Annotated in this window: 58 protein-coding genes and 1 pseudogene (1 of these 59 only partly in view); 15 read left to right on the top strand and 44 right to left on the bottom strand. The window is 65.8% G+C overall.

The window, feature by feature from the left end; genetic code table 11:
• Positions 1-16: 16 nt before the first annotated feature.
• From FHW64_RS25950 to FHW64_RS25975, 6 genes are all read right to left on the bottom strand, one after another.
• Positions 17-421 (bottom strand): hypothetical protein, encoded by a 405-nt coding sequence (locus FHW64_RS25950; protein WP_184531128.1) that lies wholly within the window; start codon positions 419-421, stop codon positions 17-19.
• Positions 422-959: 538 nt separating this feature from the next.
• Complete coding sequence (locus FHW64_RS25955) at positions 960-1,535, bottom strand: hypothetical protein (protein ID WP_184531129.1); 576 nt, start codon at positions 1,533-1,535, stop codon at positions 960-962.
• A gap of 104 nt (positions 1,536-1,639) precedes the next feature.
• A complete protein-coding gene (locus tag FHW64_RS25960) occupies positions 1,640-1,945 on the bottom strand; it encodes an AAA family ATPase (RefSeq protein WP_409350647.1) in 306 nt (101 codons plus the stop codon).
• A gap of 99 nt (positions 1,946-2,044) precedes the next feature.
• Complete coding sequence (locus FHW64_RS25965; protein ID WP_184531131.1) at positions 2,045-2,548, bottom strand: H-NS family nucleoid-associated regulatory protein; 504 nt, start codon at positions 2,546-2,548, stop codon at positions 2,045-2,047.
• 186 nt (positions 2,549-2,734) lie between these two features.
• Positions 2,735-3,142: a hypothetical protein gene (locus FHW64_RS25970; protein WP_184531132.1), complete on the bottom strand. Its 408-nt coding sequence runs from the start codon at positions 3,140-3,142 to the stop codon at positions 2,735-2,737.
• Positions 3,143-3,517: 375 nt separating this feature from the next.
• A complete protein-coding gene (locus FHW64_RS25975; RefSeq protein WP_184531133.1) occupies positions 3,518-3,898 on the bottom strand; it encodes a DUF4272 domain-containing protein in 381 nt (126 codons plus the stop codon).
• 180 nt (positions 3,899-4,078) lie between these two features.
• Here FHW64_RS25975 and FHW64_RS25980 point away from each other — a divergent pair, with 180 nt between their 5' ends.
• Positions 4,079-4,561: an Rrf2 family transcriptional regulator gene (locus tag FHW64_RS25980; RefSeq protein ID WP_184531134.1), complete on the top strand. Its 483-nt coding sequence runs from the start codon at positions 4,079-4,081 to the stop codon at positions 4,559-4,561.
• Positions 4,548-5,444: an NAD(P)/FAD-dependent oxidoreductase gene (locus tag FHW64_RS25985; protein ID WP_184531135.1), complete on the top strand. Its 897-nt coding sequence runs from the start codon at positions 4,548-4,550 to the stop codon at positions 5,442-5,444. Before FHW64_RS25980 ends, FHW64_RS25985 begins: the two co-directional genes overlap by 14 nt.
• 151 nt (positions 5,445-5,595) lie before the next feature.
• On the opposite strand, the gene FHW64_RS25990 is transcribed toward FHW64_RS25985, so the two are convergent.
• The 7 genes from FHW64_RS25990 to FHW64_RS26020 all read right to left on the bottom strand — a co-directional run bounded on the left by FHW64_RS25990 (position 5,596) and on the right by FHW64_RS26020 (position 12,365).
• The gene (locus tag FHW64_RS25990; protein WP_184531136.1) at positions 5,596-6,546 is read right to left on the bottom strand and encodes a hypothetical protein; all 951 of its coding nucleotides are present in this window, start codon (positions 6,544-6,546) and stop codon (positions 5,596-5,598) included.
• A 4-nt stretch (positions 6,547-6,550) separates the two neighbouring features.
• Complete coding sequence (locus tag FHW64_RS25995) at positions 6,551-7,288, bottom strand: hypothetical protein (RefSeq protein WP_221210528.1); 738 nt, start codon at positions 7,286-7,288, stop codon at positions 6,551-6,553.
• A gap of 194 nt (positions 7,289-7,482) precedes the next feature.
• Complete coding sequence (locus tag FHW64_RS26000; protein ID WP_184531137.1) at positions 7,483-8,229, bottom strand: tRNA-uridine aminocarboxypropyltransferase; 747 nt, start codon at positions 8,227-8,229, stop codon at positions 7,483-7,485.
• Between the two features lie 41 nt (positions 8,230-8,270).
• Entirely contained in the window at positions 8,271-9,335 is a 1,065-nt protein-coding gene (locus FHW64_RS26005; protein WP_184531138.1) for a dienelactone hydrolase, read from the bottom strand.
• Positions 9,336-9,459: 124 nt separating this feature from the next.
• Positions 9,460-10,578, bottom strand: coding sequence for an AraC family transcriptional regulator (locus FHW64_RS26010; protein ID WP_184531139.1), 1,119 nt, complete (start codon positions 10,576-10,578; stop codon positions 9,460-9,462).
• A 236-nt stretch (positions 10,579-10,814) separates the two neighbouring features.
• Positions 10,815-12,095, bottom strand: coding sequence for a DUF3422 family protein (locus tag FHW64_RS26015; protein ID WP_184531140.1), 1,281 nt, complete (start codon positions 12,093-12,095; stop codon positions 10,815-10,817).
• A gap of 63 nt (positions 12,096-12,158) precedes the next feature.
• Positions 12,159-12,365 (bottom strand): hypothetical protein, encoded by a 207-nt coding sequence (locus FHW64_RS26020; protein ID WP_184531141.1) that lies wholly within the window; start codon positions 12,363-12,365, stop codon positions 12,159-12,161.
• 1,259 nt (positions 12,366-13,624) lie between these two features.
• Between FHW64_RS26020 and FHW64_RS26025 the strand changes: the two genes are divergently transcribed.
• A complete protein-coding gene (locus FHW64_RS26025) occupies positions 13,625-13,933 on the top strand; it encodes a hypothetical protein (protein ID WP_184531142.1) in 309 nt (102 codons plus the stop codon).
• Positions 13,934-13,936: 3 nt separating this feature from the next.
• Here the strand turns inward: FHW64_RS26025 and FHW64_RS26030 are convergent, their stop codons facing one another.
• Positions 13,937-15,121: a M20 aminoacylase family protein gene (locus tag FHW64_RS26030; RefSeq protein WP_184531143.1), complete on the bottom strand. Its 1,185-nt coding sequence runs from the start codon at positions 15,119-15,121 to the stop codon at positions 13,937-13,939.
• A 90-nt stretch (positions 15,122-15,211) separates the two neighbouring features.
• Here FHW64_RS26030 and FHW64_RS26035 point away from each other — a divergent pair, with 90 nt between their 5' ends.
• The 6 genes from FHW64_RS26035 to FHW64_RS26060 are packed head-to-tail and all read left to right on the top strand — an operon-like array spanning position 15,212 to position 21,218.
• A complete protein-coding gene (locus FHW64_RS26035) occupies positions 15,212-16,816 on the top strand; it encodes an ABC transporter substrate-binding protein (protein ID WP_184531144.1) in 1,605 nt (534 codons plus the stop codon).
• 12 nt (positions 16,817-16,828) lie between these two features.
• Positions 16,829-17,806: an ABC transporter permease gene (locus FHW64_RS26040; protein ID WP_184531145.1), complete on the top strand. Its 978-nt coding sequence runs from the start codon at positions 16,829-16,831 to the stop codon at positions 17,804-17,806.
• Entirely contained in the window at positions 17,803-18,684 is an 882-nt protein-coding gene (locus FHW64_RS26045; RefSeq protein WP_184531146.1) for an ABC transporter permease, read from the top strand. Before FHW64_RS26040 ends, FHW64_RS26045 begins: the two co-directional genes overlap by 4 nt.
• A complete protein-coding gene (locus FHW64_RS26050; protein ID WP_184531147.1) occupies positions 18,681-19,697 on the top strand; it encodes an ABC transporter ATP-binding protein in 1,017 nt (338 codons plus the stop codon). The genes FHW64_RS26045 and FHW64_RS26050 overlap by 4 nt, the downstream gene beginning before the upstream one ends.
• Entirely contained in the window at positions 19,694-20,515 is an 822-nt protein-coding gene (locus tag FHW64_RS26055) for an ATP-binding cassette domain-containing protein (RefSeq protein WP_184531148.1), read from the top strand. The genes FHW64_RS26050 and FHW64_RS26055 overlap by 4 nt, the downstream gene beginning before the upstream one ends.
• 7 nt (positions 20,516-20,522) lie before the next feature.
• Positions 20,523-21,218, top strand: a complete 696-nt coding sequence (locus tag FHW64_RS26060) for a phosphoribosyltransferase (protein ID WP_221210527.1) — start codon at positions 20,523-20,525, stop codon at positions 21,216-21,218.
• Here the strand turns inward: FHW64_RS26060 and FHW64_RS26065 are convergent, their stop codons facing one another.
• Positions 21,219-22,151: a nucleoside hydrolase gene (locus FHW64_RS26065; protein ID WP_221210526.1), complete on the bottom strand. Its 933-nt coding sequence runs from the start codon at positions 22,149-22,151 to the stop codon at positions 21,219-21,221. It abuts the gene before it with no gap.
• Positions 22,152-22,424: 273 nt separating this feature from the next.
• Between FHW64_RS26065 and FHW64_RS26070 the strand changes: the two genes are divergently transcribed.
• From FHW64_RS26070 to FHW64_RS26080, 3 genes are read left to right on the top strand one after another with little or no spacing between them, the layout of a single operon-like run.
• Complete coding sequence (locus tag FHW64_RS26070; protein WP_184531150.1) at positions 22,425-23,282, top strand: ATP-binding cassette domain-containing protein; 858 nt, start codon at positions 22,425-22,427, stop codon at positions 23,280-23,282.
• A gap of 6 nt (positions 23,283-23,288) precedes the next feature.
• Complete coding sequence (locus tag FHW64_RS26075; protein WP_184531494.1) at positions 23,289-24,125, top strand: ABC transporter permease; 837 nt, start codon at positions 23,289-23,291, stop codon at positions 24,123-24,125.
• Positions 24,126-24,130: 5 nt separating this feature from the next.
• Positions 24,131-24,934 (top strand): ABC transporter permease, encoded by an 804-nt coding sequence (locus tag FHW64_RS26080; protein WP_184531151.1) that lies wholly within the window; start codon positions 24,131-24,133, stop codon positions 24,932-24,934.
• 4 nt (positions 24,935-24,938) lie between these two features.
• Here FHW64_RS26080 and FHW64_RS26085 read toward each other — a convergent pair whose 3' ends face one another.
• From FHW64_RS26085 to FHW64_RS26135, 11 genes are all read right to left on the bottom strand, one after another.
• Positions 24,939-25,889 (bottom strand): LysR family transcriptional regulator, encoded by a 951-nt coding sequence (locus tag FHW64_RS26085; RefSeq protein WP_184531152.1) that lies wholly within the window; start codon positions 25,887-25,889, stop codon positions 24,939-24,941.
• Positions 25,890-27,173: a chloride channel protein gene (locus tag FHW64_RS26090; protein WP_311733364.1), complete on the bottom strand. Its 1,284-nt coding sequence runs from the start codon at positions 27,171-27,173 to the stop codon at positions 25,890-25,892.
• Between the two features lie 9 nt (positions 27,174-27,182).
• The gene (locus FHW64_RS26095; protein WP_184531153.1) at positions 27,183-27,803 is read right to left on the bottom strand and encodes a carbonic anhydrase; all 621 of its coding nucleotides are present in this window, start codon (positions 27,801-27,803) and stop codon (positions 27,183-27,185) included.
• Positions 27,804-27,893: 90 nt separating this feature from the next.
• A complete protein-coding gene (locus FHW64_RS26100) occupies positions 27,894-29,501 on the bottom strand; it encodes a tannase/feruloyl esterase family alpha/beta hydrolase (RefSeq protein WP_184531154.1) in 1,608 nt (535 codons plus the stop codon).
• A gap of 41 nt (positions 29,502-29,542) precedes the next feature.
• Complete coding sequence (locus FHW64_RS26105) at positions 29,543-29,971, bottom strand: nuclear transport factor 2 family protein (RefSeq protein ID WP_184531155.1); 429 nt, start codon at positions 29,969-29,971, stop codon at positions 29,543-29,545.
• Entirely contained in the window at positions 29,961-30,968 is a 1,008-nt protein-coding gene (locus FHW64_RS26110; protein WP_221210534.1) for an NAD(P)H-quinone oxidoreductase, read from the bottom strand. The genes FHW64_RS26105 and FHW64_RS26110 overlap by 11 nt, the downstream gene beginning before the upstream one ends.
• 8 nt (positions 30,969-30,976) lie before the next feature.
• Complete coding sequence (locus FHW64_RS26115; RefSeq protein ID WP_184531157.1) at positions 30,977-31,987, bottom strand: alpha-ketoacid dehydrogenase subunit beta; 1,011 nt, start codon at positions 31,985-31,987, stop codon at positions 30,977-30,979.
• Positions 31,980-32,939, bottom strand: a complete 960-nt coding sequence (locus tag FHW64_RS26120; protein WP_184531158.1) for a thiamine pyrophosphate-dependent dehydrogenase E1 component subunit alpha — start codon at positions 32,937-32,939, stop codon at positions 31,980-31,982. Before FHW64_RS26120 ends, FHW64_RS26115 begins: the two co-directional genes overlap by 8 nt.
• Before the next feature lie 23 nt (positions 32,940-32,962).
• Positions 32,963-33,724: an HpcH/HpaI aldolase/citrate lyase family protein gene (locus FHW64_RS26125; protein ID WP_184531159.1), complete on the bottom strand. Its 762-nt coding sequence runs from the start codon at positions 33,722-33,724 to the stop codon at positions 32,963-32,965.
• A 14-nt stretch (positions 33,725-33,738) separates the two neighbouring features.
• Positions 33,739-34,719 carry a tripartite tricarboxylate transporter substrate binding protein gene (locus tag FHW64_RS26130; RefSeq protein ID WP_184531160.1) on the bottom strand — a complete coding sequence of 327 codons (981 nt, stop codon included), beginning with the start codon at positions 34,717-34,719 and terminating at the stop codon, positions 33,739-33,741.
• Between the two features lie 47 nt (positions 34,720-34,766).
• A complete protein-coding gene (locus FHW64_RS26135; protein ID WP_184531161.1) occupies positions 34,767-36,104 on the bottom strand; it encodes a Rieske 2Fe-2S domain-containing protein in 1,338 nt (445 codons plus the stop codon).
• A gap of 99 nt (positions 36,105-36,203) precedes the next feature.
• Between FHW64_RS26135 and FHW64_RS26140 the strand changes: the two genes are divergently transcribed.
• Positions 36,204-37,085, top strand: coding sequence for an IclR family transcriptional regulator (locus FHW64_RS26140; RefSeq protein WP_184531162.1), 882 nt, complete (start codon positions 36,204-36,206; stop codon positions 37,083-37,085).
• 4 nt (positions 37,086-37,089) lie between these two features.
• On the opposite strand, the pseudogene FHW64_RS26145 reads toward FHW64_RS26140, so the two are convergent.
• The 9 genes and pseudogenes from FHW64_RS26145 to FHW64_RS26185 form a co-directional block, all read right to left on the bottom strand.
• Positions 37,090-37,617, bottom strand: a pseudogene (locus FHW64_RS26145) (ornithine cyclodeaminase); the annotation flags it as partial.
• A 75-nt stretch (positions 37,618-37,692) separates the two neighbouring features.
• A complete protein-coding gene (locus FHW64_RS26150) occupies positions 37,693-38,025 on the bottom strand; it encodes a cupin domain-containing protein (RefSeq protein ID WP_184531164.1) in 333 nt (110 codons plus the stop codon).
• Positions 38,026-38,066: 41 nt separating this feature from the next.
• The gene (locus FHW64_RS26155; protein WP_184531165.1) at positions 38,067-38,873 is read right to left on the bottom strand and encodes a cytochrome c; all 807 of its coding nucleotides are present in this window, start codon (positions 38,871-38,873) and stop codon (positions 38,067-38,069) included.
• Positions 38,873-40,495, bottom strand: coding sequence for a b(o/a)3-type cytochrome-c oxidase subunit 1 (locus FHW64_RS26160; RefSeq protein WP_184531166.1), 1,623 nt, complete (start codon positions 40,493-40,495; stop codon positions 38,873-38,875). Before FHW64_RS26160 ends, FHW64_RS26155 begins: the two co-directional genes overlap by 1 nt.
• Positions 40,482-41,036, bottom strand: a complete 555-nt coding sequence (locus FHW64_RS26165; RefSeq protein WP_260306371.1) for a cytochrome C oxidase subunit II — start codon at positions 41,034-41,036, stop codon at positions 40,482-40,484. Before FHW64_RS26165 ends, FHW64_RS26160 begins: the two co-directional genes overlap by 14 nt.
• An 8-nt stretch (positions 41,037-41,044) precedes the next feature.
• A complete protein-coding gene (locus FHW64_RS26170) occupies positions 41,045-41,209 on the bottom strand; it encodes a hypothetical protein (protein WP_093165602.1) in 165 nt (54 codons plus the stop codon).
• 12 nt (positions 41,210-41,221) lie between these two features.
• Positions 41,222-42,514, bottom strand: coding sequence for a cytochrome c (locus FHW64_RS26175; protein ID WP_184531168.1), 1,293 nt, complete (start codon positions 42,512-42,514; stop codon positions 41,222-41,224).
• Positions 42,511-43,263, bottom strand: coding sequence for a c-type cytochrome (locus FHW64_RS26180; protein ID WP_184531169.1), 753 nt, complete (start codon positions 43,261-43,263; stop codon positions 42,511-42,513). The genes FHW64_RS26175 and FHW64_RS26180 overlap by 4 nt, the downstream gene beginning before the upstream one ends.
• A gap of 100 nt (positions 43,264-43,363) precedes the next feature.
• The gene (locus FHW64_RS26185) at positions 43,364-44,263 is read right to left on the bottom strand and encodes a LysR family transcriptional regulator (RefSeq protein ID WP_184531170.1); all 900 of its coding nucleotides are present in this window, start codon (positions 44,261-44,263) and stop codon (positions 43,364-43,366) included.
• A 112-nt stretch (positions 44,264-44,375) separates the two neighbouring features.
• Between FHW64_RS26185 and FHW64_RS26190 the strand changes: the two genes are divergently transcribed.
• Both FHW64_RS26190 and FHW64_RS26195 read left to right on the top strand, forming a co-directional pair.
• A complete protein-coding gene (locus FHW64_RS26190; RefSeq protein WP_184531171.1) occupies positions 44,376-45,350 on the top strand; it encodes a tripartite tricarboxylate transporter substrate binding protein in 975 nt (324 codons plus the stop codon).
• 4 nt (positions 45,351-45,354) lie between these two features.
• Positions 45,355-46,674 (top strand): FAD-dependent oxidoreductase, encoded by a 1,320-nt coding sequence (locus FHW64_RS26195; RefSeq protein ID WP_311733365.1) that lies wholly within the window; start codon positions 45,355-45,357, stop codon positions 46,672-46,674.
• A gap of 12 nt (positions 46,675-46,686) precedes the next feature.
• Here the strand turns inward: FHW64_RS26195 and FHW64_RS26200 are convergent, their stop codons facing one another.
• The 9 genes in view from FHW64_RS26200 to FHW64_RS26240 are tightly spaced (at most 27 nt apart) and all read right to left on the bottom strand, a layout consistent with a single transcriptional unit that may run on beyond the window.
• Positions 46,687-47,289: an alkylhydroperoxidase domain protein gene (locus FHW64_RS26200; RefSeq protein ID WP_184531172.1), complete on the bottom strand. Its 603-nt coding sequence runs from the start codon at positions 47,287-47,289 to the stop codon at positions 46,687-46,689.
• Positions 47,286-47,897, bottom strand: a complete 612-nt coding sequence (locus tag FHW64_RS26205; protein ID WP_184531173.1) for a CMD domain protein — start codon at positions 47,895-47,897, stop codon at positions 47,286-47,288. The genes FHW64_RS26200 and FHW64_RS26205 overlap by 4 nt, the downstream gene beginning before the upstream one ends.
• A complete protein-coding gene (locus FHW64_RS26210) occupies positions 47,894-48,967 on the bottom strand; it encodes a putative FMN-dependent luciferase-like monooxygenase (RefSeq protein WP_184531174.1) in 1,074 nt (357 codons plus the stop codon). The genes FHW64_RS26205 and FHW64_RS26210 overlap by 4 nt, the downstream gene beginning before the upstream one ends.
• A gap of 4 nt (positions 48,968-48,971) precedes the next feature.
• Positions 48,972-49,847: a VOC family protein gene (locus FHW64_RS26215; RefSeq protein WP_184531175.1), complete on the bottom strand. Its 876-nt coding sequence runs from the start codon at positions 49,845-49,847 to the stop codon at positions 48,972-48,974.
• 11 nt (positions 49,848-49,858) lie between these two features.
• Positions 49,859-50,710 (bottom strand): ABC transporter ATP-binding protein, encoded by an 852-nt coding sequence (locus FHW64_RS26220; RefSeq protein WP_184531176.1) that lies wholly within the window; start codon positions 50,708-50,710, stop codon positions 49,859-49,861.
• Positions 50,707-51,549, bottom strand: coding sequence for an ABC transporter ATP-binding protein (locus tag FHW64_RS26225; RefSeq protein ID WP_184531177.1), 843 nt, complete (start codon positions 51,547-51,549; stop codon positions 50,707-50,709). The genes FHW64_RS26220 and FHW64_RS26225 overlap by 4 nt, the downstream gene beginning before the upstream one ends.
• The gene (locus FHW64_RS26230) at positions 51,533-52,096 is read right to left on the bottom strand and encodes an OsmC family protein (RefSeq protein WP_184531178.1); all 564 of its coding nucleotides are present in this window, start codon (positions 52,094-52,096) and stop codon (positions 51,533-51,535) included. The genes FHW64_RS26225 and FHW64_RS26230 overlap by 17 nt, the downstream gene beginning before the upstream one ends.
• A 27-nt stretch (positions 52,097-52,123) precedes the next feature.
• The gene (locus tag FHW64_RS26235; RefSeq protein ID WP_184531179.1) at positions 52,124-53,953 is read right to left on the bottom strand and encodes an ABC transporter permease; all 1,830 of its coding nucleotides are present in this window, start codon (positions 53,951-53,953) and stop codon (positions 52,124-52,126) included.
• A gap of 18 nt (positions 53,954-53,971) precedes the next feature.
• Positions 53,972-54,327, bottom strand: the end of a protein-coding gene (locus tag FHW64_RS26240) for an ABC transporter substrate-binding protein (protein ID WP_184531180.1). 814 nt of this gene lie beyond the right edge of the window; only the last 356 of its 1,170 coding nucleotides appear in the window; its start codon lies beyond the right edge, outside the window; the stop codon is at positions 53,972-53,974.

Raw genomic sequence — 54,327 nt, forward strand, 5'->3', positions numbered from 1 at the left:
TTCAGCTCAAACCACTTCAATCACCACAGAGATCAATTAGTCTTGCAACCCCGGACTTCCTCGTTATGAACGGCACGGCGGCAGGGGGCAGGTCAGCGCCGTGTTCACCAGCGACAGATTCTGCCTCGACGCCCACCATCCGCTGTTGGCTCCGCGAACCGTGCCACACGCCCGCGGAGCTCCGGCGTGCCGTGGCAACTATGAACACATAGAAGAACCTCGGCGGCTGTGTATGGTCCTTGGGAAGAAAGATGCCTCCTTCAAGCCATCGTGACTGCGGATACAGCCATTCGTTCATGTCACGAATGGCTCGGCCTTCTCCGAAGAAGTAGGTACCGGACCCATCTTCCAACTCAGCGATGTACCGCCCCGGTACGACTTCGTGCTCAATCTTGACATTCATTCCGGCAGTGAATTCCATACAAGCGACTGCTCAATGACAATCTCCTGACGGACCGCGGCCTTGTTCAGGTCTTCCCGTCTTGTCGCGCACCCGGCTAGGACTGCACTGCTGACGAGCGCCATCACACACCCGCGCCTCGTAACTCCCACCTTCACGGACATACCTGTAGCTCTCATCTTTCGATTTCCTCCAATGCCTCATACAAACCGAGAAGTGACGGCACGAGCGCGGCCGCAGGCACATTCCGCACGCAGTCTCTCAGCTGATTGTTCCTGTGGGCTGGTTTGTGTGCACCCGCTTCAGGCGAGGCTCTCCCGACTCGCAATCAAACCGTTGTGCGCGCGCCGCGGGCGTCGGTTTCTGGCGATTTCTGAGGTGCGCAGGACTGACCGGTTGTGGCGCGCGCGCCAAACCGTGCCACACGCACGCCCCTCGCCTATGGGTGCCCGATTGCAAACGCGCCGTCAGTACGACCAGCAACAGCCACAGGAGAATCTTTGCCCCCAGCGAAGCGCCGCGGTGGCGAGGTATTGCAGCACCACACGGGCCCTGGTTGTCACTTGGCAGGGTCCGGCAGGCTGTCGAGGTACTTCGTCGTTGCGATGCTCAACGAAGAGTACTTTGGGTCTCGCGCAAATTCGACGAAGACCATGAGCGTGTTCGTCCCAGCCCAGGTGTAAGTGCGCCCACCGCCTTCGTTCTTGGACCTGGCAAACGAATGCTGCGAAGTGGGCGCGCCGAACGTCCTCAAGGCATAGCGAAAGGCGTCGGAGCGCGAAGCCTTAGGGAACGTGAGTTGCACTCCTTCGACGACCTCACCGCGCATCAAAAAGTCAATGTGGTAGGGAAAGCCGAGGTCGGGGCGATTCCGAAAACGGCTGAACTTGGGGGCATCCTCGTAGCAGACCCCTGCGCTGGCGCCAGAGGCGTCTGCGCATGCCCTGACTTCCGTTTGCTCTCGCACGGGAACCCCCAACCGCACCCCAATGAAGCGCGTTGGCTCCAGGCTCCAGCGCTCAACTGTTGCAATGGTGGGCCAGCCACCCGGTTTGGGGTGCCCCGCCGGAGTACCTTGCGCCCATGCACCGGTCGCACTGAACAGTAGGACGCCTAGAACTGTGCACTTGGACATGTTGGCCTTCAGGGCTTTCGCACCTAGGCCATTTTCCTATGTCCGGCGCGAATATCGGCTTGTGGCCCCAGTCTGCCTTCCATACCGGGCGATAGGCATTTGGCTCAGTCGTGGAAGACCACGTTGAAGCCTTCGTCCGCGGTTGGCGGGACAAAATGACCCGTGATTTGGTCGAACTCGGCATCCGTCGTTTCAAAGGGATGCTCTCCCGAGAGGTTCCGAGCACGCAGGCGCGCTTTGCAAACTTCGTCGGGAACATCGAGGAAATGCAGGCGGTGGGTAGCCGCGACTCCCTCGAAGATGCCACGGGCCCAAGCTCTCGTGGCGATGGTGTTCGAGGGGAAATCGAGCACGACCGACGTGCCGGCCGTGAGCAGCGCCTCGATGTGGCCAGCCATCGCTCCGCGCAACCTGCCGGCGCAGCAAACATAGTCCTCGAGAACGTGAATCTCGTTCGGGTATCTGGTACCAGGGACGGCTCATTTGCTCGGACTGAACGAACGGCAGCCTTATGAACCTTGGCTCCGCATTTCCTCCAGCGTCTTCCCGCCTGCGATAGCTTCTTTGAGCCAGCGCGGTTGCGGGCCCCGGCCGGTCCACGAGCGACCAGTGCCGTCGCTGTAGAGGACGCTCGACGGCCGACGCTTCTGCACAGTCTTCGTGGGAGCTGCCTTCTTCGTCTGAGCGCCCACCTGAAAGTCCTGCAAGTCCTTCCCGGCCGCCAGTGCCTCACGTAGCCAAGTCGGACGCTTTCCCCAGCCACCCCAGGTGTTGCCTTGCCCATCGCTGTACGTGATTCGACCTTGCTTCTTCGGCGCGAGGACCTTGGCGACCCGCTTCGTCTTGCGAGCCGGCGTGGTCTTTCCGAAGAGTTGCTCTGGCGTCAAACCGTAATGAGCAATCGCCACTCGAATGCGTTCAACTACGCCGACCACCTCTTTTGCCAAGGCGGCATCAGCTTCTTTCTGCAGTGCGGCAATCTTCTTTTGAATCTCTGCGTAACTACTTGCCATTTGGCTGGCCCTTTCAATTCAACAAGAACGCAAGCTTAGTTGCTTTAGACATTCAAAACTGCCCATGGCCTGACTGCTATTGGCAGGCAGCAGCGATGGGCTGATTCTCGCCAGCAAAGGGCCGCTTTGGAGCGAATTGAGGGTCATGGCCGAAGGACCGCTCCTGGCTATGAGTTGAGACGGTCGTCAGGCCTGCGAATTTCTGGCAGACCTGTACTGCTCATTCCACCATCGCACGAGCTCTCCGTGCTGCTGATGCGTGACCCACGACACGTTGTCCTCGGCCTCTGGGCTTCCACCGAACACCAGAGGCTTCACCAGCCATTTGACCTTGCCGACAAGCTCCGCGTCAGGCTGCAACTCGGACGGGTCCGGGAGATTGAAGGATGCGATGTACCGCGTATCGAGTGGAACGCTGGGAATGGTGAAAGTCGCCCCGGCTTGGTCTTGGACGATGAAGTCTTGCCAGCTTCGGAGGCCGAGAACTGAGAAGCCCGGGAGCGTTGCGTTTAACTCGCAGGCGCCTGCGATGGCCGAGGCCTCCTCGCCTTCAAACAAGATGATGTACTCGTCCTCGTGCCAGCCCTCAAGCATGTGGTCCTGCGCCTCGTGTTGTTGCAACCGGGATGCTAGATGAATGCCCGGAGCTGGCTGGCTACTGCCGCTCTCGAGAGGAGAGCGCCAAGGCCAGCTCATAGATGTCTTCCGCTATCGCAGATGCGGTCTTGCCATGCATTCGATACAGAGCTGACTCTACCGTGCTCTGGCCCTTGAAGCGCGGCTCCCTGAACAGACGCTTCCGTATGGAAACGACAAGCGGCTTGAGTTCGACAGGAACGTCGTCCGGGAAGACGAACTGAAGCCTCTCAGTATATGCACGGAGCAATCTATCTTTGACTCCATGTTCGCCCACGGCTAACAGCCGTACTGATTGGCTCGCAAGGTACTCTGTATTCCTCCAGTCGCGCATCACTGGGTCCTCACCACGAGCCGCTCAACTTTTCCCGCTGCCCACGCGAGCGCCCAAAGGGCCTCGATGTACCAGTAGAGGTTCGTACGTTCCTGCTCAGTGAGGTCCGCGTCGTCCTTGCCGAGAATGGCGCGCTCTGACCTCGACAGTTCCTCATCGAGGCCATTGCTGCCAATCCACTTCCTGACGAAAGAGATGGGCGCCTTGAACGCAATCTGCAGCATTGCGTTCAATACCAGGGCGCGGCGCGCGGCAGCTTGAGCATCTCGCGTCGCAGTATCTTGGTCGGGAGACAGCAGCCAGTCGCAAATTTCACCGCCGTGCTCGCGAATCAGTGCTTCGTTCTCCCGCTTTATGAGCTCGCAATCAATCTCTTGCATCTCGACGTCCTAGTGTCTGCTTCGGGGCGAATTCTGGCCTAGACCCGAGCGTCCGCTGTTGGCCGCATCCTGCCACATATACCTAGGCTCCGGCTCAGGCGGCAGCGACCCTCAAACGCGCTGATTCCACCCATGGGTCCTTTCTGCGCAGGGTTATTGTCATGCAACTAAGATAGTTTCATGAAGCAGAGCAGCCAACTTTCCGACGTCTTGCACGTCCTCCTGCACCTGGCAGAGGCCGATGCTCCCCTCACCTCCGAAGCACTCGCCTCAGCGATGAGCACCAACCCCGTGGTGCTCCGCCGGCTTATGGTCGGCCTGCGCGAGGCGGGCTTCGTCGTCTCCGAGAAGGGTCACGGCGGCGGCTGGGTGATGGCCGCGCCGCCGGAAAGCGTCACGCTCCGCGATGTGCATGTGGCGCTAGGCGCTCCCCCGTTGGTGTCCCTGGGGTTCCGGGAAGACCGGCCGGAATGCTTGGTCGCGCAGGTGGTGAACGAATCCCTGCAGTCCGCTGTGCAGGAGGCCGAGGCCTCCTTGCTGGGTCGCCTGGAAGCCATCACGCTGTCCGAGCTATCGCAAGGCGTCAACCATCGCCTGCGCGCGCACAGACGCACCGGGGCGGCCTCTGCCCATCGCCTGGAGGACCACCATGGTCAAAGCTGAATTCGCCATCGTTGGCGGCAGCTATGCAGGCCTGTCTGCTGGCCTGCAACTGGCCAGGGCCCGGCGGGACGTTCTCGTGGTGGATGCCGGCTTGCGCCGCAACCGATTCGTCGACCAGGCCAGCGGCACCTCGCACGGATTCCTGTCCCGCGACGGCATTGCACCTGGCGTCATCGCGGCCGAAGCCCGGCAGCAGCTGCTGCGCTATCCCACGGTGCGATGGCTGGATGGCGTGGCGGAGGACGCCCGGCAAACCGATGACGGACGCTTCACTTTTCGCGTCGGTGAGCACTCGGTGCATGCGGCCAAGCTGGTGCTCGCCACCGGCGTGCGTGACGAGCTGCCGGCCGTCGAGGGCCTCGCCGAGCGCTGGGGTCGCAGCGTCTTCCATTGCCCCTATTGCCATGGCTACGAGCTGGCAGGTGGTCCCATCGGCATCATCGCGGCTGCCGAAGTCGCGCAACACCACGCCATCATGTTGCCCGACTGGGGAACGCCCACCCTGTTCCTCAATGAGGCCTATCGTCCGTCCGGCGAGGACTTGGCCGCGTTTGCACATCGTGGCACGAAGGTGGAGGCGACCCCCATCCTTCGAATAGAAGGTGTAGCCGATGTGGTGCTGGCCGATGGACGGACCTTGCGCATGAACGGCTTGTTCACGCAGCCGCGTTCTCACATCGCCAGTCCCATCGCCGCTCAACTGGGTTGTGCGCTAGCGCAGGGCCCTGCGGGGGCATTCGTCCAAGTGGATGCCATGCAGCAGACGTCCGTGCCAAATGTCTTTGCCTGCGGCGATGCCGCGCGAGCGGCCGGCAATGTGGCCCTGGCGGTCGCGGATGGGGCCATGGCCGGGTTTTCCGCGCATCGGTCGACGATGTTCTAGCGACCCACCGTCCTAGGCTGCCAAAGCGGCCATGCGCTGGCGCGTGCCATCAGTGGGGCCTACGGTGAACGTCGGCTTTGCGGGGTTTCTGATGCGGCCAGCGAAGGGCTGCTTCTGGCCGGCTTCAGTCATTTGAAGTGCAGGACCCGACTTACGAGGCGGGAGTGTCCACACTTGTCTTTTCGGGCGCTTGTGGCCGAGTTTCGGAGGCCGTGCAGGCTCCAGCCGCAGCAGATACGGGAACTGACATTAGTGTCTCGCGCAGAGTCAGTAGCACGCGACGCGCACAGCCGTCGACGAGCAAGGTGGCGCGTTCGACTTTAGACGTCTTCCCTTCGTAATACCGAAAGGTTTGCTGCTTACCTGTGCCGAGTGGGAGTGCCTTAGCCGCTGACGCTGCAAGCTCTATCGATTCCTGCAACAGGTCGCCGGCAAGAAGACGCAAAGCTGCACCGTCTTCCCGGCTCCAGTGGGCGACGGGATCCGCTTCAGCAAGAGGAGCGGAGACAACGCGTATCACTCCTTCATAGATTGGCACCCCAGTAGCTTTGACGCTCACCTCATTGTCAAGAACCAACGCGGTCTGGTCTTGCGTGAGCGCGAAGACGGGCACGCTATCGATTTGCAAAGTTTGCCCAACCGGACCGCTTGGGGGTTTCGTGCTGCGTGCCAGTTCCGCGTGGGTGTACTTCGACAATACCGACCTGTAGGGCGTCAGGATTCGATCCGCATCTTCCTTCAGCTTGACCTTCTGCGCATTCTTGGCCGCCTCATTGATCATGCTGTGAGCGATGACCGCTACCAGAAGACCTGCTGCGTTGGGTGCTGGGTATGCCATGGCACCGCTGCCGACGCCTGCACTGTCGAAGTTCTCGACCCCTTTGAATGCAACCGGGTCAGTAGATGGCAGCCGAACAACCCACTGAGGCGAAGACAAGGGTGCCTGCGCTTCAGCACTCTGGGTCGGTTGCTCGGCTGAGCCTGTTGCGGTGGCTGCGGGCCCGACCTGTGCTGCGACGCAAAAGCTCGCACCCGAGATCAGCCAGCCCGCGACCCCCTTCCATCCGACGCGCCGTGCGCCAGAGGCCGATGCCGTGGTCATGCGACTATTTGACCGCTGAGGCGACGGGCTCGGTACGTGGCGATGGGTTGGTTTCGGTCAGTGGCTTCAACACTGCATCGCGGCCCGCCTCCAGTGCCTGGAAGTATGCGTTGGTCAACCCCGGAAACTTGGGGGGCTCGTCCCACTTGGCGCCGGCACTCAGGCTCACGTTGACAGGGACGTACCAGTTGTACGTGTTGGTCTTGAGATCGACGAGGTACGCCGCGCCAACAACAGTGGCTTTGGGATCGCTGGTAGGCACGTACGAAGCGTAGGTTCGAACGTAGCCGAGTTGCTGCACGTCAATGACCAGCAGTTTGTCGACGGCCAGTTTGGCGCGGACTGAGGCGAAGTCCTTTCGGGCGGCCGTCGGTACGTCGGTGCGAATGTCGCCAAGCGACTTCAGGTCGATCGGGTCTTTGATCACCACAGTGTCGATACTCTTCTTTCGCAACGCTGCAGCGACATCTTCCTGCAATGCGGCCAACTCGTCGCGCGTGAGCGTCTCGGTGTGCTTTGTCAAAGAAGAATTGGAAGCGCTCGCGAACGCATAGCAGAGCAGGCAATCGGCGCCGGGAAAGTACGTATCCACCTTGGGCAGGGCAGACATCGCTACACCTACCTTGCCGCCCTTCGCGGCGATAGCATCCTGGTTGAAAGGAACGGGTTGCTGCGGCTTGAGCGCGCACCCGGAAAGAACGACGCTCAGCAACAGCGTTGCAGTAGGAAGACTCCACCTCATCGAATCCCTCTCGTTTTGTGATGAACGAGGGATTAAACACGTCGGATTCCTTCACCATAAAACGTGTTGTGGCCGAGAGAGACAAAAGATCCGGAATCCGAGCAATAGTGCCTTGAACCTTGGCAAGGCCGGACGGCCACAGTGGCAGCTTGTCCATCTATCTGGCGAAAGCGCAGACCGCCTCCATCGACGCATCAACTGCCTGGCTGGAGCAGAGACACCTCGCGCAAGCGCTGGTGGGCAACGCCTTCCCATGTGACAGGTTGCTGATTCTTGGCATGCAAATAGTGATGGGTGAATACCGCAAGGTAAGCCTCAAGCGTATGCGCGGCAACGCGTTCACCTGCCAAGTTCATGCATAGGGCGGCCACCTCACTTGTACAGAAATGGTCGTCGCGGCCGGAGCGGCGCAGCTTGTATTGCGACGCCTTTTCGGGCTCCAGGCTTAGTACCGGAAATTGGTCAAGATAAGGACTTCTTCGAAACATCTTGCGAGCCTCGGTCCATGTCGCGTCCAGGAGGATGAACAGCGGACGCTTTCCATCACCACCAGGGCCGTCGGGCGGCTGCACGGCGCGCACGACCCGCTCGGGCGCGACATATTGGCCCGGAAACACGACATACGGTTGCCACTGCGGGTCGCTCAGAAGGGCCAGAAGAGCGGGGTCCGGTTCGGTGCGCGTCCAAGTGAACGCAAACGTATCGGGCACCACATCCGCGACCAGCCAGCCGGTATTGGTCGGTTTGAGCGGCTCGATGTCAGCCATGAGGAGGCACACCCCTGCGCGAGTGGTGAGCGAAGGGCGCAGGGAGCACATGCAGTGGCTCGGAACCAGCCTGCAGTTCCCGCAGCGCTCGCGCTTGAAGCCACCGCGGGAGAGAAAGGGTTTGACGCTGCGCGCCAGACGGGCGGCGCGCAGGCGGGATACAGCGTGTGGCATCCCGGGATTTTCGGGCAATAGGAAGGGCCGGCCGGCACGCTTCAAGGCTGGGCCGATTCGCGAACGGCTCCCGGTTCTCCGTTCAACAGATGCCTGGCGAAGAAGGCGGTGATCTTGCCGTCGACTGCTGCCATCTGGCTGCGATCAAAGCCCGGCGGGTCGTTGAGCATGTCGCCCAGCAGCCCGGTCAGGCCCGACGGCAGCGGCGACAGCAGCGTGCCGTGGCCGGCAGTCGGCAAGGCGGCGATCAGCTCGCAGGACTGGCAGGCCTGCAGCACCCGGTCGCTGTGAAAGCGTGGAACGAGCCAGCGGTCCTGCCCTGCCGTGACCAGCCCCAGGGGCACCGGCGGCGAAGCCAGCGACGCCATGTCGAAGTCGGCCGCCGAAGGCACCCCGGCCACGACTGCGGCCACGCGAGGGTCGGTGTGCACGCGCGGCGTGTCGTCGTCGAAGCGGTAGCGGATCACCGCGAGTGCGGCCCACTTCTTGATGCCATCCGCCCAGCCGCCGGTGAGCCTAGTGATCAGGCCGACGCAGGACTGGAAGTCCTCTTCGAGGTGTGCCTCGCAGTGCCGCTTGAAGCCGGCCGGTGACCAGCGCCCGCCCGCCATGCTGAGGGCCGTGTGCCCGCCGGCGGACATACCGTAGACGCCCACCTTGTCCAGCTGCAGAAGCGGCGCAAAGCGCGGGTCGCGTCCCACGGAATCGATGGCGCGCGACACTTCGCCAGGGCGCAGCGTCCAGCTGTCGGGGCCCGGATCGCTGCCGTCCTTGTAGTTGTCGGCGCGGTGCTCCGGCATGGCAACCACGAAGCCGGCCTGGACAAGGCTGCGCGCCAGGTTGGCATGCACCCAGGGCGCGCCGCCGGAGCCGTGCGAAATCACGACCAGCCTGCCGTTGCCAGGCACCGCGCGACCCTGGAGCGCCAGCGGGAGCATCAAGAGCCCTTGCCGGACTGGCTGATCGGCGTCGGACGACGGGTAGTACATGGTGACCGGGCCGTCTTCGGCGGTGGCGGGCAACTCGGCCCGTCCCATGCCGGCGTGCGCCAGCCCCCAGGTGAGCAAGGCCGGCGCCACGGCCAGCAAACGCAGGAAACGCTTCATCTTCAGTGCTCCTCAACGAGTGGTGGTCCGCAGACCCCTTGCCCACGGATGAGGTGCACGATGCCCGGGCACTTTGGCCGCGTCTTGCCGAAAGCGGTGAAGCGCGACTTCCGGCTGGCCGATTTCAGGAATCGGCCAGCTTTTCCCGTCGGTACTCGGTAGGAGTGAGGCCGGTGGCGGCCTTGAAGGCGCGGTTGAAGGGTCCGATCGACTGGAACCCGGCCTCCAGCGCAATTGTGAGCACCGGGAGCGCCAGCTGCGCGGGGTCGGCCAGCGCGTTGCGCGCCTCAGCCAGCCGGAAGCTGTTGACGAAGGCGTTGAAGTTGCGATAGCCCAGTCGCCGATTGATGAGGTGCCGAAGGCGGTATTCGGGGATGCCCAGACGCCCGGCGAGGCTGGCGATCGTGAGGTCCTCGGTGCGGTAGGCGCGCTCGTCGCCCATCAGGCGCAGCAGCGCGTCAATGGTCGAGTCCTCGGCGGGGTCGGTCAACGGCACCGCCGGCGCGACGTCCACCACCGGCACGGCAGGTCCATGGGGCGCAGCCGGCTCCGGCGCTGCCCGTAGCGCCGACGGAAAGAGCTCGGACCCTGCCAGCCGCAGCATCCAGCCCGCGCCGCCCGCCACGATGAAGAGCAGCATCACGACATCGGCCGTCGCGGTCATGCCCGTGAGGCGCCCGTTGGGCACGCCCAGGCGCGCCACCAGCGCCGCGAGCGTGTAGCCCACGCCGGTCACCACGATGAAGGCACGCAGCCGTCGCCGCCCCTCGACCAGGTCGGTGCGCCAGTGCGCCACCGCCGCCATGGCGGCCAGCACCGCAAACAGCAACGGCACCGCGCGCTGCAGCCCCAGGGTGACAGGCGCCAGCACCGAGGCGCTGCCATTCATCCATGCGCAATTGAAGGCGGCCAGTACGAAGACCGCCAGCCAGGCCGCCGCATGCATCGGCCGCAACGCGAAGTCGTCATCGAACAGCGCCTGGATGAAGATCCAGAACAGGACAGAGTTGCCCACGGAGACAGCCACCAGCGGCACCTGCCAGAGGCGGGGAAGCGTCTCTTCGACGAAGGGCGTCGAGCTCGCGGTTTGCACGGCCAGGCCCAGCATCAAGGCCACCGCGGCGCGCGCCGCCGGCAAGGCGGCCCGGTCCCGCGAGAACATGAAGGCCAGCAAGGCGAGCAGTGCCACCAGCATGCCTCGCAAGGCGGCATCGACCAGGGTCGCGGCAAGGGAGTCGTACATGGAGTGGCGGACGACGGATGGGCGCACCACGATAGCACTGCCGGGCGAGTTTCTGCGGCGCGGCCGACTGTCCGGTTGCGGGCTCTCTACAGCCGCCCGAATAGGGCGGGACTGTGCCCGTTGCGGTCCTTCGTTCGAATCGGAAGTACCGCTTTGGAGCCGTGCGACCTTTCGGTTCGTCAGGCGGTCCGTCTCTACTCCCTGCGCGGGAGACTCTAGGAGGGCGCGGCGGACCTTCAGTGGGAAAGAAGCCGATGGTGCATCCGCCGGATCGACCACCACACGCTGACCGCGACCAGTGGAATCGCCAGCGCCGCGGTCGATTCCGGCGATAACGGCCAGCCCAGCGCCTGCCCTCCTTTTGCGAGGTAGCTCACGAGGCCCACGATGTAGTAGGTGATGGCTGCCACGGACAGGCCTTCGACAGTCGCCTGCAACTTCAATTGCAGGTCCTGCCTGCGGTTGAGGGCCTCCAGGAGCGCCTGACTGCTTTGCTGCTGCTCGATCTCCACCCGGGTGCGCAGCAGATTGCTCATGCGTGAGACGCGCTGGGACAACGAGTCCTGCCGCCGCGTCGCCCATTCGCATGTCTTCCTCGCCGGGGTCAGCCGTCTGTCGATGAACTCGGCGATTGTCTGGAGGCCGTTGAGCCGGGTCTCCGAGATCTGCTGGATGCGTTGCTCGACGAGTTCGAAGTACGCATTGCTCGCAGACAGTCGCGCGTGTGATGCGGCATGCTGGCTTTCGACTTGCCCTGCCAGCCGCGTCAGCCGGTCGAGAAGCGCGGGTTCGGAATCCCGGTTGGCGCTTCGTATCGATTGGGCCAGCTCGGCCAGTTCGCTTTCTGCGCTGCTCAGTGCCTCACCAGCCAGTCGCGCCGCTGGCAGCCCCAGCAGGGCCGCCATCCGGTACGTTTCGATCTCCAGAATGCGTTGCACCAGTCGGCCGAGTCGCCGGGGTTGCAATTCGTCCGCGAACAGCAGGATTCGCGAAAACCCATCGCCGTGGATGGCGAAGTCCGTATAGACCTGTGCCTGATCGCCTGCGACGTTCGAGCCGACGAGCGTCTGCTCATTCAGGCAGTCCTTCACCCATCTGGCCGCCGTGCTTCCGCGCTCGGGAAACACCCAGAGGTTGAGGCCGCACAGGCATTGGCCCGGCAACGCGGCAAGCCAATCCTGCGATACCGCGCTGACCGCGCTCGGAGGTGCTGACGGCTGGTGAATGTCAGCGGGCCCCTGAATGGTGAAGGTCCATGTGACGAACTCGGTGTGCAGCTCCCAGCGAATGCGCAGAGGACCGATGTCCACTCGGAGGTGCGTGGTTGTCTCGTCTGGCGCCGGCAGATGGTTGTCGCGCATCAACGTGGCGAGGTGGGCACGGCTTGCAGCCCGCTGCGCTCCGTCCGCAACCATGACGATGTGCGCGATGCTCAAGTGCCCCTTGAGGGCTTCTGGAGGCCGCGCATGAACCTCGTTATGAAGTACGGAGCGCTCGGGGTGTTGCGTCAACTGCATCGATGGGGCATCCAGGTCGGTGGGACATGAGGCGCGAACGAGCGGCCTGCCGAACGCCGTAGCTTACGTGGTGCGTGTTGCGATGACCTCGAAGCCGATGTCCACCGTGTACGCGCCCACTGGTTCGCCAGAGAGGCGTGCCAGCAGCACTTGCGCTGTGCTCTCGCCCATTTCGGCACGGCGGATCTGTACGGTGGACAGGCGCGGCGACGATGCGCGCGACATGGCCATGTCGCCGAATCGGTTGAATCCGCAGCCAAAGGAAGACACGACCGCATCCCGATTCGTAGCAAGATCGGACCATGCCGAAATACCGATGGTCCTGCCTTGCTTGCGGCGCAGTGAATGAGCGGGGGACAGAGCTTTGCGCAACATGTCAGTGCCCGGCCCGGGCGACGTGCAAGCAAATCGAAGCAAGCCGAACCGCTTTTGTCACTGGCGGTGGTCAGCTAATCGGAGATGCCGCCGAAAGCACCAAAGGCGCGTCGTCGGCTTTGGAGGCATTTGGATTCGCGGGGAAGCTCCTGATTCTCTTGATCGCGGGATGGTGGCCTGAAATCGCGCGCAGCCGCGCTGCTTCGCGTCGAGATCGATCTGCCGGACACAACGCCGACCCAAAGCTACCATGTCAACTCCCGGCCAGGCCGGAAGCGGAAGCTAGCGGTGACAGCACAAGCCCATCGAGGGCGAGTCGCCGCAGCTTGGACGGTTTTGAAGTGCGCTGGCGCTCGACGTCAGTTCAATCTAGCCGCCGGTGCACGCAACCGGCATGGCGCGCCCAACGGCCCACGATGTGCGACCTTGCTCGATGAGCAGCGTCTGGCGTCCGTTCGAAAACGTAGTCCCTGAGTTTCCCATCGCGGGAAGACTGACGGCGGCTGCTCCATCAACGGAGACCGAGGCGCTCTCGCCCATCAAGCGCACAGCCAAGCGTGTCCCATCGCAGACGTAGTTGCTCACTGGATAGGGATTACCGACGCCGATCGACGCACTCGGCGTCGGTTGTTGGCAAGCCGCCAGCGCCCAGATGGCAAACGCGCCAACGATTGAGCAAAGAACGCGTTGCGGCCGGGTAGCGCTTGTTTGCTGCGTGGTTCGCACGAAGGGCTCCTTATTTCGAAAGGACTGAACCCTACTCTCTCGAGGAACCATCGTCCAGCCAGATCAAGATGCGCAGTGGCATCCCCGTGCTGCCGAGCAGCGAGAGCATTCTGGTACTCGCCGGGACTCTTGCCTCAGTGCCGAGATGTTGTCGCCCGACTACCGGCTTCTATACTTCGCGAGTCGCGCCGACAAGGCGTGACCGGGTTTAGCAGCCCGAACCACATAACTGAGAACGAGAGCCGCAGCCTTCCACAGGCAATGCGGCTTCTTCGTTCGTGCCACCATTTTTTGGCGGCTCGAACGGGAGGGCTAACGCCCTGCCGGTTTTTCTCAGGAGTGGCCGGTCTGCTAACCCGTTCGAGCTGCCGCCTTCGTTTAGCAGCGGGGGCGGCGGCTATAGCAACTCACTCCTGAAAGGCCAGCAATTGGCACACCCTACTTGCGCATCCGCGCACCCCACGAACGATTCCACCGCCCGCGTCACCGCGCTCGCCGCACGGCTTGCCAGCGAAGCCGACGATGTGCGCGAGGCCTATCACGCGATCACGTGCATCACCAAGATGGTCGTGCATGCGCGGGCGGCGCCCGCTTCCGAACAGCTCCCGAAGACGAGCATCACCGAACGCGAGGCGATGCTGTCGTTTCTTTCCGGCGAACTCGATCGTCGCGTGAAGAACGCCAAGTTCACCGCTGGAGAGTTGACTGAAATGGGCGCCTACATTCCCCAGCGGTAGACCTCAGCGCAGGTACGCCTGCGCGAGCGAGACCCAATAGCTCGCCGTGCTCGGCAGGATCTCATCGTTGAAGTCGTAACCCGTGTTGTGGACCATGCAGCCCGGACCGCTTCCGGGCTTGCCATTGCCGTTGCCGACGATGAAGTAGCTGCCCGGCACCGCGTTCAGCATGAATGCGAAATCGTCGCTGGCCTGCAGCGGCGCCATGTCGGGGATCAGCGCCTTGTCGCCCATCGACCTGCGTGCCACCTGCAGTGCAAATTCGGTCGCCGCCTCATCGTTCACGCAGGGCGGCATCTTCCATTGGTAGTCGACCGTGGCGGTCGCGCCATGCACTGCCGCCTGGCCTTGCGCCATCGCGATGATCCGGTCACGCAAGAACGCGCGCACCTCTGGCTTTCTTGCGCGGATCGAGAGCTTGAGCTCCGCACTCGTGGGAATCACGTTCGGCGCCTTGCCGGCGCTCATCGCGCCGACCGTGACGACCGCCATGTCGTTGGGGTCGACCTCGCGCGATACGAGCGTCTGCAGCGCGAGGATCAGGTGCGCCGCGACCATGATCGGATCGACCGTCGTGTGCGGCATCGCGCCGTGGCCGCCCTTGCCTTCGATGGTGATGACTGCCGTATCGGACGAGCTGTAGATCACGCCCGGCAGAAAGCCGAACTGGCCCGCCGGGAAGCCCGGCTCGTTGTGATACGCGTACACCGCATCGCACGGAAAGCGATCGAAGAGGCCTTCTTCGACCATCTTCTTCGCGCCCATCAAGCCTTCTTCGGCGGGCTGGAAGATGAGGTTGAGCGTGCCATTGAAGCTCTTGGTGACCGCCAGCAGTTGCGCCGCGGCGAGCAAGGTGGCGGTGTGCCCATCGTGACCGCACGCATGCATCGCACCCGGCTTGCGGCTGGCCCACGCCAGGCCGGTGGTCTCAGTCATCGGCAGTGCGTCCATGTCGGCGCGCAAGCCCAACCGCTTGGTGCCGTCGCCGACCTTGAGCGTGCCGACCACGCCTGTGCCGCCGATGCCGCGATGAACCGTGTAGCCCCATCGCGCGAGGCGCTCGGCCACCAGTTCGCTGGTGTGGAACTCCTCATAGCCGAGTTCGGGGTTCGCATGGATCTGCCGTCGCAGGCCGACCATCTCCTCGGTAGTCGCCTGGATGCCTGGATGGATGGGAACTGAAATCATCGGGGAGCCGCTTTCAAAGCACTGAGAACGCATTTTCCACGCCAATAATGCGGGCTGCCGCGATGGCCTCGATATTGCTTGCCCACGACGATGACTGATCACCTGAAGAACTCCACGCTCCCTCGTCTGACGCGCCGCCAGCTGACCCTCGGCGCACTTGCCGCAGCCGGCGGCCTCGCCACCACGCGCTACGGGCGCGCGGCCACCGGCAAGGGCACTGCGGTGCTGGCCATCGACGCCGATCCGCCGACGCTCAACCTCGGCACGACCACCGACTTCGCGGCCGGCGATGTCTCGGCCAAGATCCTCGAAGGCCTCGTCTGGCTCGATCCGCAATACAACCCAAAGCCCTCGCTTGCCACCGCGTGGACGGTATCCCCCGATGGCAAGACGTACCGCTTCACATTGCGCCCCGGCGTGAAGTGGCATGACGGCAAGGACTTCACCAGTGCCGATGTGAAGTTCACGCTGATGGAAGTCATCGGCAAGCTGCATCCACGTGCGGCGCCCGTGTTCAAGAACCTCGGCATCGAGGTCGACACGCCCGATGCCCTGACCGTGGTGGTCAGGATGCAGAAGCCGTATGCGCCGCTGCTGTCGCAGTTGACGGTCTTCGATGCGCCGATCCTCCCGCGCCATCTCTACGAAGGCAGCAACATCGGCACGAACCCGGCCAACCAGAAGCCGGTCGGCACCGGCCCCTTCAAGTTCGGCGAATGGAAGCGCGGCGCCAGCATCAAGCTCGTGCGCAACGACCAGTACTGGGACGGCGACAAGCCCTTTCTCGAATCGATCATCTTCCAGGTCATCCCGCAGGCGGCCAATCGCGTGCCCGCACTCCAGACTGGGGAGATCGACGAACTGCTCGACTTCTACACGCCCAAGCCCGAGGTCCCGCGCATCCTCGCGGACAAGAACCTCGCACCGCGCCGCGGCGTGAACATCCCGGCGGTCTACTTCCTGATGTTCAACACGCAGTCGCCGCTGTTCTCGAAGCTGGAGGCGCGCCACGCGGCTGCCTTCGCGATCGACCGGCAGCGGCTCGTCAAGCAGGCCATGAACGGCATCGCCCGGCCGGGCGCGGGTGCCTTCGGCGACGGCTTCAAGTGGCTCTTCAACGATGAGGTGAGCTACGCGAAGAAGTACCCGCTCGACGCCGCACGCGCGAAGGCGCTTTTCGAGAAGGCCGGCGCCAAGCCCGGCAGCACGACGGTGCGCATGCCCTTCGACGCCAGCCGCGCGCAGATGCGTGCGCAGGCACAGATCATTCAGGACAACCTGCGCCAGATCGGCCTCGAAGTGAAGCTGGAGCCGCTGGAACGCTCGGTGTACTACGACCGTGTGTTCGCCAAGCGCGACTACGACATGATGCTGGGCTCGTACTTCTCGGCCGGCGACCCGGCCATCGGCTACACGCGGCTCTACAACACCTACACCGGCACCGCGCCCAACACCAACGCAAGCGGCTATTCGAACCCGAAGGTCGACGATCTGCTGAGTCGCGCCGCAACGGCCACCGATCGGGACGTGCGCGCCAAGGCCTACAAGGAGCTGCAGGTGATCCTCAACGAGGACCTGCCGACGCTGGTGCTGTTCGACGAAGAAACGGTCGACACCGCGAGCAAGAAGCTCACCGGCGTGTTCCCCGCGCTCGATGCACGCGACCAGTGGGCCGGCGTCAAGCGCGCGGACTAGCCTCCCCGCCCGATGTCTTCCTTCATCCTGCGGCGCCTGCTGCACGCGATTCCGCTGCTGCTTGCGGTGGTGGTGCTCAACTTTTTGCTGATCGCTTTCACGCCGGGCGATCCGATCACGCTGCTGGTCGGCGACTTCCCCGCGCCGCCCGAGTACCTCGACCAGATGCGTCGCGAGTTCGGCCTCGACCAGCCGGTCTGGATCCAGCTCGTGCGTTATCTGGGCAAGGTGGTTCAAGGTGACTTCGGCTATTCGTTCGCGAACCAGCAGCCGGTGGCGACGCTGATCCTCGAGCGGCTGGGCGCGACGCTGGAACTCACCATGACCGCACTCGCCTTTGCGAGCGTGCTGGGGATCATCTTCGGCGTCGTCGCGGCGCGTTCGGCTGCGCGCACTGAGCGCGGGCTGGTTGACTCCGCCATCCAGGGCGTGTCATCGGCGGGCTATTCGATTCCGGATTTCTGGCTCGGGCAGTTGCTGATCCTCGTGTTCGCGATCTGGCTGGGGTGGCTGCCGTCGCAAGGCAACAACCCGGTGCGCGGCACGCTTCCGGGTTTCGAGGGCTTCGTGCAGCACCTGTCCTATCTCGTCCTGCCGGCCTTTGCGTTGTCGCTGCGCTATCTCACGCTGATCACCCGCATCACGCGCGCCGCGATGCTTGAAGTGATGAACGCCGACTTCATCCTCGCCTCGCGTTCGCGCGGCGCTTCTGAATGGACGGTGGTCGTGGTGCATGCGCTTCGCAATGCTGCGGCGCCGGTGCTGACGGTCATTGGCTACAACATGGGTTTCGTGCTCGCAGGCTCGGCATTGATCGAGGCCGTATTCGCGTGGCCCGGCATCGGACGGCTGCTCTATGAATCGATCTCAAAGCGCGACTATCCGGTGATGCTGGCGATCCTGCTGATGGTGTCCGTCACGGTCGTCATCGCGAACCTCGTCACCGACATCATTCACCGACTGATCGATCCGCGGATCGAGCGTGCATGAGCGAAGCGACATTGACTCCCGTTGTCCCATCGGTGGGCACGCCCTTTCGCAAGGCTGCGTTCTGGCGACGCCTGTTGCGCCGGCCGACGACGCTGCTCGCACTCGCCTTCCTCGCCCTGCTCTTTGCGCTGGCGATCTTCGCGCCACTTGTCACTGCCTACGATCCGCTCGGCGGCGGCGACAGTTCGCTGCTCGAACCGCTCTCGCCCGGCCACTGGCTCGGCACCGATGACCTGGGCCGCGACATCTGGGCGCGCGTCGTCTTCGGAACGCGCATCTCGCTCACCGTTGGCGTGATGAGCGCGCTGTGCGCGGTCGTCGTCGGCGTGATCGTCGGCGCGCTGGCGGGTTACTTCGGCGGCTGGCTCGATGCATTGCTGATGCGCATTGCCGAGTTCTTTCAGACGCTGCCGCGCTTCGTCGTCGCGCTGATCGTGATCGCGCTGTTCGGTACCAGCGTGTTCAAGATGATCGTCGTCATCGCAGCGCTTTCGTGGCCGCAGCTTGCGCGCGTGGTGCGCGCCTCGGTGGCGGCACTGGCGCAGTCGCAGTTCGTCGATGCGGCACGGGTGGCGGGCATGGGGCACGGCGCGATCATCGTGCGCGAGATATTGCCGAACGTGGCAGCGCCGATCATCGTGCTCGGCTCGCTCGATATCGCGATGGCGATCCTGATCGAGGCGAGCCTGAGCTTCTTCGGGCTCGGCGACCCCAACCATGTGTCGTGGGGCGCGATGCTCAACGATGCGCAGCAGTATTTGCGCAGCGCGTGGTGGATGTCGGCGTTTCCGGGGCTGGCCATCGCGCTCACGGTGCTGTCGTTCAACGTCGTCGGCGATGCGCTCAACGATGCGCTGAACCCGAGGGGGCCGAAATGAGCAATGCCGATCTGCTGCTCGACCTGCGCGGCCTCTCTGTCGACATCGGCCGCGGCGCGACTGCACTGCGCGTGGTGAACGACCTTTCGCTGACCGTGCGCCGCGGCGAAGCCGTGGGCCTCGTCGGCGAATCGGGCTCGGGCAAGTCGATGACCGCCTTCGCGATCATGAATCTCTTCCCCTCGCCGCTGGCGCGGGTGGCGTCGGGACAGGTCCTGCTCGAAGGCCGTGACCTTGCGCAGTTGAATCCCGTCGAGCTGCGCGCCGTGCGCGGTGCACGCGTGGGCATGGTCTTCCAGGACCCGACGAGCTACCTCGACCCGCTGATGCCAGTCGGGCGCCAGATCGCCGAGCCCTTGCGAGCGCACGGGCGCACGGAGGGACTGGAGGCGCGCGTGCTGGAGCTGCTCGACATGATGGAGCTGCCCAACGCCGCACGGGTTGCCCGCCAGTACCCGCATGAGCTTTCCGGCGGCATGCGCCAGCGCATCCTGATCGCGGCTGCACTCGCGATGCGGCCGGCGCTGCTCATCGCCGACGAACCGACCACGGCCCTCGACGTGACGGTGCAGGCCGGCATCCTGAAGCTGCTGATGCGCCTGCGCAAGGAACTCGACCTCGGTATCCTGCTGATCACGCACGACCTCGCGGTGGTGGCCGAGACCTGCCAGCGGGTCAACGTGATGTATGCCGGCCAGGTGGTCGAGTCGAACGAAGTCGCACCGCTTTTCGCGGCGCCGCGCCATCCGTATACGCAAGGCCTTCTGGGGAGCATCCTCAGCCCGAAGTCCCGCGCGCACTCGCTGTTCTCTATTCCGGGCAGCGTGCCGATCGCGGAGCACTGGCCGCAAGGCTGTCGCTTTCATCCACGGTGCCCGATCGCCCGCGGCGGTCTCTGCGACGCGGCCGTGCCGGCGCTGCGAGCAAATGGAACGGGTGCCGATCGCTGCCACCTGAGCGACGAAGCGATCGCCGCCGACGCATGGCAGCGCAACGAGGTCGCGGCAACATGAACGCACCGCTTCTCGAAGCCCGCGACCTGAGCCGGCTCTTTCCCGTGCGCGCGAGTGGTGGGCTGTTCCGCGCCCGGCAGATGCAGCGCGCAGTGGATCGTGTCTCCCTGACGATCCAGCCCGGCGAAGTGCTGGCCCTCGTCGGCGAAAGCGGCAGCGGCAAGACGACGCTCGGGCGCATGCTGCTCGGTCTCACTGCGCCGAGCGAAGGGACCATCCTCTACAAGGGCATGGACGTCGCGACGCGATCCGGCGAGGCGGCGCGCAGTTTCCGGCGCGAAGTGCAGGTGGTCTTCCAGGACACCGGCGGTTCGCTGAACCCGCGCCGCACCATCGGCCAGAGCGTCGCGCTGCCGATGACCTATCACCGCGGACTCGACCGGCGCGCAGCGGCGGTCGAAGTCGATGCACTGCTCGATCAGGTTGGGCTGCCCGCCGCGCATTTTCGCGACCGGCTGCCGCATGAACTCTCCGGCGGCCAGCGCCAGCGCGTGGGCATCGCGCGCGCACTGGCGTCGAACCCCGCGCTGATCGTTGCCGACGAGCCCGTGTCTGCGCTCGACGTATCGGTGCGCGCGCAGATCCTCCGGCTGATGTTCGACCTGCAGCGTGAGAGAAAGCTCTCTTACCTCTTCATCACGCACGACCTCGGCGTGGTGCGGGCCATGGCCGACCGGGTGATGGTGATGCACCAGGGCCGCGTGGTGGAAAGCGGCGATGCGGACACGGTTCTCAACGCGCCGCGTGATCCATACACCCAGCGATTGCTGGCCGCCACGCCGATCCCCGATCCGTCGCGCCAGCTTGCAGCGCTCTGATCTCGCCATGACCCGCCACTTCACCGAACCCACGACTGACTACTGGCAGCGCATTGTTCCGGCCCATGTGGTCGAGCGGCCCGATGCGCCCTGGCAGTTCGGCTACCCCGCGCGCCTGCCAGACGGGCGAGTGCTGGTGCTGCCGATACGGCAGCTTGCCAACGAGCCTTCGCATGCCGTCGCTTCGCTGCTGGTCAATCACGCATCGCTCGAAGTTGTCGAGACGTTGGGCGCCATGCTGGCTGAGCGCCTGTCGATCGACGCGCCCGAGTTGGTGATCGGATTGCCGACGCTAGGACTTGCGCTCGCGCCCGTGGTCGCGCGCTCGCTGGGCCATGCGCGCTACGTGCCGATGGGCTACTCACGCAAGTTCTGGTACGACGAAGCGCTGTCCGCGGCAGTGCATTCGATCACCTCCCCGACGCCGGGCAAGCGCATCTACCTCGACCCGAATCTCCGCCCACTGATCGAAGGCAAGCGGCTCGTGCTGGTCGACGACGCCGTGAGCACCGGTACCACGCTGCGTTCGGCGTGGGATCTGATCGAGTCCCTCGGCGGCGACGTGGTGGCCTGTGGCGTCGCGATGCTGCAAAGCCGCCGATGGGTCGAGCAACTCGGTGCCGAACGCGCCGCGCGTGTGGTCGGCGTTTTCGAAAGTCCGTTGCTGAAGGCTGTGCCCGAAGGCTGGGTGTTGCGCGACTGATCAGCCCGCCGCGCGGGCGAGTGCATCCAGCACCACACGCCGGAGCAAGGGCTCGTCGGCCACGCTGGCCACCTGTGCATTGGCTTGGGCACGCTTGGGCACGCGCCATTCGACCACCGTCATGCCTCGTGTGTGCTCGCCCTTGCATTCGGCCACGACATGCGCAGGCCTGAAGTTCATCCCCTCTGGTGCGACCAGTGCAGCCGCAGCCGTCGGGTCATAGAGCGACATCGGCAGTGCGCCGGCAGGACTTGCGATGCGCACGTAGCCGAGCAGCAAGTCGGCCAGCACCTCCGCCTTGTCGGAACCGACCGCCCGCAGTGCTTCGGCATCGCTTGCGTGCACGCGCACCTGCCGACATGCGTCGAGCCCCACCATGTGCAACGCAACGCCGGCATCGAGCACGACGTTGATCGCTTCCGGGTCGACCGCGGCATTGAACTCCGCCGCCGCCGTGTGATTGCCCGGCCCGGCGCTGCCGCCCATCCACATGAGCCGGCCGATCCGCGCTGCAAGCTCGGGGCGCTTCTGCAGCACGAGCGCGATGTTGGTGAGCGGGCCCAGCGCGAGCAGCGTCGACGGCTCGGGCTGGGAAGCAAGATAGTCGCCAAGCGCGGCCACGGCGTCGCTGGATACCAGCGCCGCCCGCACCTTCGGCAGACTGCGACCCGCCGAAGCCATGGCATCCGCGCCGAGGATGTTCTGTGCAGTGACGAGTTCGCTGGCGATCGGCTTCGCACTGCCTGCGTGGATGGGGAAGCCCCATTCGAAGTACGCTGCGGCGCGCAGCGCGTTGTCGATCACCACATCGAGCGGCGCATTGCCCGCGACGAGCGACATGCCGTCCACCTGCCAGGGCGGCGTCTCTGTGATCGTGAGCACGGCAGCGAGATCGTCGAAGCCCAGGTCGGTGTCGATCCAGACGTGCTTCATGGCTTGGGGGTCTCCGTTCATGGGGCGTATTGTGGATTCGTTCGGCTTGCCACCATCGCGCGCCCGTAGTTCAATCGCCTTCCCTAGTCCGGAGGTCGTGATGCGTCGCCTTTTCGCCAATCGCCTGGCCGTTGCCACTGCCGTCGCCGTCGTGCTGGGTTCGCTGATCTTCGCGGCGGTGCGCGTCAGCACCTAGTCGCCGGGGCCCGGCGATTCGCGCCGCGGCGCCCGGGGGCGGACTTCGTGTAGTATCCGCGCCCCTTCCGTCGCGCCATGCCTCAGATCCTCGTCGACAACCTCCGCAAGACCTACCGCATCTCCGAGCGCGATCCCGGCGTCCTCGGTGCGCTGCGCGGGCTCATTCGGCGGCGACAGCGCACGGTCGAGGCGTTGAGTGGCGTGTCGTTCGAGCTTGAACAGGGCGAGCTGCTCGGCTTCATCGGCCCGAACGGCGCAGGCAAGTCGACCACGATCAAGATCCTCGCGGGCATCCTGCGTCCCGATGGCGGTCGTGTCGAGGTCGATGGGCGCAACCCGTTTACCGATCGCGAGCGCCACGTTGCGCGCATCGGCGTGGTATTCGGACAGCGGACGCAACTCTGGTGGGACCTCCCGGTGGGCGAAGGCTTCTCGCTGCTTCGCGACATCTACCGGGTCGATCCGCTGCGGTTCGCACGAACGCGCGACGAGCTGGTGGCCATGCTGCATCTGGAGCGCCTGCTCGACCAGCCGGTGCGCCAGTTGTCGCTCGGGCAGCGCATGCGTGCGGAGATCGCGGCGGCGCTGCTGCACGAGCCTTCCATCCTGTTCCTCGACGAACCGACGATCGGCCTCGACGCGCCCTCGAAGCTTGCTGTGCGCGACTTCGTGCGGCGCGCCAACCGCGAGCGCGGCACGACCGTGCTGCTCACCACGCACGACATGCATGACATCGAGGCGCTTGCAGAGCGGGTGATCGTGATCGGCCATGGCAAGGTGCTGGCCGACTGCCCGGTCGAAGCGCTGCGCGCGCAGGTCATGGCCGCGCGCCGCCTCGATGACGGCCTGCCGGAGGACGCGGAGGACGAGGGCATGACCATCGAGGCCGTCATCACGCGCTTCTATGCAATGCACGGCGCGGCCGAGGTCTGACCGATGATGGCGCCGCGCGAGTTCCTGCGCCCCTATGTCGCAGCCTTCGCATCGCGATTCCTGCAGATGCTGCAGTACCGCACGGCGGCCTATGCCGGCTTTGCAACACAGTGCTGGTGGGGCGGCATCAAGGTGATGGTGCTCGCGGCCTTCTACAGCAGCACCGCCGCGGCCGATGCACCGATGACGCTGGCTCAGGCCATCACCTATACCTGGCTCGCACAAGGCCTGCTTGCGTTGCTGCCATGGCTCGGCGACCCGGAGGTGGCGCTGTCGGTGCGCACGGGCGCCGTGGCGTACGACCGGCTGCGGCCCGTCAACGTGTATGCGCTCTGGTTCGCGCGCTCTGCGGGCTGGATCGCGGCACGCGTGCTGCCGCGCGTGGCACTCATGGTGGCGTTCGCGGCAGTCGCGCTGCCGCTGGCCGGCCTGAGCGACTGGGCGTGGCAGCCGCCACCGAATGTCGCGGCAGGTGCCGCTTTCGTCGTGTCGTCGCTGCTCGCATTGCTCCTGTCGACTTCGCTGGTCATGCTGCTCAACATCGCGGCCGCGTCAGCATTGAACGAGCGCGGCATCAACGCGCTGGCCGCGCCTGTCGTGATCGTCTTTTCGGGCAACCTGCTGCCGCTGGTTCTGCTGCCGGACGCATGGCAGCCTCTGCTGCTCCTGCAGCCACTGGCTGGCGTGATGGACATTCCCGCGCGGCTCTACTTCGGTCAGCTCGCAGGCGCCGGGGCACTCGCCGCGATCGGCCTTCAATGCATCTGGATCGCGCTGGTGGTGGCAATCGGCCACGCATCGATGACGCGAACGATGCGCCGGCTCGAAGTGCAAGGCGGATGAATCGCATGGGCTCGATCGCATTGTTCACCCGCCTCGTCGCAGCCTCTCTGGGTGGTCAGGCGCGCTATCCGGCATCGGCGCTGATGCTCACGGTGGGCCAGTTCATCGGCACCGGCATCGAGATGATCGCGGTCTGGGCACTGTTCCACCGCTTCGGCGACGTGCAGGGCTGGCGCATCGGCGAAGTCGCGCTGTTCTACGGACTGGTGAATTGCATGTTTGCCATCGCCGATGCGCTGGGACGCGGCTTCGACACGCTGGGCACGGAGTTCCTGCGCACCGGTGCGTTCGATCGCCTGCTGTTGCGCCCACGCCCGCTGGCGTTGCAGCTCATGGGGCACGACGTGCGCATCAGCCGCCTCGGGCGACTCCTGCAAGGGCTCGCCGTGATCGCGTTCGCCACCGTGCATGCCGGCATCGCCTGGACGCCCTCTTCGATCGCGATCGCGTTGTTCGCGCTTGCTGGCGGCGTGGCGCTGTTCCTCGGCATCCTCGTGCTGCAGGGGACCCTGTCGTTCTGGACGGTCGAGAGCCTGGAGATCGCCAACATGCTGACGTATGGCGGCGTGCAGGCGGCGCAGTTTCCGGTGGCGGTGTATGCGCAGTGGTTCCGGCGCGCGCTGACCTTCGTCGTGCCGCTCGCGTGCGTTGCCTATTACCCGGTGCTTGCGATCCTCGGCAGGGACGATCCGCTGGGTGCGCCAGCGTGGGTAGGGTTCGTGTCGCCGCTCGCGGGCTTCATCTTCCTGGCCGCGGCGTTCGGCGCCTGGCGCCTCGGGCTGCGCCGCTACGCATCGACAGGCAGTTGAGGCATCAACTCCAGCCGAGCTTCGAGCCACGCTGGGTGGGCACAAAGCTCGCTACGACCTGCTCGCGAAACCACATATGCGCCGGATACTGATGTGTCCGCTCATGCCATGAGAGGCAGACTTCAAAAGGCGTCGCCTCCATCGGCATCGAGACCGTAGCCAGGCGCGCGCCAAAGCACTCCACCAGGCGCGCAGGCACCAATGCGACCATGTCCGACACTGCGAGAAGGTGCAGCGCGCTCAGGTAGCTTGGCGTCACAAAGCGGCGATTGAGCCGCAGACCCTGCGCTTGAAGATGCTTGTCCAGATCTGCGGCAAGGTAGTTGACCGCGTTGGGCATGACCACGGCGTGATCCAGCTCCGCGAATTCCGCGGGCGTCAGCGATCTGCCGACTGCCCGATGTGCGGCACGGGCCGCGCAAACCGCTTGGTCCTGAAGCAATGGTCGATGGCGCAAGTCGCTCGCGTTTTGCGCAAGCAAACCGATTGCGAAGTCGACCTCCCCATCCTCCAGGAGCCTGTTGAACTGGGTGGGGTGAACCGGATCGACAACCGTCACCCTGACGTTGGGAAATGTCGAACTGAGGTGGGCCAACAGAGGTCCCATGAAGACACTTTCCACGTAGTCGGTCGCGACCACGCGAAAGTGGTTGCGCGAGACGCGCGGGTCGAAGTCGGTGGCATGACCGAGAAGTTCGTGAGTTTCCTCGAGGATTCGGGAGGCAAGCTCACGCAACTGCACTGCCTTGCTCGTAGGAGCGAGGCCGCTCTCCCCCTTGACCAGAATTGGATCGGCGATGAAAGCGCGCAATTGACTGAGCACACGGCTCATTGACGGCTGGCTGATGGCGAGCGCATCGGCGGCGCGCGAGATGTGCGCATGATCGACCAGCGCAATGAGGCATCTGAGCAAGCGGAAGTCGAGCGTCCTGGGGTCTCGGGATCGTTTTTGCATCTACCCGCTCCTGGCTTCGATCGGATTGCCGTAGATCGGCTTCGCACCGAACTGCGTGCTGATCGCGTGCGCGACACCGCAAGCGAGCATCACCGGCACCGTGAGCTGGAACTGGTCCGTCATCTCCAGCACCATGACGATGGACATCAGCGGCGCGTGCGTCACAGCGGCCAGCACCGCCGCCATGCCCACCACCGCCAGCGCGCGCGGATCGCCGACCCACGCCACAGGCATCCACGTCGCGGCGATCTGCGCCAGCACGCTGCCGGCTGTCGCGCCGACGAAGAGCGACGGCGTGAACACGCCGCCGATGGCGCCGCTGCCCGAGCTCAGCGCTGTCGCGGCCACCTTCGCCACCAGGATCATCGCCAGCCACTGCCACACATGCTCGCCTTGAAGCACCTGCGAGACGACGCTGTAGCCGTTGCCCCAGACCTGGGGAATCGCCGCCGAGATCAGCCCCACCAGCAGGCCGCCGATGCCGAGGCGTATGGGCATCGACTTGACCCTGGAGAAGAGATCGCGCGTTTTCTCCAGCAGGCCGAGCCACACCCATCCGATGCCGCCGAACACGATCCCGGACAAGAGCGCAACGACCAGTCCCGTCGGCAGTACCGGCTTGCCCGACATGACGTACAGCGGGGTGGGCTCGATCAGCCAATAGATCAGCGCACTGGCCGTCGCGGACGCGATCAGCACCGGTGCGACCGTGCTCCGTGCGAAGAATCCCAGCGCCAGTTCGAGCACGAACACCACGCCGGCAATCGGCGCGTGATAGGCCGAGCCGATGCCCGAGGCGATACCGCAGACCATGATGGTGTTGCGCTGTTCAGGCGACATGGCCACCCAGCGCGCCAGCCATGAACTCACCCAGGCCGCGAGCTGCACCATCGGGCCCTCGCGGCCGATCGCCGCGCCCGTTCCGATCGAGAACAACGCCGACAGCGAGCGAGTGAAAGTCGTTCGATCGTTCAGATCGACGCGACCGGCACGTGCCGCCTCGATGTAGTCGAGATTGCGATCGCCGCGCGGACCTCTGGCGGCCCATCGGCCGCCCCAATGAAGCACGAGCCCCGCCACCAGCCCGCCGACGGCACAGACCGCCGCACGGTGCCAGGCAGACAACGACATGGCTGTCTCGACGAGTCCGCCGGTGTGGCCGGTCGCAAGCCACTCGACCTGCTGCGTCAGCCAACGAAAGACGATGGTCGATACGGCACCCAGTGCGCCGGCGATACCTGCCCAGATCCAGAGCTTGATTGTTTGAATTGTTGGCCTTAGCACGTCGCAATGCTAGCCGTTCGGCTCCAGGAACCGCACGCGGCCTGTCTGCAGTTCATAGACGGCACCGACGAGCTTCATCGTGCCTTCGCGCTCTCGCGCCTGGGCTTCCGGCGTCTCGCGCAAAGTCCGCACGGTGTGCCGCACATTCGCTTCCACGGCCTGATGGAGCAGCTTCGCGGGAGGCTGCGTGCCATCGAGCCCTTCGAGCGCCGGCACGATGCCCTCCAGCAGCAACTCGATCCTGCTTTTCTGCCGGGAGCCATGGAAGCGCGACCCGATGGCCGCCTCCACGGCGCCACATCCCTCGTGTCCCAGCACGACGAACAGCGGCGTGTGCAGATGCGAGCCCGCGTACTGAAGCGTGCCGAGGATGCTCGGCCCGAGCACATTGCCCGCTACGCGGATGACGAACAGCTCGCCGAACGAGGCGTCGAACACGAGTTCAGGCGGCACCCGGCTGTCGCTGCATCCGAGGATCGTCGCGAAAGGTTGCTGGCCCTTCGCCAATTCGGCCAGGACCTCTTTCTGCACCGTTGGAAAGCGCGCGCGGCCCTGAATGAATCGCTCGTTGCCTTCTTGAAGACGGGCCAGCGCTTCGGCGGCGGTGCAAGGTGGGGAGGAAGTCGACATGGTGTGGGCGGGATGCAGGGCTGACCATAGGCGCTGCGGCGCGCAGGTGTCAACTCGACGCCCGCCCATTGCGCGATCAGCCGCGCCCCTTCACCGGCAAGCGAAGCTCGCTGCCTTGTCCGCATCGCCTCCGACGTATTGCGCAGCCTGCGGATAAGGACACAGGGGCCGGCTCCGCTCCTGCCCGTCGGGCCGCTGCTGTACCGCCACGAGGGACGCCGGTGCCTTGCCTGCCTCTACCCAGTCGATGACCGCGGTCACCGCGTCGAACACGTTGGGCGCGTTCCCGTTGCCGCAGTGCTGCATGCCCGGCGCCATGAACAGGCGATAGGTGTCGTCGAGCTTGGCGGTCGCGCGACCGGCCTCCTCGTAGTAGCCGATGCTCATCATCGGATTGAGCGCCGGGTCGGCCCAGCCGTGGTACGTGATCATCTTGCCGCCACGCGCCTTGAAGGCGCTGAGGTCCGGATTGCGCGCATCCAGCATCTGGCTCATGAAGCTCGTGGCGCGATAGCCCTCGTCCAGGTTGAAGGTTCGCCAGTCGGCATCGGGACGGCTCGCGGGCTGATCCGCGAAATAGCGCAGGAAGGTCTGTGCGTAGGCGCTCTGGCGCGTCTCACCGGGTGGCAATGCCTGCGCGACCGATGCAGTGCGCGCGCCGGGCGCCGGAGGTGGTGGCGGGATGGACACGAACCACTCGGCCCATCCGCTGACGCCATTCGTGTCGGGCGCCTCCGAGCCCCAGGGCCACGCCGGGAACACGCTCTTGCCCTTGTGCTGCATGTCGGCGTGCACCGCCTCGAGCGCCGCGACCTGCGCGTCGCTGAGGCCTTGCAGATCGGTCCTGGGATTGATCCTGCATTGGCGCGGATCGCTGATCACGCCGTCCTGAAGGCCATCGATCGCATCGCACTTCGCGACGATCTGGCGGCCGATCTCCGAGAGCTGCGCGGAGGTGAAGCCCGCCTTGCTGATCAGCGGTGCATACGACACGTAGTCGTACATCGTCCCGGTGAAGTTGAGCACCGGCGCACCCGCGGCGATGCCGTCGAAGTCGGCCGGATAGCGCTGCGCGGACATCAGCCCCTGCCGTCCGCCGGTGGAGCAGCCATCGAAGTACGACTTGGCGGGCGTCCGTCCATAGAACGCCTTCGCGAGATCCTTGGACGCCTGGGCGGTCAGGTGAATCGCGCGATGGCTGTAGTCGACGAGCTTTGCGAGATTGTTCTGCGCGAACGTCCCGAGCGGCTGCGCGACCGCGTCGTGGCCGGTGTTGGTTTGCGCGGCGACAAAGCCCCGCTTCAGCGCTTCGTCACGCAGTGCCACGCGATTGGCTGCATCGATGCGTTCGCCGGCGTAGCCGCCGTTGCCGCGCATGTACAGGCGGCCGTTCCATCGCATGGGCAGCGCGACTTCGATCAGGACTTCGGGGTCGAGCATCGCGACGATGCGACAGTAGTCCGGAACGCCCTGCGCGGCCGCGACCACTTCCGACGAAAGGACCGTCATGCGCGTGCCTTCGACCGACATCACCTGCTGGCCGAGCTTTGCGCAGTCGCCCGTCGATGAAGCGACCGGGTTGCTGTAGTTCACCGCGGACTTTGCAGCGTCCCGAAAACTGCCGATGTTCTGCGCGTGCGCCGCGAAGCCCACTGCCGCAAGGCACAACGCCGGTGCCAGAGTCTTCTGCCTGATCATTGCCTTGTCTCCTTCTTGTGGTTGCTTGATGAAGGCAATGTCTATTTTTGCTCGAACTCCCGGTTCATGGTCTGCTCCGCGATGCGCCAGCCCTCGGAGAGCCGCTGCAGCTTGGCGGTGACCACCAGCACCAAGGCCGGCCCCTGCAGCGGCGCCGGTACGACGCGACGCTCGCCTGCATCGTGCCGGTAGACCGTGAGATACAGCCGTGCGTTTGCGTGAACCGCGTCCTGCGCGTCCACGATGAGGTTGGTCACCACGTGGCGGATGACTTGCGAGGTCGGGCGTCGGTGCATCTCGGCAATGATGGCTTGGCGGCCTCTCAGCGCCTTGCCAGCGCGATGCCAGACGCCGTCAGGCGTGAACAGCGCCGCCATTCCCTCGTAGTCCCATGCATCGAAGGCATCGTAGAAGCGCAGCAGGGTCTGGCCGCAGTCGCATTCGATGGCGCGCTCGACGTCACGATCCATTCCCGTCTCCTGTTTCGGGTCGGACCGCGAGCACGATCTTCCCGCTGTGGGTGCCGCTTTCCATCAGCGCATGCGCCTTGGCGGCCTCTTCAAGGGCGAACACGCTGTGCACCACCGGCTGCAGTCGAACATCGGCAAGGCGCGGCCACCAGTGGCGCTCCAGCTCTGCAGCAAGTTCCGCCTTGTAGGCGACGCTGCGCGGGCGAAGCGTCGAGCCGATGATCGACGCGCGCTTGCGCAGCAGCTTCACCACGTCGATGGTCGCTTGCGCGCCACCCATGAAGGCGATGACCGCGATCCGGCCATCCATGGCCAGTGCTTCGAGATCGCGCTCCAGGTAGGGGCCGCCGACCATGTCCAGCACGACGTCCAGCCCCATGCCGCCCGAGAAATCCATCGCGGCCGCGACGAAGTCCTCGTTGCGATAGAGCACGACCCGCTCGGCGCCGGCCTCCAGACAGTAGTCCGCCTTGGCTTCGTCGCCTGCTGTCGTCAACACGCGCGCGCCGAATGCGCTGGCCATCTGGATCGCAGTGGTCCCGATGCCACCTGCGCCGCCGTGAACCAGGAACGACTCGCCGGCCTTCAGGCGCGCGCGCACGAAGACGTTGTCCCAGACGGTGAAGCAGGTTTCCGGCAATGCCGCAGCCTGCGCCAGTGAAAGCCCAGGTGGAACCGGCAGGCAATGCGTGGCGGGGACGGCGCAGAACTCCGCATAGCCGCCGCCGGGCACGAGCGCGCAGACCGCGTCGCCGATCTGCCAACGCTGCGCGCCCGGTCCGAGGGCGGCGACACGACCGGCGACTTCGAGGCCGATGATCGGCGAAGCGCCGGGCGGCGGCGGATAGCGGCCGATCCGCTGCGCGCAGTCGGGCCGGTTCACGCCCGCATAGGCGACCTCGAGCAGCACCTCGCCTTCGCGCGGAAGGGGCCGCTCGCACTGCGCGATGCGCAGCACGTCCGGACCTCCACCGGCGCCATAGTCGACATATCGCATCGTGCTCATCAGATGTGGCGTGCAAGCTTGCGGGCCCGCTCGGCGATGCGCGCCGCGTCGGGAATGAGCGCCGCCTGCAGATGCGGCGCGGCGGGCATGCGGCAATCGTCCACGCCGAGACGCTCGACAGGCGCGGCGAGCAGGCCGAACAGCTCGGACTGCACGCGCATCCCGATCTCGGCGCCGAAGCCGCCCGTGACGTTGGCTTCGTGCACCACGAGCAGATTGCGCGTACGGCGCACGCTGCTCATCAGCGTTCGCCAGTCGAAGGGTGCGATCCAGCGTGCGTTGATGACTTCGGCATCGATGCCCTCGGCCTTCAACTCGTCAGCGGCTGCGAGCGCCTGGTGCAGCATGGGCCCCCAGGTGACGATCGTCAGGTTCGTGCCTTCGCGCGCCACGTGCGCGCCTTCCGCGCATTCGACCGGCCCGTCGATCACGACGTCCTGCGGCTCGCCGTGATAGAGCGCGCGGTTCTCGATGACGAGCGTCGGATCGTCGCAGTGGATCGCCGCGAGCAGCATCGAGTACGCGTCCTGCGCAGTCGCCGGAATGCCGACACGCAGGCCCGGCACATGGGCGTACATCGCTTCGAGGTTCTGCGAGTGCTGTGCGCACGAGCCCGGCGTGGCGCCCTGCTGGGTGCGGATGGTGAGCGGCGCCGATAGCCGGCCGGCCGACACGTAGCGCACGTTGGCGGCCTGATTGACGATCTGGTCCATCGCCACGAGGCTGAAGTCGATCCACATGATCTCCACGATCGGCCGTAGCCCCGTCATCGCGGCGCCCACGGCCGCGCCGAGCATCGCCGTCTCGCTGATCGGCGTGTCGAACACGCGCAGGGCGCCGGATTCGGCCTGCAGGTCGCGCGTGACGCCGAAGACGCCGCCGGGCTTTGCAAGGTCTTCGCCGTAGAGGATGGTCTCCGGCAGTTCGGCCAGCGCGCGGCGCAGCGCGGCATTGACGGCCTTGGCGAACGAAAGCTGCACCGTGGGGGCAGAACGCGGCGCGCTATGCATGGAGATGTTCCTTCACTGTTTCGGCATTCGCCAGCGGCGCAGCGAGGGCGGCAGCGGCCGCAGCCTCGATATGCGTGCGCGCGTCGTTCTCGACCGCGTCGAGCTCGAAAGCCGCGACACCTTCGGCCAGCAGTTGGCCGCGCAGGCGCGCGATCGGTTCGCGCTGCTTTGCCTCGGTCAGCTCGCCCTTCGGCCGGTAGCTCTGCATGTCTCCGTAGTAGTGGCCGACGAGGCGCTGCGTCATCATCTCGATCAGCGCCGGACCATGGCCTTCGCGCGCGCGCCGCGCATGGTGGGCCACGCACTCGCGCACCGCCGTGACGTCGTTGCCGTCGATGCGCTCTCCGGGCATGCCATAGGCCGCGGCACGCTTGTGGAGTTCGGCGTCGCGCACCGTGTCGGCGATCGGCGTCAGCTCGGCATAGGTGTTGTTCTCGCAGATGAACAGCACGGGCAGGTCGAGATAGGCCGCGAAGTTCATCGCTTCGTGGATCGCGCCCTGGTTCATTGCGCCGTCGCCGAATGCGGTGAGCGCCACGCGCGGCTCCTTCTTCACCCGCGCCGACAGTGCTGCGCCGCAAGCGATCGGCGCGCCCGCACCGACGATGGAGTTCTCGCCGTAGAAGCCATGGTCAGCCGCGCTGAACATCGCGGAGCCGCCGCGGCCGCGGCACACGCCGGTCTCGCGCCCGAGCAGTTCGGCGAGGATGCCTTCGGCCGGAACACCGCAGGCCATCGCCCAGCCGTGGCCGCGGTAGGTGCTGAACACGCGGTCCTCGCCCGTCAATGCGCCCCGCGCGCCGACGTAGATGGCTTCCTGGCCCACGCACAGGTGGACGGAACCCTGAATGGTCTGCTGCTTGCGCAGTTCGGTGATCTTTTCTTCGAGCAGCCGGATGCGGTGCATCGCGGCGAGGTCGGCAAGCGCCTGCCCGGTATCGATGGAGGTCATGAGGAGTGTCGTGATGGATGGATTCAGCGTCGCTGGCAGTACTTGGTCGCGAGCGCGTCCGCACCGCGCACCATGAGACCCAGGTCCGAACCGAGGATGACCATGGTGGCGCCGGCTTCGATATAGCGTTGGCAGTCCGGGTCGCCGGCCAGCACACCCGAAGGCTTGCCCAGCGCATGCGCGCGGCGGATGCCCGCCTCGATCGCGGCGACGACCTCGGGATGGCCTGGCTGTCCCAGGTAGCCCATGTCGGCCGACAGGTCGGTGGGCCCGAAGAACAGCAGGTCCACACCGTCGACAGCGCAGATCTCGTCGAGGTTGCGCAGGCCTTCTTTGCTCTCGATCTGCGCAAGCACGCAGGTGTTGTCGGCGGCTTCGGTGAAATAGGCCTTGTCGCGCCCGTAGCGCGTCGAGCGCATGGTGCCGCCCATGCCGCGCACGCCGCCGGCCGTCGGATAGCGCGTGTATCGCACCGCCTCCCGTGCAATGGCGGCGGTATGGACATTCGGCACCATCAGCGCGTCCACGCCGAGGTCAAGGTAGTGCTTGAAGGCCGCGAGGTCGAGCCCCGTGACGCGCACCACGCTTGCGGTGCCGCTGCCGTGCAGCGCAGCCAGCTGGGCGTGCAGCGCGGGCGTCGTAGATGGCGAGTGCTCGACGTCGAAGCACATGTAGTCATAGCCGCTACCGGCCAATGCTTCGGCGGTCTGCAGCGCGTTGGAAACGACGAACAGGCCGAACTGCGGCTCGCGCGCGAGCACGCGTGCCTTGAAGGTGTTTCGCATGAATCTCTCTCCTTTTATTCGGGTTGGACACCGGCCTGCTTCTGGATCGCGGTCCAGCGCGGCAGGTCGGCGCGCATTTGTGCGGCGAGTTCCTCGGGCGTGCTGCCGGCAAGCTCCACGCCGTCGCTCTTGTATCGGTCGCGCAGCGCGGGCTGCTTGAGGATGTCGTTGATCTCGGTCGACAGGCGGTCGACGATCGGCTTGGGCGTGCCCGCCGGCGCGAAGATCGCGAACCAGAACGATGCGTCATAGCCCGGCACCGTCTCCGCGATCGCGGGGATGTCGGGCGTGCCGCTTGCGCGCTTGGCGCTGGTCACGCCCAACACGCGCAGCTTGCCGCCGCGCACTTGCGGCAGCGAGGACGTGCCGGCGTCGAACAGCGCCTGGATCTGCCCGCCGATCAGGTCGGTCACGGCAGGCACGCTGCCTTTGTAGGGCACGTGCAGCATGTCCACGCCAGCAGCGGCCTTGAACATCTCGCCGGAGAGATGCAATGAGCTGCCGGTACCGATCGAGCCGAAGCTCACCTTGCCGGGGTGGGCCTTGGTGTAGGCCACGAATTCCTGCACGTTCTTCACCGGCATGGACGGATTCACCACGAGGTACAGCGGCGTGCTGAAGAACATCGACACCGGCGCGAAGTCCTTGAACGGGTCGTACGACATCGCCTTGTGCGAATAGACATTGAGCACGAGGCTCGACAGGCTGCCGAGGAACAGCGTGTAGCCATCCGGCGGCGACTTCGCGACGACGTCGGCGCCGATCATCTGGCTCCCGCCGGGGCGGTTGTCGATGATCACCGGCTGGCCCAGACGCACGCCAAGCTGCGTGCCGAGTTCGCGCGCCAGCGTGTCGCCGATGCCGCCCGGCGGATAGGGAACGACCAGCCGCACCGGCTTGGTCGGATAGGCCACCTGAGCCGATGCGCATGCCGCACCTGCTGCGAGCATCAGCACGCCCGCCAGCCGCAGGGCGCCCTGCAGGAATGGTTTCATCGTTGTCTCCTTGGTTGTTGTGATGGTGAGCCGATCGCGCGCCGGTATCAGCCCGTTGGGGGCCGCGTTCCCCGGCCCTCGGCGTCACCGAATCGCTCCACCATGACTTCGTCGAGCGGCTTGGAGCGATGCGCGACCCAACCGCCCGAATGGACCGCATAGGCCTCCGGATGCGAAAGCGCCTTTGGCGCAACGCCGCTCATCGAGTCGCGCACCTGTTGCAGCAACACGCGGCGCGTGCGCACGACACCGATGTCGGTGGCCCCCAGGTGTTCGCGTGTGCGGTCCGCAATCGGCCCCTGGCTGTCCTGGATCGCCGCGTCCTGCTCGGAGACACCCTGGATGCCGGTGAAGCTGTTGTGCTTCTGATCCTCGCGATCGATCAGGTAGTCGTTGCGGATATTGCGCAGCGGAACGTAGTGCTCGTCGACCGCCGCATGCACGGTGTGGCCGCCCTTCGCCATGGCGATCTCCTCCGCTGTGAGCGGGCGATCCGGATTCCAGGTGTAGGTATAGATCCAGCAACTGGTATCGCTGACCGGCACGAAGGTCTGGCCGTGGTAGTTCTCGCCCGGGAATGCGCTCGGCGCCAGTGCATGGTTGGGCGAGAGGAAGTGCGTGATGCGCCAGTACAGGTCTTCGCCGTCCGCCGCGCGCGCAGCGCCGAGCACGAGCCCGCTTGCGAATTCCTCCACGCTGAACTTCGGCATCGGGTCATCGCGTACCCAACGGAAGCGGTCGTTGCGCACCGCCTGCGCGCCGAGCGCCGCGTGCTTGAGCCGTTCGACGGCGGCTTTCTCGTCCATCTCCTCGGTGCCGAGGATCATGTGCAGGAACGAGAAGTGCGCCGTGTCGACCGCCCCTTCCACGCATTGCAGCCAGTTGCAGTCCTGCCACTTCTTGCTCACGTAGCGGTGCGTGGGCGGCACCAGCGCGAAGGCCATCATCGGCAGGGGCGGTGCCTCGGCCTCGTCGCCCATGTAGGCCCAGATGTAGTCGCCCCACTCCTGCGTGCGATAGGCCTTGATGCGGATGCGCTCCTTGTAGGGCGAATCGGGCGGCGCGGTCGGCAGGTCGACGCACTGGCCGGTGGTGTCGAACTTCCAGCCATGGAAGACGCAGCGCAGGCCGCAGTTCTCGTTGCGTCCGTAGTAGAGGTTGGCGCCGCGATGCGGGCACACCGGCTCGACGAGGCCCACCTTGCCGGTGGTGTCGCGGAAGGCTAGCAGGTCTTCGCCCAGCACCTTGACTTTCTTGGGCGGGCAGTCCGGCTCGGGGAGCTCGCTCGACAGCAGCACGGGCATCCAGTAGCGGCGAAGCAGGCCGCCCATCGCCGTTCCGAGCCCTGTCAGCGTGAGCAGGTCGTTGTCTTCTCGGCTGAGCATCTGTGGTCTCTTGTCTCGTGGGTTTGGGGTTCGATGCAGTGTGAAGGAGGCGTGCCAGAGCGCCTCACTCCGTTTCGACTATCTGAATAGAATTCGGATATGCTGAATTCACGCAAGGGCACGCGGCTCGGCGCTTCTGGCGATGTCGTTCCCAACGCGTACCAGACCAACCACGAGCCGGCCGACCTCGAATACAACCAGAGCGTCGCCAGCGGCGCCGATGACCGGCAGTTCGCAACGACGCTGGCGCGCGGGCTCGAGATCCTTCGCAGCTTCAGCGCCGTGCGCCCCGTGCTGGGCAACAAGGAACTGGCAGACGAGACCGGGCTGTCGCGCCCGACGATCTCGCGCTTCACCTACACGCTCGTGAAGCTCGGCTACCTGCGGATCGATCTGGCCACCGGCAAATACCGGCTCGGCCCGGCCGTGATCTCTCTCGGCTACCCCCTGCTCGCGACGCTGGCGCTGCGGCAGACCGCACGTCCGCTCATGAACGAACTGGCGCGCAAGACCCGGAGTTCCGTGTCGATGGGCATCCGCGATCGGCTGAGCATCGTGTACGTCGAGACGAGCCGGGCCAGCGCGCCGTGGTCCGCGCAGCTCTCGGACATCGGCCTGCGCTATCCCATCGCATCGACGGCCATCGGCCATGCCTACGTCGCAGGGCTCGACCCGGCATCGCGCGAGGGCCTGCTGAATGAGATCCGCGTGCATACGCCGACGACCTGGTCACGCTATGGGGAACGGCTTCGCGCGGTGCGCGAAGAGCTCACGCGCAAAGGCTTCTGCAGCAGTTACGGTGAACAGCACCCCGACTACCACGCAGTGGGAGTGCCTTTCGGCACGACCGGTGACGGCGAGGCCGTCGTCTTCAACTGTGTCGCCCAGATAGACGTGGCTTCACGCGCTGCGGTCGAAGAGACCCTGGGTCCTCAGCTCGTGGCAATGGTCGAACAACTGCGCAACGCTTCAGGGCGCTGAAGGCTCAGGCAGCCACCGGCGCCCCGACCAGTCCATAGAGGTCCTTCGGATCGTCCGCTTCGGGCAGTAGTTCGATGCGCTCGCCGATCCCCAGCGCCATCGCCTGGTCGCGCATGAACCCGAGCGCCGCGAAGTCCTCCAGGGCGAAGCCCACCGAATCGAACAACGTGACTTCCGCCTCGCTGCTGCGCCCGGGCACGACGCCGGCGAGCACGCGCCAGAACTCGGTCACCTTGAAGTCGGCGGGCATCTGCTGGATCTCCCCTTCGATGCGCGATTGCGGCTCGAACTCGACGAATACCGTCGCCACTTCGACCACGCCGCGCGCCAGCTCGGTCTTGCCGGGGCAGTCGCCGCCGACCGCATTGATGTGCATGCCCGGCTCGATCATCTCCGGCGTGAGGATGGTGGCGTTCGCTTTGTCGGCGGTCACCGTGGTCACGATGTCGACGCCGCGCACCGCATCGGCAGTGCTGTCGAAGATGCGCAACTGCATGCCCTGTCCGTGCAGATTGGCGGTACTTTGCGCACTGCCCCGAGACGGTGAGCAAGCCTGGCAATCGCTGAGCAGTAGCGCGGTCGGCCGCCAGGACTGCCACCGGTTGGCTCAACCGTCGCGCAGCACGATCGTCACCAGCGCCGACGCATCCGATTCGGCAGAAACGTCGTGCATCTCGTCACCCTGGAGAAACAGGATCTGGCCTGCCTCGAGTCTTCGGGCGCCACTGTCGAGGCCGACGATCATCGTTCCCTCGATGCAATGGATGGTGATCTCGCCGGGCACCTTGTGCGGCGGCAGCTTCCGGCCGGCGCGCAGCACCAGACGCATGACTTCGAGTTGACGGGACTTGAAGATCGCCTGCGTCTTCTGATCGGCAAGCGCTGAGCCGAAGGGACGGACATCGCGAGGTTCGCCGGGAGCTGCGTGTTCGAGTGCCATGCTGAAGTTCCTTCGAGATCGCGTCGGATGGCTCCCAGGAGTCACTCCGTGGGCGTGCCGGCCTTTCGTGCATAGAAGACCGACACCTCCTCGATTTCCTGGTCGGTCATCGAGCGGGCCACATTGCGCATCTGCGCTTCGGAGTCGTTGCCGCGCTGGCCCGACCGGAACGCCTTGAGCTGCTGCTCCAGGTAGAGCTTGGGCATGCCCTCCAGCCACGGTGCGCCGAACTTCTGGTCGATGCCGCCATGGCACGAGACGCAGGGCGCGATGTTGCGCAGCGGCGCGCCGACTCTTACGAGCGCGGGGAGCGCCTCGTCGTAGGTCGTCGGCGACGTCCGTGCCTTTGGCAGGTAGGCGTAGTAGGCCGCCAGGTCGGCGATGTCCGCATCCGACAGATTGGTGGCGAGCGCGACCATGATCGGACTGCTCCGCTTGCCGCTGCGGTAGTCCATCAGTTGCTTGATGATCACCTCCGGGTACTGGCCGGCGAGATTGGGCGCATCGGACGTGCTCATCCCCTGCGCGCCGTGGCACATCGTGCAGTTCAGCGCCAGCGTCGCACCGCGTCCGATGGCCTGCCGCGAGCCTTCCTTGCCCATCGCGCGGTCGAGCACCACGTCCGTCGCGGTGGGGGCTTCACGCGGCGGTGCGCCGAAAGACCAGTCGCTGGGCACCCCCGCTGCGCGGCAGATGCTCGCCCAGAGCCCCTTCGCGCTGAAGTCGCTATGCACGGAAGGCAGCAGCACGAAGCCCACCAGGAACGCGCCCACGGTGAGGACGATGAGCCAGATCACGCTCTTTCGGAACCAGGGGTTGCTCCAACCCGGCACGCCGTGGACTTTCATCACCGGCTCCCGATGGGTATGACCGGCACGGACGCTTCCTTCAGCGAAGCCAGTTGCACGATCGGATAGCCATAGTTGACGATCGTGAGGCCGATCATCATCGCGAGCCAGAGGCCGAAGCCGTTCAACGCCACCGGCGTGTGCGCCACCGGATGCGCCGTGCGGCTGAAGGTGAAAGGCGCCACGACCGTGCCTTCCTTCTTGCGCGCAGTGGCAAGCGTGTACACCAGCAGGATGCCCGACGCGAGCAGGATGAATCCGCCGATCGCCGACATGGTGACCGTCCACGCCTGCGGCTGCAGGTCAGGATGCGTGTAGTCGTAATAGGCCATGCGCCGCGGCATGCCGAGCAGGCCGACGAGGTGCCACGGCATCGACAGCACCAGCATCCCGACGAACCACAGCCAGATCTGCGTCTTGACAAGCGCCGGCGACAGCGGCGCGCAGCCGGTGAGCTGCGGCCACAGCTCGTAGGCGATCATGAAATACATCAGCACGATCGCGCCGGCGAAGATCAGGTGGAAGTGCCCCGTGACCCACTGCGTGTTGTGGATCGTCTCGTTGAGCTGGTAGCTCATGTTGATGATGCCGCCCGCACCGCCGAAGCCCAGCATGATGAAGGAGAAGGTCACCGCCAGCATCATCGGGTTGTCCCACGGCAGCGTCTTGAGCCAGCCGAAGGTGCCCTGGCCGCCGCGCAGCCGGCCGGCGATCTCGACCGACGCCACGATGGTGAAGACCGTGAGCAATGTCGGCACCGACACCATCGCGGTCATCACCGCATGCACGAACTTGAAGCCCGCGCCCACCTGCGGGTCCGCGAAGAGGTGATGGATGCCGATCGGCATCGAGAACACGAGGAAGAGCACGAAGGCCACGCGGCCCATCGTGTCGCTGTAGAGCCGGCCGCCGATCGCGCGCGGCACGATCGTGTAGAACGCGATGTACGAAGGCATCAGCCAGAAGTAGACGATGGCATGCAGCGTCCACGAGAAGAACACGCGCGCCAGGCCGGCGTTGATCGTGTCGGTGAGCCCGAGTGAAGCCGGCAGGATCAGCACCAGCACCTCGATCGCCGCGCCGAGCGATGTCCACGCCCACAGGTAGGCACCGGCCACGTTGCCGAACATCGCCAGCGGAATGGGCTCGCCGGGGTTCTGCTTCTTCCAAGCCCGCAGGTTGATGGACATGAGCGCCACCCAGATCCACGAGCCCACGACCACCAGCACCACGCCGAGGTAGTAGAACGGGCTCGCGAGCATGGGCGGGTAGAAGGTATAGAGCACCGAGGCCTTGCCCAATGCCATGGTCACGGCCGCCATCGCGGTGCCGACGATCACCAGCCAGAAGCCGGCCCACGCCCAGCGCATGCCGATCAGCGGCTTCTTCAGCGCGAGTTCGGAGATCGCATAGCCGAAGCCCATCGCGACCAGCGTCGGCAGCACGTAGGCCATGACCGTGCCGTGGGCGGTAACAGACCGGTAGTAGTGCTCGGGGTTGTTGATCCACGTCGAGAGCGGGCTACGGATGTACATCTGCCACGCACCCAGCACCAGCGCGCCCAGAAAGGCGACGAAGGCCACCCAGAAGTGGGCCAGGATGAGTTTTCTAGCGTGCAACACAACTGAGCCTTTCACCCGGCCGGGCCTTGGCCATGAACTCGTCGCGTGGCAGCACCTGCACGCGTGCCCACATGGCCTCGTGCCCGGTGCCGCAGTACTCGTGGCACGGCATCAACTGCTCGCCGGTGCGGCTGAACGACGTCGTGAAGGTCGCCACGAAGCCCGGTACGACCATCGTGTTGGCGTTGGTGCGGCCGATGATGAATCCGTGGATGGCATCCGTCGCCGTCGCGCGAAAGGTCACGGGCGTGTCGGCCGGCACCACGATGCATTGCGGCTCGAACGAATACTGCTGCGCGATGAGGCGGACGACCACCTTGTCGCCCGCTTCGATGGCCGTGCCCAGATTGCGTTCGACGAACTCGCCGCGCAGATGGAGCGTTTTCACATCCACGGTCTCGACGCGCGACGGCGGCATCGTGGCCCAGTGCAGGCCGGTGACGACCATCATGAGCATCAGCACCGCGATGATCGCGCCGACGATCCACGTCCAGCGACGCTCCGCCGCGACGGCAATGGCCTCGGAGTCATGCGAGGGCATGGTGGCGCTCATTGCACCGCCCCCCGCGGCAGGTACACCGCGAAATAGAAGATGAAATAGATCGCCACGACGATGGCGGTCGCGATGCCCGCGACCGCGAACGCACCCATCGGCCCGCGGCGCACGATGTCGTCGACGCGGCGGTCTTCCTCTTGTTCATCGATGCTGGACATGGCTTGGCTTCCTCACTCGGGCAGCAGCTTGCGAAGTTCGCTGATCTGGGATGCGTCGACCGGCGTGCCGCTGTTCTCCCATGCCACGCGGATGTAGGTCACCACCGCCGCCACTTCGTCGTCGTCGAGGATGTGGCTGAAGGGCGGCATGCCGTGCGGACGCGGGTTCTTGCGTGTGCCTGGCGCATAGCCGCCATTGAGCACCATGCGGATCGAGTTGACGGGCGACGCCATCGTGATCGACTGGTTGCCCGCCAACGGCGGGAACGACGGCGGATGCCCCTTGCCCTCTTCGCCATGGCACATCGCGCACTGGGTGCTGTAGATCTTGCGACCCGTCTCCATCACGTTCGGGCTCACGAGGCGGGCCTGGCTCGTCGGCGGTGGTTCGGAGTCACGCTGCGGCAAGGCCTTGAGATATACCGCCATGGCACGCACATCCTCGTCGCTGAGGTACTGCAGGCTGTTGTAGACCACTTCCGCCATCGGCCCGTAGGTAGTGCCGCGATGCGAGACGCCGACCTGCAGCAGGTCCGCGATTTCCTGGATCTCCCAGTTGCCGAGGCCCGCTTCGCGGTTGGAGGTGAGCGACGGCGCATACCAGTTCTGGTTCGGGATCATGCCGCCCTCGAAGGCCTTCGATTCGCTCGATCCGCCCAACGCATTGATCGCCGTGTGGCACATCGCGCAATGGCCGAGCCCCTGCACGAGGTACGCACCGCGGTTCCATTCGGCGTTCTGCTTCGGATCGGGGACGAACTCGCCTTCCTTGAAATAGAGCGTCCGCCATCCAATCAGCAGGTCGCGGTTGTTGAACGGGAACTTGAGTTCGTGCGGCCGGTTCTGCTGGCGCACCGGCGTGACCGACATCAGGTACGCAAAGATGGCGTCGCTGTCCGCGCGTGTGACCTTGGTGTAGGAGGCAAAGGGCATCGCCGGATAGAGCAACGTGCCGTCCTTGGAGATGCCCGTGTGCATCATCCGGTAGAAGTCGTCGGGGGTCCAACGCCCGATGCCGGTCTCGTCATCGGGCGTGATGTTGGGCACGAAGAGCGCGCCGAAGGGTGTTGGCATCGCCCGGCCGCCCGCGAACGGCTTGCCGGTCGGCGCCGTGTGGCAGGCCACGCAGTCGCCGGCGCGCGCGAGGTATTCGCCGCGGTTGATGATCTCGGTGGTCGCGTCCTTCGGCGCCGTCGCGGCACGGCCCGCTTCGGGCAGCGCGGAGGGCCGCAACCACCACAGGACCGCAGCGCCCGCCAGCGCCAGCACCACGAGCGCGAGAAAGATCCGGAATGCCAGCTTCATGGCCGTCCTTGCTGGCTGCCGCACGCCAGGGGCATGCGGACGAGGTTGGCCGGTTCGGGCGACGGGTCCTTGGGCGCGCCCTGCTGCGACAGGAAGGCTGCCACGGCGTTCATGTCCGCGTCACTCAGGCGCGTGGCTACGCGCTTCATGCAGTCGGGTTCGGCCGCATGGCGCTCACCGACACGCCAGCGCGTGAGCTGGGCCACCACATAGGTCGGCCGCAATCCGACGAGGCCGGGAATGCCCGGCTCCATCCCGGTCAGCCCGACCCCATGGCAGGCGACGCAGGCGGGAATGCCCTTGCCGGAGTCGCCGGCCGCCACCAGCGTGGCACCCCGTCGCAAGGTCTCCGGGTCGGCCTTCATCGCTTCACCCGGCGCGAACGGAGGCCGCTGGCTCGCGAAGTGCTGTGCGATCTCCTTCAGGTAGGCATCCGGCAGATACGCGACGAGGTAGTTCATCGGCGCGTAGTGCCGCGTGCCGTCACGAAACGCCACGAGCTGGTTGTACAGATAGCCCGCAGGCTTGCCGGCGATGCGCGGGAAGTAACCGTTCTCAGTACCTTGGCCGCTCTGGCCGTGGCAGGTCACGCAGCCCTGGACGCGGGCCTCCATCGAATCGACTTCCTTGAACGATGGCGTCGCGCCCGTCTGCGCCAGCGCGGGCACGCCGGCGCTACCCCAGGTGATCGCCGCTGCTGCCCCAACCGTTCGCAAGGCAGACGAACAGCGGATGACGCGAAACTTCATCGTGGCCCTCCTGTTCGTTGGTGTTGATACGACTGAAAGACCGAGAGCGAGCGGGGGTGATCGTAGCCACGGCTACGTCGGTGTGCAAGGTGCGGCCGGGTCACCCCGGTGTTGTTCTCGACGCCTTGAATGCAGCCTTCACGCAAGCGACGAACGCCTGCGCCACGGCCGATTGCGGCATGTTGGCGTGGCGCACGACATACACCGGATGCGTGGGCCCACCGCGCAGTGGCCGGAAGCACAGTTCCTTGCGGTTCCAGGCGCGCGCGGTGAGCTCGTCGACCACCGCGACGCCTGCGCCGCAGGCCGCCAATGCGCATGCAACCTGGCCGGAGCGCACTTCGATCTGGGCCGGTGGCAAGCGCTTGCTCCGCGCCCACTGCGCTTCGATCAGGCGGCCCTGTGGCGTGTCCGCACTGAAGGCAATCAGCCGCTCGCCCGTCACGTCTCGCAGGCTCACGCTTTTCTTCTCCGCGAACGGATGGTCGCTTCGGAAGACGCACGCCATCGACCAGCTTCCGACCTCTTCGCTGACCAGGAGCGCATGATCGATCGGCAAGGTGGAGATCGCAATGTCCGCCTCGTTGCGCGCCAGCTGCCCCACCATCTCGCGCACAAGTTGCGTCTCCATGTAGATGCGCGCGGTCGGGAACTTCGCAGCCAGCGTCGACACCGCGCGCGGCACGATCTCGAGCGCGGTGCTTGGGCTCGCGAGGATGCGCAGCGGAAGCCCGCCGCCGGCCTGCAGGTCGCGCGCCCGCTCCTCGATGCGTCGCACGCCCCGGTAGACGCTTTCGACTTCGGCATAGAGCGCCTGCGCTTCTGGCGTGGGCCGCAGCTTGCTCCGGCCACGCTCGAAAAGCTTCAGCCCCAGCTGCAGCTCGATGTGGCCGAGCATGCGGCTGATGCCGGGTTGCGACACATGCAGGAGCCGCGCGGCATCGGTGACCGAGCCCGCAAGCATCACGGCACGAAATACCTCGATCTGGCGCAGGTTCATGTTGATGGAGCGTTGAATAACACGATGTTATAGGTGTCTCGAATTTTGGTATTTGCCGATATACCGGGCCGCGCCCATCATCGGCCCGACTGCAACCTGGAGACAAAGCCAAATGACGTTCAATCTCAATCGCCGCGCGATGCTGGCGCTGCTGGCCGCGGGTGCCAGCGTCCGTGCCTTCGCGGCCGATTCCTGGCCGACCAAGCCGGTCCGGATCATTGTTCCCTTCGCGCCCGGCGGCGGTGCGGATTCGTCGGCGCGGGTCCTGGCCGATCAGTTTTCCCCGAAGCTCGGCCAGAGCGTGATCGTCGAGAACAAACCCGGCGCGGGCAGCGCGATCGGCGTCATCGCCGCGGCGCAAAGCAAGGATGGGCACACGCTCCTGATGGCGAGCAACAGCATGGTCATCAATCCATCGCTCAATCCGCAGATCGGGTACGACCCCTTGCGGGACTTCGATGCGGTGGGCATGGTCTCGGCGCAACCGCTCGTCCTCGTGGTGCCGGCGAGTTCCAACATCAAGACCCTGCAGGACCTGATTGCTCAAGCCAAGGCGCACCCTGGCGAGCTCGCGGCCGGCAACAGCGGCAACGGCACGCTCGCGCACATCGCCTCGGAAATCTTCGCGAGCGAAACCGGCGTGCAGATCACGCCCGTGGCGTACAAGGGCGAAAGCGCCCTGCTGCCGGAGCTGATCAGCGGTCTGGTGGCGTTCGGCTTCCTGAACCTGCCCAGCGTTGCGCCGCATATCAAGTCGGGTCGCATCAGGGCGCTGGCCGTGTCCTCGCCGCAGCCTGTTCCGGAGCTTCCGAATGTTCCGACGCTGCGCTCGCTGAAGCTCCCTGCGCTCGAAGTCCAGGGCTGGGCTGCGCTTCTTGCGCCCAAGGGAAGCATTCCATCGGAAGGCCTCGCCAAGCTCGAAGGCCTGCTCACGCAGGCTCTGGCGTCCGAGACGGTGAAGACGCGCTTTGCTTCGCTGAACGTCTCGCCGATGGTGATGAACCGGCAGGCGACGACCCAGTTCCTCCAGGCGGAAACCACGCGATACGCGAGCGTGATCAAGGCGCGAAACATCAAGGCGGGGTGATGCGGTGACCGATCAGCCCTTCTCTTCGGAACGCCCCGAGATCGCGCAACTGGACACCGACGTCCTTGTCTGTGGCGGCGGCGTGGCGGGCACGATGGCGGCCGTGGCCGCTGCGCGTCGCGGTGCGCGCGTGATCCTGCTGGAGCGCTACGGCTTCCTCGGCGGCAACGCGACCGCCGGTGCCGTGGCGCAGTTCAACAGTTGGCAGACGGCCAACGGCCGTCGCGTGGTGGCAGGGCTCGCGCAGGAGGTCGTCGACCGGCTGCGCGAATACGGCGCCGCCGCCGAACACCAGGTCTTCGTGATGTCGACCGGCCACCGGATGGATCGCGTCGAGTACGCACCCGAAGTGCTCAAGCTCGTGCTGGACGACATGGTGCGCGACGCCGGCGTGCAGCCGCTGCTGCATGCGAACCTGCTGGATGTGTCGCGCCAGGGCACGCGCATCGATTCGGTCCGCGTGCTGACGAAGGGCGGCGTCGTGCGCGTTCGCCTCCGCGTGCTGGTGGACACCTCGGGCGACATGGATGCCATGCGGCAAGCCGGCGCACAGTTCCTGCCGCTCGACGATGGCGAGTCGCTTCAGCCCGCGACCATGATGTTCCGCTTCGGCCCGATCGACTTCGCGCGCTTCGATGCGCTGTCGCCATCGGAAGTTGCCGCGCTGGCTCGCAAGGGCTACGAAGAGAAGGCGCTCGCTCGCGCTGCGCTGCACGTGGCGCGCGATCCGTATTCGCAGGACGGCTGGTTCAACATCAGCCGCCTCGCGATCGACGCGACCGACGCGATGGCCCTGGGGCGGGCGGAGATCGAAGGCCGGCGGCAAGCCTGGAGTGCCGCGCAGTATCTGCGCGCCCAGGTTCCCGGCTGCGAGTCAGGCCGCCTGCTCGCTTTCGGCACGCAGGTCGGTGTGCGGGAGACGCGCCGGGTGCTCGGCGACCACGTGCTCACCGCCGAGGACCTGCTCGCGCCGGTCGATTTCGACGACGCGGTCGCGGCGGGCGCCTATCCGATCGACATTCATCCTGCAGCGGGCGGCGAGCTGGTGTATTCGGCGCTCGGCGATGACCATGCCTATCAGATCCCCTATCGCAGCCTGTGCCCCGTGGGATTGGACAACGCATTGGTCGCCGGGCGCGGCATCTCCGCGACGCACCAGGCTTTGGCCGCCATCCGGGTGATGACGATTTCGATGGCCGTCGGTCAGGCGGTCGGTACGGCAGCAGCGCTCATCACGCGCGAAGGGTCCGACTCCAGCACTCGCGGGATCAGCACGGAGGGGCTTCGCGAAGCGCTTCGGCGCGATGGCGCGTGCCTCTCGTAGATCGGCGCGCCCTCAAGCCTTCGACGCCGGCTCGCCGAGCGAAAGCATCAACCGGTTGGCCCAGTTGAAGAAGGCCGCGCCGTGGATCACGTCGGAGATCGCGAGGTCGTCCAGCCCGACCGCACGCAGGCGCTCGACATGCTCGGTGCCGAACGCCGCCGGCGTGGCGGACAAGGCCACTGACGCCGCGACGATCGCATCCCACCGCTCGTCGATGGACGTCCCCACGCCTTCGTCCAGCAACCGTTGCACTTCGGCGGTCCGGTGCGAGAAGTGCGAAGCGAATCGCGCGTGAACCGACGCGCAGTAGATGCAGCCGTTGTAGCGCGACGTGGCCGCGGCCGCGAGCTCGCGTTCCGCGCGCGGCAGGCCCGCTTCGGGGTTGTAGAAGATGTCCTTGTCCGTTCGCGTGCGCGCGCCGAGGATGCCCGGGTCGCGCGCGAGCAGCATGAAGTACGGCGACTTCGCGCGCGATGCGTCGACCAGTCCGTCGAAATGGCGCTGCGTGAGATCGCCCTCCGGGAGCGGCTCCAGCCACGGCAGCCATTCGAGTTCCTGTTGCGTGAAAGCGTTGGGCGGGACGTTGGCGGGGTGAGAAATTGTCGATGTGGTCATGGGGTATCTCGCAAGACCTGCAACCCCGCCGCGACGCGCAGTTGGTAGGCGAGGAAAGCGACGAGCTGGGACAGGGTGACGATGTCGGTGGTCGACCAGCCGGCATCGAGCAGCGCCTGCAGATCCTTCGCATGCGCATCACGCGGATGGAACACGAGCAGGTGCGCATGCGCGAGCGCGGCCGACAGGCGCGGACCCAGCCGCCGGGCGAGCGGATCGCCCACCCGATAGACGAGGCCGGGAACATCCTCGACCGTCAGGCGGCCCTCCGGATAGCGGCCATAGGGCCCTGATGAATCAACGGCGGCCGCTTCGGTCACCAGCGCATCGGCGAGGCCGCGATCGCCGCCGCTTCGCGCAAGACCCTCCGCATAGAACGCGGTGGCCTGTGCCTGCCGATGCAGGGCCGACACGAAGACTGCGACGGCAAAGCGCTCCTGCAGCGTGAACTCGCCCTGGAGCGGAAGCGACGGCTCGAAGAGCGCGAAATAGCTGTTCTGGCCATGCAGCCTTGCCTGCGCGCGGCGGGCGCGGATCGTGTCGATGGCATGTCCCGGCGGGATGCCGGTCAGCTGGTCGATCACATCGGGAGTGGTGGATGAGGTCATGCAGCGAGCGTTTGAGAGAGTTCGTTGGAGGCAGGCGCACGGTCTTGCCGCGACCAGCCGAGTGCAGGTGCGACTTCGGTGGCGATCAGCTCGATGGAGCGCAGGATGAGCGGGTGCGGCGGGTCGACCGAATGCACCTGGAACACCATGTCGGTCACGCGGTCCAGCGTGCGATCGGCCTTGAGCGAGGCGATCACGTCGTCGGGGGTGCCGACATGCACGTCGTAGCCTACGATGAGCTCCTGCAGCGTTGCATCGGTGCCGGGGCGATTGGCATCGGCCAGGCGTGCGACGTTGCGGCGCAGGCCGAGTTCGGCCAGGCGAAGCGCCTCCTCGCGATCGTCGGCGACGAAGACTGAGCGCGATCCCATGATGCGTGGCGAACGCCCCGCCGGCAGGTTTGCAAGGTAGGTGTCGATGATCGGGTCCTGCAGGTCGGCCAGGGACGCCTGCGGCGCACCATCGGGTCGTGGCTGGGTCCTCGACAGCATCAGCCCGTCGCCCGCAGCGCCGGCCCGGGCGCCGCCGTTCACGGTGAAGCTGGCCTGCCAGATGCGGTCCAGCAGTTGCGGCGACGACGGATAGATGCGCGCACCGCCGTCGAGCGCGCGGCCGGACCAGGCTTCGCGCACCAGCGCCAGATGGCGCGCGAACACCTCGGCGCGCTCTTCGCTCACCAGTCCGAATGCCTGGAAAGCCGAAGGCGTACCGCCGGTGCCAACACCGAATTCCAGCCGGCCGCCCGACAGCAGATCGAGCACCACCGCGTCTTCGGCAACGCGCACGGCGTTCTCGAGCGGCAGGGTCACGACGCCGGTGCCAAGGCGGATGCGGCTCGTGCGCGCTGCCGCATGCGACAGGAGCACGAATGGCGACGGCAGGCCGCCCTCGCTTTCGTTGAAGTGGTGCTGCGCCACCCAGGCGGAATCGAACCCGAAGGCTTCGGCGTGGACGATCTGCTCGACGGCCATCCGATAGCGTTCGGCGGCGGGTGCGTCGTCCAGGACGCGGGTGAAAAATCCGAGGCGCTTGCCAGTGGATGTGGATGTGGATGTGGATGTGCTTGCCATGTTGTCAGGCCGTGGCGGTGTCGGCGAGCGGTGCCTTGGCAACGGCCGGCGCGGTGGTTGCGTCGAGCTCGATGCTGGCGCCGTGGGTCAGCCCGAGGTCGAGCGCGCCCGTCGTGGCGGCAGTGTTGGCCGAGGTGCGAAGCACGATGGCAAATGGGCCCTCTCCGCGCGCCGCGAGCCGCAGTTCCAGCGGGTCCTGCGCGGTGTCGGCATCGCCCCGTGCATCGCGCGGCGAAGACAGAACGATCGTGTTCTCGCCGAGCGTGACCAGCGCCAGTCGGCTCTGCGCCCCCGGCAAATTGACGGCGCGCCCGACGTGCGTGTCCACAGCATCGGGGCCCAGGAGTGCGCGGTAGCGCGCTACGGTCGCGTCGAGGTCGCGTACCGCAATCGCAAGACTCGCAACACCGGTCACACCGTTCGGATGGCGACGTGCGTTTCCTTCGGGCACGCGGAGCGCGCGTGGCGTGAGATCGCCGCAGAGAAACGGCAGGTCCGGCGATGGCGGCCGCGCGGTCTGCCAGTGCAGGCGTTCTCCGTCGGGGCGCAGGCGGCCGCCATCGAGAGGACCGTCGAGGACCAGTCCCCGTTGGGCGGCCGCCTTGACGGTCTCAGAGGTGCTCTGCGGCAGCAGTGCGAAGTCCACGACGCCTTCGCCGTGCCGCTGCAGCAATTGCCACCAGCGCTCTTCAGGCGCGGGCGCCTTCCAGGCGATGAGTTCGAAGTAGCTGCCGTCGGCGAAGACGACCAGCGCGTTGTGCGTGGTGCGACCGGGATGGTCCCCGCCGCGCAGCACGTTGAAGCCCAGCGTGGTGTAGTCCGCGATGGCCGTTTCCAGGTCATTGACGGCGATGACGATGTGATCGAGTTGAAGAGTCATGTCGGTAGGTTTCAGGAAGCGGTGCGGGCGGCATCGCTGCCCCCGAGGTAGGCGTCGCGGATGCGCGCATCGGCCAGCAGCTCGTACCCGGGCCCCTGCAGCACGATGCGACCGGTCTGCAGCACGTACCCGTAGTGCGCGATCTGCAGCGCGAGGCTCGCGTTCTGCTCGACCATGAAGACGGACACGCCCTGGCGATTGATCTGTGCGATGAGCTCGAGCACCTTGTCCACGTAGAGCGGCGACAGGCCCATCGTCGGCTCATCCATGCAGATCAGCTTCGGTCGACCCATGAGCGCGCGCGCCATCGCGACCATCTGCTGCTCGCCGCCCGACAGCGTTCCGGCCTGGAAGTCGATGCGTTCGGCGACGCGCGGGAACAGATCGAGCATGCGCGCCAGATCCTCCGCGACCGCCTTGCGGTCGCTTCGCGCATAGGCGCCCATCAGCAGGTTCTCGCGCACGGTCATCGCGGGAAAGAGCCGGCGCGCCTCCGGCACCGAGCCGATGCCCTGTCGCACCACCTGTGGCGTGCTCAGGCCGGCGATCGAGCGACCTTCGAAGCGCAGCTCGCCGGAGCGCGGCTTGAGCAGGCCCAGCACCACCTTCATGGTGGTCGACTTGCCGCTCGCGTTGCCGCCAAGCAGGCTCACGATCTGGCCTTGGCGGACTTCGAGGTCGAGATCGAAGTGCGCCTGCACCGGGCCGTAGAAGCTGTTGATCTTTCGCAGTTCGAGCAGCGGGCGGTGCGCGGCGTCTTCAGTCAGCGTGCTGGAGCGCGACTGCCGTCCTTCGTCTTCGTCGTCTCGCCAGTGCGACGACGGCGGAAGGCCGGTGCGCGCAACGGTGGCGAGCGTGCTCATACAGCCACCGCCGCTTGACCGCCCACATGCCGATGGCCGAGGTAGGCCTCGATCACTGCGGGATCGTTGCGCACCGCTTCTGGCTTGCCTTCGGCGATCTTGCGACCGTCGTCGAGCACGATGACACGGTCCGAAAGCTGCATCACCAGATCGAGCTTGTGTTCGATGAGCAGGATCGACTGGCCTCGGGACTTCAGGCCTCGGATGATCTCCAGCATCTCGGCCGTCTCGCTTTCGTTCATGCCGGCGGTCGGTTCGTCCAGCAGCAGCAGGCGCGGCTTGAGCGCCAGCGCACGCGCGATCTCGACGCGACGGCGGTTGGCATACGAGAGGCTGTACGCCGGATGATCGACGCGCGGCGCCAGCCGCTGGCCGAAGAGCGCGATGATCTCCAGCGCCTCGTCGCGCAGGCGCTGCTCCTCGCGCGCGACGGCGGGCGGCTGCACCAGCGCCAGCGCGAGTTCGGCCAGCGCACCGACGCCGGGAACGCCGCCCAGGCGAGGCTTTGCGGCCTGCAACCGCGTGTGGGCGCCGAGCAGCACGTTGTCGAGCACGCTCAGATTGGCGAACACCCGGCCGTGCTGGAAGGTGCGCGCCAGCCCACGCGCCGCAAGCTTCTGCGCCGGCCAGCCGGTGATGTCCGTGTCCTCGAATCGCACCTTGCCTTCGTCGGGTTGGTCCAGGCCGGTCACGAGATTGAAGAGCGTCGTCTTGCCTGCGCCGTTCGGGCCGATCACGCTGACGAGTTCGCCCTCGTTGAGGGTGAGGTCGACGCCATCGACCGCCTTCAGCCCGCCGAAGCGACGTGTGAGGCCGGAGACTTCAAGCAGCGATGGCATCGGGTTCCTTCCTGCCGGCCTTCGAGTTGATCAGCTTCACCTCGGCCCGGATAGTCTGCGGATTGCGCAGCAGGTTGAGGATCGGGCAGTTGCGTTCGACCGCCTCGAACAGCGCGTCGATCTCCGCGCGCGACGCGGTCGAATCGATGTGCACCGTGTAGCCGATCTCGTGCGGCCAGATGGGCGTCTGTTCATGGCCGGGCTTGCCGGCGCGCGGATCGATGATGCCGGTCACCTCCACCTCCAGGCTTTCGAGCGGCACCTTTCGCTCGGCGGCGTGGATCAGGAAGATGTGCGTGACACAGGTGCCGAGCACGCCGAGTTGCAACTCCGGTGAGCTCGGCCCGAGGTTGTAGCCCGCGAAGTCCGGCGGGCTGTCGCTGATGACCTGGTGCTCGCGGATGCGCAGCCGACGCACGCCGCTGCGGCCTTCGGCACGCACGTGGGCCTTGAGATTCGCGGGCTGTGCCGTGCCGGCCTCGACCGCGGCGTTGCGTGCAAGTACCGCGGCGCGCTTCTCGGCGAGGTATTCGTTGAGATGGCTCATGTGGTGTCGAATCCTTGGCGTTATGTTTCAGACGGTGCCTAGCAGGCCCTGCGGGCGGAATCGGATCAGCAGCAGCAGCGCGATCCCATAGACCAGCATTCGGTACTCGGCGGTCACGCGGAACAGCTCGGGCAGGCTCACGAGTGCCACAGCACCGAGCAGTGCGCCGCTGATGTTGCCGAGCCCGCCGAGGATGACCATGGTCAACGCGAGGATCGAGATCTGCGAGGTGAAGGTCTCGTGGTTGATGTATGAGTACAGGTGCGCGGTGAAGGCGCCGCTCACGCCGGCTGCGAAACCACCGAAGCCGAAGGCCATGGCCTTGTAGCGATCCGGGCTGACGCCGTAGGCCCGCGCGGCGACTTCGTCCTCGCGCACCGCGCGGAAGGTGCGCCCCAGGTGTGAACGCAGCAGCCGCCACTGCAGAAGCGCCAGCAGCGTCATCGCACCGAGCGAGGCCCAGTAGAACGCACTGTTGGACGATGCGTCGCGACCGAAGATCGAGAGCGGCGGAATGCCCGACACGCCAATCGGCCCGTGCGTGAGGCTCTCCCAGTTGAGGATCGTCAGCGCGACGATCTCGCCGATGCCCAGCGTCGCGATCGAGACGTAGTGCCCGCGCAGCCGAAAGGCCGGAAAGATCAGCGCCGTTCCGATCAGCGAGGTGAGCAGGCCCGCCACGATGATCGACGTCCCCACCGGGAGGTGGAGGTCCAGCACCAGCAGCGAGGACGCGTAGGCACCGATCGCCAGCAGGCCGGCGTGACCGAGCGAGATCTGGCCGATCGTCCCCGCGACGAGCGTGAGGCTCAGCGCCAGCGCGGCGTAGAGCCACGAGTTGGTGAGCGTCTGCAGGATGTAGGGCGAAGGATCGAGCAGCGGCAGCACCGCTGCTGCGGCGAACAGCGCGACGAGCAGCCGTGGAGGGACACGCCAGGGTTTGCTCGGCGCGATGAAGGTGCCAGTCAGCGGTTCGGGCGGCAACGCCTTCTTGCGACCCAGGAGTCCGTTCGGCTTCCAGAGCAGGATCGCAAGCAGCAGCGCGAAGGCGAACAGGTTGCGATAGGGCGTGCCGAACAGCGCGACACCGTAGCTCTCGATGAGCCCCAGCAGCATGCTGCCCACGATCGCGCCGGGCACGTTGCCGACGCCGCCCACCACGGTCGCGACCACGCCCTTGAGCGTCGCCTGGAAGCTCATTGCCGGGCTGATGTTGTTGTAGTACATGCCCACCAGCAGCCCGGCGAGGCCGCCGAGCGCGGAGGCGATCGCGAACACCGTCTGGTTCACACGGTTCACATCGACGCCCATCTGCAGCGCGGCGTCCCTGTCCTGCGCGGTGGCGCGCACCGCCCATCCGAGCCGCGTGTAGCTCAGGAAGCCGAACAACAGCGCGGCGCTGGCGAGACCGATGCCCGCGATCAGCAGGTCGAGCGCGCCGATGGTGCCGCTGCCGATCTGCAGACGCCAGTCTGGCAGTTGCGTCGGCAAGGCGCGCGGATCGGGACTGAAGGCGAGCTGGACCAGGATGTCGAGCACGAAGCTGATCCCGATGGTCGCAAGCAGCGGTGCGATGCGCGCCGCGCCCTGCAGGGGCCGCAGGCCGACACGCTCGATCAGCATGCCGAGCAGGCCCGTGCCGACGACCACCAGCCCGATGGTCACCGGCAGCGGCGTGTGCAGGTAGGTGATGGCCGCCCAGCCGATGTACGCGCCGACGGTGTAGACCGAACCGTGTGCGAAGTTGATCAGGTGCGAGACACCGAAGATCAACGCGAGCCCGACCGCCAGCAACGCATAGATGTTGCCGATGATCAGGCCGTTGACGGTGTAGTCGAAGAAGGAAGTGAAGCTCATGCGCCGTCTTGTGCGCAACTACTTCGCGGACGCGACCGAGGCGCGCGCCTTGGCGTCGCCCAGCGCCCACTTGCCGTCCTTCACGACGAGGTCGACGCTCTTCACGCCGATGATGCGACGGCTCTCGGGATCGAAGTTCGCCTTGCCGAAGACCACGCTGGGCACGTCCTTGATCTTGTAGAACGCGTCGCGCACTGCCTTGCGATCGGCATCGGGACCGGCCTGCCGCAACGCAGCAGCGGCGATCACGACAGCGTCATAGGCATACGCATTGAACGCGTCGGGCTCCTTGCCGTACTTGGCCTGGAAGCGCTTGACGAAGTCCTGCACCTCTGCGCGCGGCTCCTCGGGGAAGAAGGCCGTGTTGGTGAAGA

The sequence above is a fragment of the Variovorax sp. Sphag1AA genome, assembly GCF_014192575.1.
GTDB lineage: Bacteria > Pseudomonadota > Gammaproteobacteria > Burkholderiales > Burkholderiaceae_C > Variovorax.

Excerpts from the sequence above, each read along its gene's own strand:
- FHW64_RS25950 (WP_184531128.1), bottom strand. The coding sequence starts at position 421 with ATGGAATTCACTGCCGGAATGAATGTCAAGATTGAGCACGAAGTCGTA.
- FHW64_RS25955 (WP_184531129.1), bottom strand. The coding sequence starts at position 1,535 with ATGTCCAAGTGCACAGTTCTAGGCGTCCTACTGTTCAGTGCGACCGGT.
- FHW64_RS25965 (WP_184531131.1), bottom strand. The coding sequence starts at position 2,548 with ATGGCAAGTAGTTACGCAGAGATTCAAAAGAAGATTGCCGCACTGCAG.
- FHW64_RS25970 (WP_184531132.1), bottom strand. The coding sequence starts at position 3,142 with ATGCTTGAGGGCTGGCACGAGGACGAGTACATCATCTTGTTTGAAGGC.
- FHW64_RS25975 (WP_184531133.1), bottom strand. The coding sequence starts at position 3,898 with ATGCAAGAGATTGATTGCGAGCTCATAAAGCGGGAGAACGAAGCACTG.
- FHW64_RS25980 (WP_184531134.1), top strand. The coding sequence starts at position 4,079 with ATGAAGCAGAGCAGCCAACTTTCCGACGTCTTGCACGTCCTCCTGCAC.
- FHW64_RS25985 (WP_184531135.1), top strand. The coding sequence starts at position 4,548 with ATGGTCAAAGCTGAATTCGCCATCGTTGGCGGCAGCTATGCAGGCCTG.
- FHW64_RS25990 (WP_184531136.1), bottom strand. The coding sequence starts at position 6,546 with ATGACCACGGCATCGGCCTCTGGCGCACGGCGCGTCGGATGGAAGGGG.
- FHW64_RS25995 (WP_221210528.1), bottom strand. The coding sequence starts at position 7,288 with ATGAGGTGGAGTCTTCCTACTGCAACGCTGTTGCTGAGCGTCGTTCTT.
- FHW64_RS26000 (WP_184531137.1), bottom strand. The coding sequence starts at position 8,229 with ATGCCACACGCTGTATCCCGCCTGCGCGCCGCCCGTCTGGCGCGCAGC.
- FHW64_RS26005 (WP_184531138.1), bottom strand. The coding sequence starts at position 9,335 with ATGAAGCGTTTCCTGCGTTTGCTGGCCGTGGCGCCGGCCTTGCTCACC.
- FHW64_RS26010 (WP_184531139.1), bottom strand. The coding sequence starts at position 10,578 with ATGTACGACTCCCTTGCCGCGACCCTGGTCGATGCCGCCTTGCGAGGC.
- FHW64_RS26015 (WP_184531140.1), bottom strand. The coding sequence starts at position 12,095 with ATGCAGTTGACGCAACACCCCGAGCGCTCCGTACTTCATAACGAGGTT.
- FHW64_RS26030 (WP_184531143.1), bottom strand. The coding sequence starts at position 15,121 with ATGATTTCAGTTCCCATCCATCCAGGCATCCAGGCGACTACCGAGGAG.
- FHW64_RS26035 (WP_184531144.1), top strand. The coding sequence starts at position 15,212 with ATGACTGATCACCTGAAGAACTCCACGCTCCCTCGTCTGACGCGCCGC.
- FHW64_RS26040 (WP_184531145.1), top strand. The coding sequence starts at position 16,829 with ATGTCTTCCTTCATCCTGCGGCGCCTGCTGCACGCGATTCCGCTGCTG.
- FHW64_RS26045 (WP_184531146.1), top strand. The coding sequence starts at position 17,803 with ATGAGCGAAGCGACATTGACTCCCGTTGTCCCATCGGTGGGCACGCCC.
- FHW64_RS26050 (WP_184531147.1), top strand. The coding sequence starts at position 18,681 with ATGAGCAATGCCGATCTGCTGCTCGACCTGCGCGGCCTCTCTGTCGAC.
- FHW64_RS26055 (WP_184531148.1), top strand. The coding sequence starts at position 19,694 with ATGAACGCACCGCTTCTCGAAGCCCGCGACCTGAGCCGGCTCTTTCCC.
- FHW64_RS26060 (WP_221210527.1), top strand. The coding sequence starts at position 20,523 with ATGACCCGCCACTTCACCGAACCCACGACTGACTACTGGCAGCGCATT.
- FHW64_RS26065 (WP_221210526.1), bottom strand. The coding sequence starts at position 22,151 with ATGAAGCACGTCTGGATCGACACCGACCTGGGCTTCGACGATCTCGCT.
- FHW64_RS26070 (WP_184531150.1), top strand. The coding sequence starts at position 22,425 with ATGCCTCAGATCCTCGTCGACAACCTCCGCAAGACCTACCGCATCTCC.
- FHW64_RS26075 (WP_184531494.1), top strand. The coding sequence starts at position 23,289 with ATGGCGCCGCGCGAGTTCCTGCGCCCCTATGTCGCAGCCTTCGCATCG.
- FHW64_RS26080 (WP_184531151.1), top strand. The coding sequence starts at position 24,131 with ATGGGCTCGATCGCATTGTTCACCCGCCTCGTCGCAGCCTCTCTGGGT.
- FHW64_RS26085 (WP_184531152.1), bottom strand. The coding sequence starts at position 25,889 with ATGCAAAAACGATCCCGAGACCCCAGGACGCTCGACTTCCGCTTGCTC.
- FHW64_RS26095 (WP_184531153.1), bottom strand. The coding sequence starts at position 27,803 with ATGTCGACTTCCTCCCCACCTTGCACCGCCGCCGAAGCGCTGGCCCGT.
- FHW64_RS26100 (WP_184531154.1), bottom strand. The coding sequence starts at position 29,501 with ATGATCAGGCAGAAGACTCTGGCACCGGCGTTGTGCCTTGCGGCAGTG.
- FHW64_RS26105 (WP_184531155.1), bottom strand. The coding sequence starts at position 29,971 with ATGGATCGTGACGTCGAGCGCGCCATCGAATGCGACTGCGGCCAGACC.
- FHW64_RS26110 (WP_221210534.1), bottom strand. The coding sequence starts at position 30,968 with ATGCGATATGTCGACTATGGCGCCGGTGGAGGTCCGGACGTGCTGCGC.
- FHW64_RS26115 (WP_184531157.1), bottom strand. The coding sequence starts at position 31,987 with ATGCATAGCGCGCCGCGTTCTGCCCCCACGGTGCAGCTTTCGTTCGCC.
- FHW64_RS26120 (WP_184531158.1), bottom strand. The coding sequence starts at position 32,939 with ATGACCTCCATCGATACCGGGCAGGCGCTTGCCGACCTCGCCGCGATG.
- FHW64_RS26125 (WP_184531159.1), bottom strand. The coding sequence starts at position 33,724 with ATGCGAAACACCTTCAAGGCACGCGTGCTCGCGCGCGAGCCGCAGTTC.
- FHW64_RS26130 (WP_184531160.1), bottom strand. The coding sequence starts at position 34,719 with ATGAAACCATTCCTGCAGGGCGCCCTGCGGCTGGCGGGCGTGCTGATG.
- FHW64_RS26135 (WP_184531161.1), bottom strand. The coding sequence starts at position 36,104 with ATGCTCAGCCGAGAAGACAACGACCTGCTCACGCTGACAGGGCTCGGA.
- FHW64_RS26140 (WP_184531162.1), top strand. The coding sequence starts at position 36,204 with ATGCTGAATTCACGCAAGGGCACGCGGCTCGGCGCTTCTGGCGATGTC.
- FHW64_RS26150 (WP_184531164.1), bottom strand. The coding sequence starts at position 38,025 with ATGGCACTCGAACACGCAGCTCCCGGCGAACCTCGCGATGTCCGTCCC.
- FHW64_RS26155 (WP_184531165.1), bottom strand. The coding sequence starts at position 38,873 with ATGAAAGTCCACGGCGTGCCGGGTTGGAGCAACCCCTGGTTCCGAAAG.
- FHW64_RS26165 (WP_260306371.1), bottom strand. The coding sequence starts at position 41,036 with ATGCCCTCGCATGACTCCGAGGCCATTGCCGTCGCGGCGGAGCGTCGC.
- FHW64_RS26170 (WP_093165602.1), bottom strand. The coding sequence starts at position 41,209 with ATGTCCAGCATCGATGAACAAGAGGAAGACCGCCGCGTCGACGACATC.
- FHW64_RS26175 (WP_184531168.1), bottom strand. The coding sequence starts at position 42,514 with ATGAAGCTGGCATTCCGGATCTTTCTCGCGCTCGTGGTGCTGGCGCTG.
- FHW64_RS26180 (WP_184531169.1), bottom strand. The coding sequence starts at position 43,263 with ATGAAGTTTCGCGTCATCCGCTGTTCGTCTGCCTTGCGAACGGTTGGG.
- FHW64_RS26185 (WP_184531170.1), bottom strand. The coding sequence starts at position 44,263 with ATGAACCTGCGCCAGATCGAGGTATTTCGTGCCGTGATGCTTGCGGGC.
- FHW64_RS26190 (WP_184531171.1), top strand. The coding sequence starts at position 44,376 with ATGACGTTCAATCTCAATCGCCGCGCGATGCTGGCGCTGCTGGCCGCG.
- FHW64_RS26200 (WP_184531172.1), bottom strand. The coding sequence starts at position 47,289 with ATGACCACATCGACAATTTCTCACCCCGCCAACGTCCCGCCCAACGCT.
- FHW64_RS26205 (WP_184531173.1), bottom strand. The coding sequence starts at position 47,897 with ATGACCTCATCCACCACTCCCGATGTGATCGACCAGCTGACCGGCATC.
- FHW64_RS26210 (WP_184531174.1), bottom strand. The coding sequence starts at position 48,967 with ATGGCAAGCACATCCACATCCACATCCACATCCACTGGCAAGCGCCTC.
- FHW64_RS26215 (WP_184531175.1), bottom strand. The coding sequence starts at position 49,847 with ATGACTCTTCAACTCGATCACATCGTCATCGCCGTCAATGACCTGGAA.
- FHW64_RS26220 (WP_184531176.1), bottom strand. The coding sequence starts at position 50,710 with ATGAGCACGCTCGCCACCGTTGCGCGCACCGGCCTTCCGCCGTCGTCG.
- FHW64_RS26225 (WP_184531177.1), bottom strand. The coding sequence starts at position 51,549 with ATGCCATCGCTGCTTGAAGTCTCCGGCCTCACACGTCGCTTCGGCGGG.
- FHW64_RS26230 (WP_184531178.1), bottom strand. The coding sequence starts at position 52,096 with ATGAGCCATCTCAACGAATACCTCGCCGAGAAGCGCGCCGCGGTACTT.
- FHW64_RS26235 (WP_184531179.1), bottom strand. The coding sequence starts at position 53,953 with ATGAGCTTCACTTCCTTCTTCGACTACACCGTCAACGGCCTGATCATC.